Raw genomic sequence first — 57,671 nt, 5'->3', positions numbered from 1 at the left:
TGTCAAATGCAGTTTTTGCACTGGGTGGCACTCGATATGAATCTGCTAAAATCATATTGAGGCAATCAATCCCTGGAATTGTAACAGCAATATTACTTTCTTTCGGGAGAGCAATTGGTGATGCTGCCTGTGTACTTTTTACAGCTGGTTTTACAGATAGTATTCCAACTTCTCTAGATCAACCAGCGGCTACATTACCATTGTCTATCTTTTTCCAATTGAGTAGCCCTATTCAAGAGGTTCAAAACCGAGCGTATGCTGCAGCAGTTATCTTAACGATTATTGTTTTAATCATCAACATCGTAGCAAAAACAGCAAGCAAAAATCTTTCAAAAAATAAAATATGATTATTCAACCTCACATAAGTATCCAAAATTTAAATGTTCATATTGGTGATAACCATATTTTAAAGAACATCAATCTTGATATTCCAGACAAAAAAGTAACATCATTAATTGGTCCATCTGGTTGCGGAAAAACTACGCTTCTAAAAACGATGAACCGATTATTAGATCGTCAAAACGATGTTCGTGTAGATGGTAAAGTTTTGGTAGATGGCGAAAACATTTACGATCCAAAGGCTGAAGTTACTCACATTCGAAAAAAAATGGGCTTACTTTCTCAAAGACCTTTTCCGTTACCAATGAATATTTATGACAACATCGCATATGGGCAACGCATTCATGGTAACAATAAGAAAAAAGAGCTTGACGAGATTGTAGAAAAATACCTTCGAGGCGTTAATCTTTGGGATGAAGTAAAAGACAGACTAAAATCACCAGCAACCCGACTATCCATCGGACAACAACAGCGATTATGTTTAGCGAGAGGACTGGCTATTGAACCCGAAATAATTTTGGGAGATGAACCAACATCTGCATTAGATCCAATTTCAACACAAGCGATAGAAGAATTATTTTTAGACCTAAAAGACAAATACACTATTGTTTTGGTTACACATATTTTGCGTCAAGCCAGACGAGTTTCAGATTATGTTGGTTTTGTCTATATGGGAGAAATCATAGAATTTGGTCCAACGGAAGAAGTACTTTTAAATCCAAAAGAAAAATTAACCCAAGATTATGTAAAAGGTTTTTTGGTTTAGCAAAAAAACAAATTCTATTTAAAACATAGACTTTGTTTACATTTGCCGAAAATTGAAATTCCTTTAATGAAAAGTATTAAAATCTTTGGCCTTTTATTTGTATCCTTTATTACTAAAGCTCAGACCGAAAAAAATGTAGACCAACAAAGCATGCTTTGGACACGATATTTCAATCAATTGACAATAAACAATAGATGGTCTATACATACTGAATTTGATAATCGCCTATTTATAAACCCTGTTGAAGAAAACTTATTTGTCATTCGAGTGCAAGGGCACTATAAAATTAATAACAATATAGAAGTTGGTGCAGGATATTCATATTTCAATGTTGCAACCCAGGATCCTGAAATCACAAATGACTTCAAAACTCCAGAACATCGAATTCAACAGTATATAAATTGGAAACAAGATCTAAGTAGCAACATTCTTTTGCTTCAGCGATTTCAGGTAGAAGAGCGATTTATACATAATGCTAATAAAGAGGAACTACTTTCGGGGAGCACTTTTTATTGGAGATTCAGATACCGCATACAAGGGGAATTTTCTTGTTGGAAAAAAGAGCAGCAGTATCTAAAATCCATCGTATATGGAGAAATTATGATTAATGCTGGAGAAAATGTTATTAAAAATACGTTTGACCAAAATCGATTTTATGCCTCTGTACAATATGGAATTAATAAAAACATAGCATTAGAATTGGGTTATTTAAAAAGTTTCCAAAAACGTGCGAGCGGTGTTGATTATTATGACAGAGATATTATTCGATTTACTTTTTATCATAAAATAAAACTAAAAGAAAAACACAAAGAGGTACTTAATTAAGTATATCTATTCTATTTTTCGTTCGTTTTATGACAAAAATGCCCTTTTCTAAACTAGAAATAAACCGAAAATGAATACAGAACAACAAAGTTACACCTTACTCGATTTAATAAAATATTTCCTCAAACTCGGCACAACTGGTTTTGGAGGGCCTGTAGCTTTGGTTGGCTATATGCACCGTGATTTAGTTGAAAACAAAAAATGGATTAATGATTCTGATTTTAAAGAAGGATTAGCACTAGCACAATTAGCGCCAGGACCATTAGCAGCTCAATTAGGAATTTATATTGGATTTGTACATTTTGGTATTTTAGGAGCAACCGTATCAGGTTTAGCTTTTGTAATTCCCTCCTTCATAATGGTCGTTTTATTAGGCATTGCCTATCAAGCGTATGGCGGATTACCATGGATGCAAGCTATTTTTTATGGCATAAGTGCTGCTGTCATTGGCATCATTGTTTTGAGTTCCTACAAACTTACTTCCAAATCAATCAGCAAATTTGAAATCCCAGCCATAAAAAGCAATTGGTTACTTTGGCTATTTTACATCATTGCCATCATTCTAACCGCTGTAACGCAACAAGAAGAACTATTACTATTCGTAAGTTTAGGTTTTATCTACATGATTGTAAAAGCACCACCTGCATGGATTAAAAATCCTAAAATAAGTTCCTTTGCTCTATTAACTACAGCAGGATTTTCAACCGTAGAACTTGGAAAATTAGGCGATCTTGCTTGGTTTTTTATTAAAGCTGGAGCTTTTGTTTTTGGAAGCGGACTCGCTATTGTTCCTTTTTTACATGCAGGAATTGTCAATGAACATCATTGGCTGACCGAAAATCAATTTGTAGATGCCGTAGCTGTAGCCATGATTACTCCGGGTCCAGTCGTAATAACAGTAGGCTTTATTGGCTATTTAGTAGCTGGATTTGCAGGAGCAACTGTAGCAGCGTTGGGAGTTTTTCTTCCTTGTTATTTATTCACCGTAATTCCAGCTCCTTATTTCAAAAAGATTTCTCAAAACAAGAGTATCAAAGCATTTGTTGATGGAATAACTGCTGGAGTTATTGGTGCTTTGGTTGGTGCAGTAATTGTAATTGCTATCCGAACAATTGTAGATATCCCAACAGCACTAATCGCTATAGGAACAGTTCTTACTTTGATCTATGTCAAAAAAATACAAGAACCTCATATTATTGTCATTGCAGCGCTTTTGGGTGTTTTGATTAAACTGATATAATTTCTAAAAACAAAAGTCTCAAACACTCCTCATAGTGTTTGAAACTTTTTCGATTTTAAGATTAATAATTACTGTATATTAATTCATATCATTGTTTCCCCCATTGTCATTCCCTCCATTATCATTTCCTCTATTACCACCATTGTCTCTGTTTCCTCCCCAATTTCCGTTTCCTCTACCTTCTCTCATTTTATCTCTAGCTGCATCTTCCAAATCTTTCTTTTTCTTAAGTTGCTCTGGAGTCAATATAGCTTTGTATTTAGCATCTGTCACTTTTTTCTCTTCTTGTCTTTTTGCTCTGAAAGCATCTCTTTCTTCAGTAGTCATTTCTTTAGCATTTCCTCCAGAACGTTCAGCTCTCATCGCTTCCATTTTTGCACTTTGTTCTGCAAGAATAGGTTTTATTTGCTCTTGTTGTTGAGGAGTCAATGTTAATTCAGTGGTCATTTTATCCAACAAAGCTTGATTTCTTTGCTCTGGAGACATTTTTTCTCTTTTTGGTTTATCTGACTTTTTATCCCCTTGAGCTTGGTCTTGTGCAAAAGACGAAACACTAACAGCTAATAATGCTGCAATAATTAAATTTTTCATATTGATTTAGTTTTAAGTTTAAAATTATAAGACATATTTGTTTCAAAATAGTTTAATCAACAATTCCTTAAATTTTTATTAAAAAATGGTTGCCTGCTTCTATAAACTATTCAACTCCAAAAATAATTAATCCATATTCATATCACCACCGCCTCTTCTATTACCTCCATTACCATAACCTCCGCCATTACCACCATAAGCTCCGCCGCCTCCTGGAGAACGTCTATCTCTTGGTCCGCCAAAACTTCCCAATTTATAAGCTAAAGAAAGCATTGCATATCTTTTTAAAACAGTATTCTCTTCATCACGAATAGTTGTAGGCGAAATAGTTCTTGTTGCACTTTGATTTTGATTTAAAACATCATAAACTTTTACTTTTAAAATCATTTTTTTCTCAAAAAAACCATAAGACAAACTGGTATTCCATAAATAAAAGTCTTTCTTGAAACCATCCGAAATATTTGAATTGTAGGTATAACCAAAATCATTACCGAAAATCCAATTCTTCGGCCAATAATTAGTAGTTTGTATATTAACTCTATGAACTACATTCGAACTAGCTTTTAATGACGAATTCTCGTATCTTGATTCATTATAAGTCAAACTATAATTAGGAGCAATAGTAAGTAACTCACCATAATCGTAAGAGAAATTAACTCTAGGAGATAATCCCAATGACTTTGAGGTATACATAACAGTATCAGTATATCCTTTGTCTACTGCATAGCTTGCATTTAATCCAAAACCATATCGTAGCACATGCGCATCAAATTTCTTAGTTTGGTTCCAATTTCCTCCAAGAGAAGTACTATAGGTTCCTGAAATATTTTTATAAGTAGTTGTTCTTTTTCCATTGGTTTTTTTATTTCCATTTTCATCGTATTCAATATTCCCATTAGAATCTAATACAGGATCATACACAGAATTAGAAACTACATCACTATTATAAAAATCTCCTCTTGCAAATATACCATAGCCTGAACGTGTACGCGTATCAAAATTTCTATAATTAACATTTACACTGTTTTTTTCAATCGGATCCAAATTTGGATTTCCTACTATTGAATTCAACGGGTTCGTTAAATTGGCTACAGGCAATAACTGACTTGAGGAAGGAAGTGAACTCGAATAATCATATCTAAAAGTAAGAGCATTTGTATTACTCATTTTATACCTAATTTGAGCTCTTCCGTAAGGCAAAACGTATTGCTGATTCAAATCTGTATTTTTATTCAAATACAAGGAATGATTATCATAATCGACAATTGAACTACTTGAATTAAAATTAAAAGTAAATTTATTTTTTTCGAAAGTAAGACCCGCTTTTGGAGTAATTGAATTTTGTTGCGAAGTAGTATAGTTTGTCTGTGATTCATTTAATTTGGAATACATCTGTGTACTTTTATCAAAATCATATGTTTTTGAATCATTTACATCATTATTCCAGCTAAATTCTGAACCAAATCGAATTCGTAACGAATCGGTTATTGGTTCTGTATATTCAATTTCTCCATTATAAGAATCTGACTTATTATCACTTGTTACATTCTGATTTCTATCAACATCTGGTTTATTTCCTTGATAAAAAACAGTGAGAGATTTATTGTAAGCATCAGAATCACCATTACTATTATTATTACTAAAAACTAAACTCAAGTTACGTGCTCTTTTCTCAAAAGCTTTATTAAAATTAATAGTATTACCAAAAGTGGTAGAAGAACTCTCCCTGTTCGAAGAGGAATTACTTTCATTTAAAAGTGTTCCACTTTCATTCGTATCCTTACTAAAAGCATCTCTTGTCTCACTATTGCTACGAGATTCATTAATGTTAGGCGTAATAACAAATCTTGTCGTTGGATTCATTTTATACTCAAATTCAAAATTGGCTTTGTTTCCTGTATTTTCATTTCTAGTTTTTGAACCTGCTTCTGTAAAAATTGTTCCAGTAGGTTGGAAATTTGCTTGATTCGATTTACTTTCGTTTTCATTGATAGTATTCGAAAAATTATAATTGGCAGAAGCATCCAGCCCTTTAGTCCATTCATCATTATAGTTTAAACCAACCAAATTAGAAGTAGTTATTCCTTTTCCATTCCCAGTACCTCTGGTATTTGATCTTGAATTTCTTCCTCCGCTCATATTGTCAAATACATCATCTTGTGCAAAACCAGTTGAATTGATATTATTAGCCGCAGCTAATACACTTATTTTACGTTTTTTGTTAAAAGAATTCAATAACAAACTAGTATCATAGCGATCATCCGTCCCATAACCTCCGGAAAATTTACCAAAGTACCCTTTATTTTTCTTTTCGTCAATTGTAAAGTTAATACTGGAATCATCCGAACTGGCTTCTTGTCTGGAAAGTTCTTCTTTTTTGGACTTCAAATCCGATACCTGAACTTTATTAATCATGTCCGCTGGCATGTTTTTCAGTAATATAGCTCCGTCTTTACCAAAAAAAGATTTTCCATTAACCAAAAACTGCGATACGGCTTTTCCATTTACCGTTACATTCCCGTCAGTATCAACTTCAACCCCAGGTAATTGCTTCAACAAAACTTCAACAGTAGCATCAGGCCTTACTTTGAAAGATGAAGCATTAAACTCTATAGTATCTTTTTTTATTCGAATAGGTGGTGCTTCCGATTTAATTACAACTTCGTCAAGAGTATTAGTGATTTCCGCCAATGATAGCTTTCCAAAATCTTTACTTTCTAAAAGTCCCTTTTGTTGTGCAACATAGGTCTTATACCCCATATAATTCACTTTCAAAAAAACAGGATTTTCATATTTTTTTGTACTCAATTTAAAATCACCATTTTTATCAGTAGTGGTGTATTCTACAACGGTAGAATCTTTCACACTAGAAAAATAAACCGTAGCCGATTCTATTGGTTTTTGAGTATTCACATCAACAACTGTCCCTTTTAGAACAATCGCATTTTGGGCACTTACTGTAGACAATAACAGTAGAAAAAATAAAGAGAAGTAAAACTTAAACATAAAAGTATTTTTATTACACATAGAAGATAAGACAACTAAACACACAAAAGGTTTAATTGTATTTAAAACATTTATTGATATTTTGATAAATAAATGTTTTTTTAAACAATTATCTACCAAATCTATTAAACAAAAAAGCTTACAAAATTTAATTTGCAAGCTTTTTTTGTAAAATTAATCAGTAATTATCTAAAAGATCAATTTAAATTCTCATTTTCTTCTTACCTTCTTTATCTTTCGAACCAAAACTTCCAATTTTATAAGTTAAAGAAAACATACCATATCTTTTTAAAACTGTATTTTCTTCATCACGAATTCTGGTTGGCGATATTGTTCTTGTAGCGCTTTGATTTTGATTTAAAACATCATACACTTTTACTTTTAGAAGCATTTTTTTATCCAAAAAAGCATACGACAAACTCGTATTCCACAAATAGAAATCTTTTTTAAAATCATTCGAAATTTTCGAATTGTAAGTATATCCAAAATCATTGCCCCAAACCCAATTTTCAGGCCAGTAATTGGTAATTTGTACATTAACCGCATGTACTACATTTGAACTGGCTGTTAACGAAGAATTTGTATATCTTGATTCATTATAAGACAAAGTATAGGTCGGCGCCACGGTAAACAATTCACCATAATCATACGAAAAATTAACTCTAGGCGAAAGTCCCAATGATTTTGTACTGTATAAAATGGTATTTGTAAATCCTTTAGCCAAAGAATAATTTTCATTTAAACCTAAACCATATTTAAAAACATGCGCATTTCTTCTTAAGGTTTGATTCCAACTCCCTCCAGCTGAAGAATTATAGGTTCCTGTAACGTTTCTGAAAGTAGTAGTTCTTTTTCCATTAGTTTTTGGTTTCCCATTAGAATCGAATTCAATATCCCCATTGGAATCTAATACCGGATCATAAATAGTAGTTGAAACTACTTGATTGTCAAAAAAATCTGCTCTTGCATACAAATTATAGCCCGAACGACTACGTACATTAAAACTTCTATAGTTCAAGTTCACACTATTTCTTTCGGTTAGATTTAAATTTGGATTTCCTACTACAGAATTTAATGGATTCGATAGGTTCGCTACCGGCATTAATTGATTTGAAGAAGGAAGACTACTGGAATAATCATATCTCAAAGTAATAGTTTTTGATCTTTTAAACCTATATCCAATTTGAGCATTCCCATAAGGCAGGATATATTTCTGATTCAAATCGGTGGGTTTATTCAGGTATAATGAATGATTATCATAATCAACAATAGAAGTACGAGAACTCAGATTAAAAGTAAACTTATTTTTTTCGAACGAAAGACCCACTTTTGGAGCAATAGAATTTTGGCTGGAAGTGGTATAATTAGACTGCAAATTATTTAGAATAGAATATGTATTAGAAATAGAATCCCGATCATAGGTTTTCAAATCATTTATATCTTTTCTCCAACCGAATTCTGAACCTAATCGAATTCGCAACGAATCGGTTATTGGTTCTGTATATTCAATATCGGTCGAATAAGAAGCATTGCTGTTATTACTTTTTACATTTTGATTTCGCTCATCATCGGGTCTGCTTCCTTGATAAAAAATAGTCTTAGACATATTTAGAGCATCTGAATCACTATTTGAATTATTATTATTGAAAACAAAACTCAAGTTGCGCGATCTTCTTTCGAAAGATTTATTAAAGTTTATGCTGTTTTCAAAATTAGCGTTGGTACTTTCTCTATATGAACCTGATTTGGTTTCATTTAAAGCCACTCCATTTTCATCCTTAGCAGAACTATACGATTCCGATCTATTATTACTGCGAGATTGATTTATTGCCGGCGCAACAACAAGCCTCATCATAGGATTTATTTTATAATCAAACTCTAAATCTGCTTTGTTTCCTGTATTTTCATTTCTAGTTTTAGAATTGGCATCTGTAAAAATAGCTCCAGTAGGCCTAAAATCTGCTTGAGTGGATTTCGATTCATTTTCATTAATTGTATTCGAAAAATCATAACTTGCCGTAGCGTTACTATTTTTTTTCCACTCATTAGAATAATTAAGCCCAACCATATTTGATGTCGTAATTCCTCTTCCTGTAGACCTGGCACCCAATTTGGTATTTCTCCCACCGGCCATATTATCAAAAACTTCATCCATAGCAAAACCTGCTGAATTGATATTATTCGCCAATGCCAGTAAACTTATTTTTTGTTTATTATTAAAATAATTTAGGATTAAACTGTTTTCATACCGATCATCGGTTCCATAACCACCGATTACTTTTCCAAAATAGCCTTTGTTTTTCTTTTCGTCGATAGTTATATTAATACTGGAATAATCAGAAGTAGATGCTTCCTTTGACAATTCTTCTTTTTTGGTTTTGAAATCAGATAATTGAATTTTATTAATGATATCGGCAGGCAAATTTTTTAAAGCGATTGCTCCATCTTTACCAAAAAACGATTTACCATTCACCAAAAACTGTGTTACTTCTTTTCCATTTGCCGTTATTTTCCCATCACTATCTACTTCAATTCCTGGTAATTGTCTCAATAACGTTCCCAAATTAGCATCAGGACGAACCTTATAAGACGCAGCATTAAACTCTAAAGTATCTTTTTTTACCAGAATGGGCGGCGTTTCCCTTTTTATAACTACTTCATTTAATAAAGTTTCATCTTCTAAAAGGAATAATTTTCCAAAATCTTTATTCTCTATAAGTCTATTTTGCACCTCAGAATACACCTGATAGCCAATAAAATTAATCTTTAAGAAAACAGGTTTATCGTATTTTTTCGTAGCTATTTTAAAATCTCCATTTTTATCAGTAGTCGTATATTCAATAACCGTAGAATCCTGGACAGTAGAGAAATAAACCATAGCCGATTCTAACGGTTTCTGAGTACTATTATCATGCACCGTTCCCTTAATAACAATATTATTTTGGGCATTGACAGCAAAAAAGAAAAGGAAAAACAGTAAAGAAAAATAATTTTTAGTCATAGGCTATTTTAAGTATACAATTATGACTAATGCCAAACGAATGTATGTTTTAATCCAAAGTATTTTAATTTAATACTGATAAAAAAAGCGTCCAGAATCATTTCTGATAAACTATTTTAAATGTGTATTTTCTATATGACAATGATTTTTACAAAAGGTTTAACTGTGCTTTTATACCATTTAGATATAGAGAAGTCTAATTATTTTTATCAAATCGAGCGCAATGTCATTAAGTTAAGGAATTGCTGTTTTTATTTTCACGCAGATTTTGCAGATTTTTGCAGAAAAACAAGTAAAAAATCTGCCTAATCTGCTGAATCTGCGTGCTGTTTTTTAATTTATTTTATTAACTTAATGACATTGAAATCGAGCACAGTCGAGATTTAATATTTGCTCTCGACTTCGTTCAAACTTACAATAAGACCATTTTATATATCTAATTGGTATTAAACATTTATTTTGCCATAACTATAGAACATTATTCCAAACAATATCTAAATATTTAAAAAAAGCCAAAAAAAAATCCCGATTGCTCGGGATTTTTAAATTTTTATTTCTCTCTGATGTAGATATCGATTGGCACTCCTGAGAAGTCCCATTTCTCTCTAATTTTATTTTCAAGGTAACGTTTGTAAGGCTCCTTAACATATTGCGGCATATTAGCAAAAAACACAAACTGAGGCGTTGGTGTTGGCAACTGCATACAATATTTAATTTTCACATACTTTCCTTTAGTTGCAGGTGGCGGATACGCTTCAATCACTTTCAACATAAATTCGTTGAATTTAGAAGTTGAGATATGTTGCTTTCTATTTTCAAAAACCTGAACAGTCGCTTCCAATGCTTTCAACAAACGCTGTTTGGTCAAAGCAGAAACAAAAAGAATAGGCACATCCGTAAACGGCATTAATTCTTTCTTGATTTTCTCTTCGTAATCACGCGTAGACATCGTATCTTTTTCTACCAAATCCCATTTGTTTACCAAGATTACAACACCTTTACGGTTTTTCTCAGCCAACCAAAAAATACTTTGATCCTGACCTTCAAATCCGCGAGTCGCATCAATCACCAAAATACAAATATCAGCATGCTCAATCGCACGAACCGAACGCATTACCGAGTAAAATTCTAAATCTTCTTTTACTTTCGCTTTACGACGAATACCTGCCGTATCAACCAAATTAAATTCAAAACCAAAACGGTCAAATTTTGTATCAATAGCATCACGAGTAGTTCCCGCAATGTCTGTAACCATAAAACGTTCTTTACCAATTAATGCATTGATAAAACTAGATTTTCCAGCATTAGGACGACCTACAACTGCAAAACGTGGCAATACCACTTCTTCTTGAACCGGTAATGGTTTCTCTGGAAAAGCATCAATCAATGCATCCAATAAATCTCCTGTTCCACTACCAGAAATACTAGCAAACGTGTAATATTCACCTAAACCAAGGTTATAAAACTCAAGAGCGTCTTTCTCACGCATCGCATTATCTACCTTATTAACAGCCAATAAAACTGGCTTAGTCACTTTACGCAACAAACGGGCAACAACATCATCCATCGGAGTAATTCCCTCCTCAACATCTACCACAAATATAATAACATCGGCTTCATCGATAGCCAATTCTACCTGTTTACGGATTTCACCTTCAAAAACATCATCGGATCCACGAATGTATCCTCCCGTATCAATCACAGAAAACTCTTTTCCGTTCCACTCGCTTTTACCGTAGTTTCTATCTCTGGTAACTCCAGAAACTGAATCTACAATAGCTTCTCTTCTTTGTATCAGCCTATTAAAAAGGGTTGATTTCCCCACATTAGGTCTTCCTACTATCGCAACAATATTGTTCATAATATAAATTCAAATATTTTGCAAAGGTAGTGTTTAAAAATGGATTTCTAGTTTTTTAAAATATTTGATTTTTTGGCCTTATCAATTCGCTAACTATTTGATAATCTAATAGTACTATTCAAATCACTTCCTACCAAAAACCCAATACAATATAGCATTCAAAGTTTTAGTAGCTAATCCAGCTCTCCATTGCAACTCCTCGTTCAAAAAGGAGTTGTTCCAATGCGCTTGCAGGAGCTTCCTCCGGTCGCTCAGCAACCACAGGAACAACAACCTTTTTTCACTGCGGGGTTTCCATTTCGATCTGGGCTAAAAAACGAGAATTCCAAATGAATTTATAGTATAATTTAATATATTTATAATAACTCTTTATCAAAACTGCTAATAGTTATTTTATATGCCTTTAGAAATCAATAAAATAGATTTAAAATTCAAATTAACTCCCTTTATAAAGTTATATTTCTTGCTGGCGATTATGTCCATTGCAATACTTGTGACAGGAATCTACGGTATTAATAAGTTTAAAACATTGAATCATATTACAGGAACGATGTATGCTGATCGTTTCGCTCCAATACAAAAGTTATCTTCAGTTCGTTTTTATTACGGTACAAATCTGCTTTCAATACTATCTAAAGTAAAAAAACATCAGCTAACTTATAAACAAGCAGAAATACAACTAACCCAATCTGAACAAAAAGCAAAGCATAATTGGAAAATCTACCAACATACATTTCTTAAATCAAAAGAAACCCAGTTGCTAGACAAAACCAATGAGATAATAAAAAAAGCTGATCTTACTTTAGAAAAACTAAAAACAATCCTAACAAAAGAAGATTCGGTTGCCCTTGAGAATTTTATGGCAAAAGAATTGTATCAAACTATTGCAAACATTGAATTTAAAATAGACCAATTAATAGCATTACAAATAAGAGTTTCGGAAGAAAAGTTCAGAACATCAAACCACATCTATCACAAAACACATAGGAATCCATACATTTTCCTTATTATTTTACTTTCTTTCTCGTCTTTGCTAGGACTTTATATTATTAAAAATATCAGGTTACTTATTAAAAACCTTCAAGTGAATAATGATCAAATTACTCAAAGTGAAAACAAATTCCTTGAATTTATCAAATATGCAGGGGACTCCGTTTTCCTGATTGCCCCAACTTACCAAATTATAGAAGTGAATGATAGTGCCTGCAATCTCTTAAATTATTCGAAAGAAGAGCTTCAGAACATGAAAATATACGAACTTATGACTGAGGCTGACCAGCAATCATTTCCTGCCGAATCCAAAAAAGTAGATAAAAAAGGAGGTTTATTACATGAAAGAATATTTGTAAAAAAGGACGGCAGTCTAGTTGACACCGAAGTAAATGTCCGTGCTGTCGAAGGAGCAGGATACATAACTGTCATTCGTGATATTACCCAACGCAAAGAAGCTGAAACAAAAATAAAAGAAAGAGAAGCACATCTAACAGCTCTTTTTGAAAACATAGAAGGTTCGATAGCATTATATGATACCAATAAAAAAATCGTGCTTTTTAATAGTCATTTTGCTCATAATTATAAGCTTCTTACCAACCATAATCCTAAACCTGGGGATGGAGCCCATGATTTTTTATCGGAAGAAAAAAAGAAAGAACCATCAAAATGGATGGATAGTGCACTAAATGGCAATAAAGAAGTTTTTGAAAAGGATTATTTGAGTAATGACAAACTTGTTAGTTTCAGGACTTCATTTACCCCCGTCATCAACGAAGGAAAAGTAACAGGCATTACCTCTTTTTCACTTGATCTTACAAAAATCAAAGAAGCTGAACTTAAGGTTTTGGAAAGTGAAGAAAAATTCAGGTTAGCATTTATGAACAGTCAGGATGCATTTTCTATTAGCTCTTTCGAGAATGGAAAAATAATCGATGTAAATGAAAGCTTTTGCAATATATATGATTATACCAAAGAAGAAATTATTGGTAAAACTTCAATTGAACTCAATCTATATTTTGACAAAAATGATCGAACAAAGTTTTATGAAGCCGTTAAAGCCAATGATTTTGTAAAAGACCATGAAATAGTAATGCGTAAAAAAAACGGAGAGGTTGTTATTGTTTCAATTTCTGCAAATATCTTGATGCTGAACAACGAAAAGATTATGCTTTCGATCGCCAGAGATATAACAGCGCAAAAACGAACAGAAAATGAGTTAATCGAGAGCAAAGAACAAATGGCAATGTTTATTGAATACAGTCCTGCTTCACTTGCCATGTTTGATATGGACATGCGATACATTGCCACCAGCCGAAGATGGCTGACCGATTATAAACTGACAGACCAAGACATAATAGGCAAAACCCTCTACGAAATATCTCCGTGGATTAGTCCCGCATGGAAAGACATCCACCAACGTAGTCTCAATGGTTCCATTGAAAGAAAAGACGAAGATTTATATATTAAAAATGACGGAACCATAATTTGGCTAAAATGGGAAATTCGTCCTTGGCATAAGGTTTCTGGAGAAATTGGAGGAATCATTATAACCACTGAAGCCATCACCGAACAAAAAGAATCAGAATTAAAATTTAAAAATCTTGTCGAAAAATCATTGGTAGGAGTTTATATCGTACAGAATGGAGAGTTTGTATATGTAAATCCAAAATTTGCTAGTGAACTCGGCTATACACAGGAAGAAATCTTAAACCTAAATGACTTTCGTGAGATAGTAGACAGCGAATACATCCCTCCAAAACTAGTAGAATGGAGAAAAAAAATAGACGCTGGTATTATTGATGATTTCCATATAGAACTTAAATACAAAAGAAAAGATGGGACAAGTATATGGGCCGAGATATATTGTGGAGAAATAATCTATAAGGGAGCAAAAGCTATTTTGGGTTCATTCCAAAACATAAACGAACGAAAAAAATTCGAAGAACAACAGCTATTAATGAGTTCTATAGTTAATTCTTCCAATGATGCCATTATCAGTAAAAATATTGATGGAATAGTAACATCCTGGAATAAAGGTGCCGAAAAAACATTGGGATATGCACCAGGAGAAATGATAGGTCATCACATTTCTAAAATTATCCCCTCACATTTAATTGATGAAGAAAAAGAAATTTTAAAAAATATACGAGCAGGACGTTCTGTCAATTATTATGAAACACAACGCGTAAAAAAAGACGGAGAGTTAATCGAGGTATCGCTAACTATTTCTCCCATTGTTGATTCACTTGGCAGAATAGTAGGCGCTTCAAAAATTTTGCGGGACATTGCCGAACGAAAAAAAGCGGAATCAGCCCTAAAAGAGCAGTCAGACACTTTTGAAGCAATAATTGAAAATGCTAATGAATCGATTTGGCTGCTTTCGCCAGATCTAAAAGTTTTACAATTCAACAAAACAGGCAAGCAAAGGCTTCTTGAAAACCGTGGAAAAGAAATTTATCTCGGTGCCAACTTTAAAGATTTCTTACATATAGGAAGTGAAGATGTCTTTATGCCAATGTTTAATACTGCTTTAGAAGGCAAATATGCCGAGCTTGAATCCTGTCAAAAAAACATTTATGGTGACATATTTTGGCTAAGAACGAGAATGTATCCTATTTATAATACACAGAAAAAATTAATAGGCGTAACTGTTCTTGCCGAAAACATAACTGATCGTAAAAAAGGCGAAAAATTAATAGAGCAAAGTGAAGAAAAAAATCGCTCATTAATTGAAAACATAAGTGATACCATTGTTTTAGTAAATGAAACATTAGAAATAATGTATCAAAGCCCTTCGAATATTCGAACAGCTGGCTTTACTTTGAAAGATCTTGCAGGAAATACGGTTTTAGACATCATACACCCTGACAATGTACATCATGCATCTAAAATTATTGAAAAAGCGAAATCATCTCCTAACAATCCAATACCATTTCAATTGCGTATACTTCACAAAAAAGGCCATTATATCTGGATTGAAGGAACTATTTCCAACCTGCTCCTCAATGAAAGCGTAAAATCTTATGTACTTAACTATCGTGATATTACATTCCGAAAATTAATGGAATCTGAGCGATTAAAAATCACAAGTGAAATACTGCAAAGAAACAGGGATCTGGAACAATTTACCTATATAGTTTCACATAATCTGCGGGCACCCGTCGCCAATATCATGGGAATAACAGATTACCTGAAAGATAAAGAAACAGAGGAGGACGAAAAAGAGGAAATGCTTAATGGATTGAGTGCATCAGCAAATACATTAGATTCGGTAATACATGATCTTAATACTATTCTGCAGACAAAACGAGATATTAGTGAGAGGAAAGAAACAGTGAAATTTTCAGAAATACTAAATGATGTTAAATTAAGCATTGCTACCCAAACGAATAAACAGATTACGTTTCATGCTGACTTTTCAGCAATTGATGAAATGACAACCTTAAAAAGTTACATGTACAGTATTTTCTACAATCTTATTTCAAACAGCATAAAATACAGACAACCTGGAATCGAACCTGTTATAGAAATCAGCAGTCAATTAATTAAAAATAAAATTAACCTTATTTTCACAGATAATGGACTAGGAATAGACCTTGAAAAAAATAGCGAAAAGGTATTTGGTTTATATAAACGCTTCCATTTGCACATAGAAGGAAAAGGAATGGGCTTGTATATGGTAAAAACACAGGTGGAAACTCTTGGCGGAAAAATAGCTATAAAAAGCAAAATCAATAAAGGAACTCAATTCAAAATTAAATTTAAAATCGAAAAAAGCAATAATTAAAAACAATCCAAATACCACAAAAATACAACCGTTTTATCTTCATCGACGATGATTCAATAAATAATTTATTATTATCAAAAAATATTTCTGAAACAGAAATAAACACTTTTATAGAAGCAGAAAAGGACTTGATATAATCAAGTCCTTTCTTAAAAGCCTAATGCTGGCAATGCAATTCTTTTTCAGGTGTTAACTATATTGAGAAACCTTTATCAGTCGATTTTTTTTAAAACACGGCCTATAACTCTGTAAAATAAAAACCTATTGGTTATAACCGAAACGTTTCAACATATTGGCGTTGCTTCTCCAGTTTTTATTCACTTTCACATACAATTCAATGTGGATTTGTTTTCCAAAGAATTTCTCTAAATCTACTCGGGCATCCATACCTACTTTTTTCAAAGCAGCACCTTTGTGACCAATAACAATTCCTTTTTGAGTTTCGCGTTCTACCATAATCAAAGAACGAATTCGGATGATATTTTCATCTTCGAAGAATTCTTCGGTTACAATTTCTACCGCGTACGGAATTTCTTTACTGTAGTTCAATAATATTTTTTCACGAATCGTTTCGTTTACAAAGAAACGTTCTGGTTTGTCTGTCAATTGATCTTTTGGATAATAGGCAGGTGATTCTGGCAAAAGCGAAATAATCCTTTGAAAAACTTCTGGAACATTAAAATTCTGCAAAGCCGATATTGGATAAATCTCTGCATTAGGAACTTTAGCAGTCCAAAAAGCCACTTGCTCTTCCAATTGTGTTTGATTTGAGTTGTCAATTTTATTCAACAACAATAAAACTGGAATTTTAGAATGGATAATTTTATTGAAAAAAGCTTCATCTTTTAATTCCTGCTCCCCTATTTCAACCATATAGATTAAAACATCAGCATCTTCAAAAGCAGATTTCACGAAATTCATCATCGATTCCTGCATTTCATAAGCCGGTTTGATAATTCCAGGCGTATCCGACAAGATCATTTGAAAATCTTCTCCATTTACAATTCCAAGAATCCTATGACGTGTTGTTTGCGCTTTAGACGTAATAATTGATAATCTTTCACCAACAAAGGCGTTCATTAGCGTTGATTTCCCAACGTTTGGATTCCCTATGATGTTTACAAAACCTGCTTTATGTGACATTTCTATTATAATTTATTTTGCAAAGGTAGTTATATCAAGTCAATACAGGAAATAAAACATTTTTTTAAGTTTTTCTTGTTTTTCTATAAATTCGGCGTATCTTTGCACCCGAAACAACGCGGGATAGAGCAGTAGGCAGCTCGTCGGGCTCATAACCCGAAGGTCACAGGTTCGAGTCCTGTTCCCGCTACTAAGTAGCCTTATTGAGATTACAAAACGCACATCGCGGGATAGAGCAGTAGGCAGCTCGTCGGGCTCATAACCCGAAGGTCACAGGTTCGAGTCCTGTTCCCGCTACTAGAAAAGCTTCAGAGAAATCTGGAGCTTTTTTCGTTTTAATCCTCTTTCTCAACGTCTCGTTGTGTTCACGAGTAGGATGCTCGCACCAGCAGGGTAACATAATCAACAGTATAAAAGAATATTGAAATGTTAGAAATTCTTTACCAAGACGAATATATTATAGCAATCAATAAACCAAGTGGATTGTTGGTTCACAAATCATTTTATGCGCGCGATGCAAAAGTGTATGCTATTCAGGAATTGAGAAATCAAATAGGGCAACACGTTTATCCTATTCATCGGTTAGATCGCAAAACATCTGGCGTCTTGTTATTTGCGTTGGATAAAGAGATTTTGAAAATTATGAATGATCGTTTTGCCACACGCGAAGTCGAAAAAAAATATTTAGCCATTTTACGTGGTTGGTCGCCCGAAGAACTAACAATTGATTATGATTTAACTAATGATGATGACATCAAGCAAAATGCAATAACATACTTTCATCGTTTACAAAATGCCGAAGTTGCCTTAGAATTTAATAATAAACCAACCTCACGATATTGTTTGGTAGAAGCAATTCCAAAAACTGGACGTATGCATCAATTAAGAAAACATTTCAAACATATTTTTCATCCCATTTTAGGAAGCCGTCCACATGGTTGTAACAAACAAAATAAATTATGGTTGGAGAATTATGACCTAAAAGGAATGATGCTTCATGCACATCAATTAATTTTTAATCATCCAATAAAAAATGAACAACTAATCTTGAATGCAAAGATTAATGAAGAGTTTAGCAGAGTAGGTACTATTCTTAATCTAGATTTGAGTAAGTATAAGTAGAATACTAATTTGTAAATTATTATTCTACTTTGAATTTATGATGCGCATACTTCCCGCTACTAAAACAAAAAGCTTCAGAGCAATCTGGAGCTTTTTTTGTTTATTTAGATTTACAAAACAATGTCTAATTCAGATTGCGGGTGCGAAGTCAGGAAACATTCGCACAGCTTGCATGAGAACTCCTCGGAGAGCTGTTCATTTTAGTTAATCATTTCTTAATCCCTTAAGAAAAATCATCAGTATTACTATAAATTCGTCTTACCAATTAGTATGAAATAAGTTATTTTTCAAAAAATGACTTATTACTATGATGGCCCAAAACAAATCTCAAGAATAACTTTTATCTTAAAAAATTGATTTATACAACACTTTTAAATATTGCAGTTTTTCAGGGAATAGTCTTAGGCTTAATTATTTTAAAGTCTTCTTTATTCAATAGTAATTCAAATAAATATCTAGCATATTTATTATTTACACTTTCAATTATCTTACTGAATCATGTTTTTGAGGTTGAAAACACGTTTACTACTTATCCTTTTTTGCACTTTATTGACAATATCGAGTGGATATTTCTATTACCTTCTTTCCTATTCCTCTTTATTAAAAACCGGATTGATGATACTGTAAAAAGCAAACAAAAAGTTTATTTATATTTTATTCCATTTGCTTATTCCGCTGTCCTTAATATTGCACGTGATCTTGATTATGTTGCAGGAATTTATACTATTCCCGAATCAGGCAATGGTCTAATGACAATACTTGGTCTTGTTCATCTTATTTTAGCCCTTACATTCATACCATTTCTACTTCTTTACTCCTATTTTATTATAAAACATCTAAGAGATCCACAGGAAAAAAAATGGATAATTACCTTATTAACAATTGTTACTTCATTAATATTCGCTTTTCTTATTATATATCTAGCTAGTTTATTTATTAAGTTCAATCTTTCTTCGGCTATGAGTGTGCTGGCTTTATCTGCAACATTCATAATTCACTGGACAGCTTATGTAGGCATTTACAAATACAAATTGGCCAAAAACAAAGATGCTGTTTACAATTTTCTAAATAATGATTTAGCTCTTTCGTATAACAATCTGCAAATTGTAGAATATAATACACCAGAAGAATATAAGGAATCTATCACGGCAGATAATCTTTATTTTCAAAAGCTGGAACTTCTTTGCAAAGACCAGCACATTTATACCGACAGTACATTAAACAGAGAAAAAGTCGCGGATAAATTAGGTATAAGCCCAGGATATGTTTCACAAATTGTAAATACGATAACAGAAGACAACTTTGCCAATTACATAAATAACTATCGGGTTGAAGCTGTAAAGGAAATGATTTCAAATTCTGAATATGAAAACTATAATTTGCTGGCGATGGGATTAGAATCTGGGTTTACTTCAAAGACAACTTTTTACAAAGCCTTTAAAAAAGTTACTGGTCAAACTCCAAATGAATATAAAAACACCAGCAAATAAGTACCATTTTATACAGTTTTAAGCTTTTGAAACCTTTTCTAATTTTTCATAAACGAATTTTGGCTTCAAATAATTCAAAACAATTTTTATGAAAAAAATTTTATTACTAGCTGTTGTTACAGTTTTAGGATTTACAAATGTTAATGCCCAAGAAATTAAATTTGGTGCTAAAGGAGGTTTAAACTTTGCGTCTATCAGCGGAGATAATACCGGAGGTAGTGATGTTGTAACAGCATTTCATTTTGGTGTTTTATCAGAAATTCCCATTTCTGATAAATTTTCTTTTCAACCTGAATTAATGTATTCGGGTCAGGGATATAGTTTCAATCATAATACAATTGCCTTAAGTTACTTGAACATTCCTTTAATGGGAAAGTATTATTTAACAAAAGGATTTAGTGTTGAAGCCGGACCGCAAATAGGTTTTTTACTTTCTGCTAAAAATGAAAAGACAGATGTAAAAGATTCGTTTAAAACTTTTGATTTTGGTGTTAATTTTGGCTTAGGCTATAAGCTTGACAACGGACTTAATTTTGGCGTACGATATAATCTGGGATTAACTGATATTAATGATTTACCTAATTCTTCCAGTAACAATAAAAACGGAGTATTTCAAATATCGGTTGGTTATTTCTTTTTCTAAAACTTAATGATTAGTTTGTAAAATTTATGATTCAATCTAAAAAAGAAGTCAAATTCTTGTTGCAGTTTTATAAAAATCTTCAATAAATTGGTTAGCTATTTTAATGCTTTCCGCTAATAGAAAAGCTCCGGAGAAATCTGGAGCTTTTTTCGTTATATGTCTCGTCCTGAAAAAAGTTGACTATAATTACCTTAATTATGTCAACAGAAAGAAAAGAATTCAAAAAGCCGTTAGCTCCACAAACTTTCGGAGAGCTATTCAAAAAGCAAGTAGTAAAAGAATTTGAACAGGGATTATTTACAAAAGCGGAACTTCGCAGGCGCTATAATATTCGTGGTAACAGCTGTATACCCCGTTGGTTAAAAAAATATGGTAAATTTACCTATCAAGATAAACTAACCATTGGCCGTCCTATGAAAGATCCTCAATCTCAGCGCATCAAAGAACTTGAAGCACAATTAGCCAAGAAAGAACAAGAATTGTTGGTTTTTAAAAAGTTTATAGAAATAGCCGAACGAGAGCTAAAAGTTGAGATTGTAAAAAAGTCTGGTTCCAAGCAGTCCAAGAAATAAATCATATTTACAGGATTAGTCCTCAGGGAATATGTCGATTGTTTGGGTATAGCAAACAAGCTTATTATAAACGAAAAACACATCTGTTAAAATCAGGTTTAGACAAAGAGTGCCTAAACTCTTTAGTGATGTCAGTGCGTCAAAAACTGCCCAAAACGGGAGGTAAAAAACTATATTTTATGTTGAAAGATGATTTTAAGAAACATCAAATAAAGATAGGCAGAGATAAATTATTTGATTTTTTACGAGATGAATATTTATTAGTTCCGAAAGTTCGAAGATATTACAAGACAACCAATTCAAGACATTGGATGCGTAAATATCCAAACTTAATTAAAGAGATAGAAATCAAAAGGCCTGAGCAAATTTGGGTAGCTGATATTACTTACCTTAGAACTAAAGATAAAACACATTATTTACATCTGATAACAGATGCCTATTCGAAGAAAATTGTGGGCTATAAATTATCGGATAATTTAATGGCAGCTTCTACATTAGAAGCTTTAAAAATGGCTGTTATTAATAGAAAATACAGTAACAATCTTATACATCATTCAGACAGAGGCTTGCAGTATTGTAGCAAAGAATATACCGAATGTTTATCCAGAAACAACATTCGGATAAGCATGACGCAAAGTTATGATCCCTATGAAAATGCAATTGCAGAAAGGGTAAATGGAATTTTAAAAGAAGAGTTTGGATTATTTGAAATTTTTGAGAATGTTGAAAACTTAAAAAAGCAAGTCGAAGAATCTATTCTGTTTTACAATCAAATTAGAGTCCATTTGTCTATAAATATGCTTACTCCTAATCAAGCGCATTCTCAAAATAATATTAAACTAAAACGATGGAAAAAAATAAATCGGAACAGAAGTAATTCTGTCCCGATTTAACTAATTTTATAATATTAATCGAGTCAACCTTTTTCAGGACAACTCAATAATTACTTTTTAGATTTTTTTCACAGACACAAATTACAAATCTGTGGTATCGGATTAGTTATACTTTAATTCCAACTTCACTCCTATTTTCAAACTTATAAATTATATAAAAAAAATGTTTTTGCATTAAAATATTATATATCTTTATGATATCAATTTAATATCATTTAAATATTACTCATTATGAAAACAGAAAAAGTTTTAACACCTTTCAATGGCTATTTGGTTGTTGTCATTCTATTATTTTCAATGGCAGTAGCAATATATGGCTTTATCTCAAACAACATGATATTAGCAGTGGCTTCACTACTACTATCTGTTCTTTTAACAAAGGGCTTTATTGTAATAGGCCCGAACAGCTCACAAGTTTTATTACTGTTTGGAGATTATATAGGAAGTGTTAAAGAAAGTGGTTTGTTTTGGGTAAACCCTTTTTATAATAAAACAAGTTTATCTTTGCGTGCCAGAAACTTTGAAAGCGAAAAAATTAAGGTTAATGATAAAATGGGGAATCCTATTTTGATTAGTGTTATATTAGTCTGGAAAGTCAAAGATACCTTTAAGTCTACGTTTGAAGTTGATAACTATGAGGGATTCATTAGAATTCAAACGGATTCGGCTGTTAGAAAACTTGCAGGTTCTTTTCCATATGACCATTTTGAAGACGAGAGAGCTACTGTAACATTAAGTACTAATTTTGACGATGTTAACAAAGCACTTGAACACGAAGTTACGCAACGATTAGAAATTGCAGGAATAGAAGTAATAGAGTCAAGAATTGGATATCTGGCCTATGCTCCTGAAATTGCTCATTCGATGTTACGACGACAACAAGCGTCGGCTGTTGTTGCTGCGCGTCATAAAATTGTAGAAGGTGCCGTTGGTATGGTTGAAAGTGCTTTAAAACTATTAGCAGATAAAGAAATTATAGAATTTGATGAAGACAGGAAAGCAACAATGGTAAGTAATTTAATGGTAGTACTTTGTGGCGATAGTGAAACTAAACCTGTGATTAATACTGGTACTTTAAATCAATAAAAAGATGTCTGAAAAAAAGTCATTTGCATTAAGAATTGATTCAGAAACGATGAAAGCAATTGAAAAATGGGCTAATGATGAATTTCGTAGTGTCAATGGTCAGATTGAATGGATGCTTAATAATAGTCTAAAGAATGCAAAAAGATTAAAGGAAAAAAATGAACAAAAAAAATAAAGAATATAATGATTATGTAAACTATAGCCATAGTTAAGCTGTTTTTCAAAATGATCTTTTACTAAATATCTCAATTTTTAAAACATCAATACAATGGTTTGAGAATTGTTTCGTCAGGAATACTAGAAAAGCTTCAGAGAAATCTGGAGTTTTTTTATACCTAAAAAACAAGAATTTACAGTACTCTAGAAAAATTGATAGCCTTTATTAGATTTAAAAATAAAATGCGCAAAGTCAAAGACATTTGCGCATTTTTCTTTTAAAAACTCTCCAGACAGTAGCGTTTTTCATTTAGTTCTTTATTTGACCCAATTCTTCAATTACAACTGTTACTGGCCCTATTAAACCTGAACGTAAAAGTGGTTTACTTTTATCAAAGAAATCCAATGTACTAAAAGTGATGCGATTTGTGCTTGGTCTTTGTGTATTGTTTTTTACCCAATCTGGTATTTCTAACAGGTTTCTGCCTATGGAAGGATTTGGATCAACATACGTAAATGTTCTCATTGGTCCCCACTTGCAATCTTCAGGTTCGTATTTGTCTCCAATAATTCTATTTACCCACAAATTGGTTATTTTAACTTCTACTTTGTTTTCTCCTTCTTTACAATACTGACTAATATCTAAAACAAAAGGAGGAGTCCAAAGCACTTTTGCCACTTGGTTATTTACCGTTACAGTGGCAATATTTTTCACCTCGCCTAAATCAAGAGTTATCCTTTTATTTTTAATCTGATTTGATTTCAAATAAAATGTTTTAGCATAAGTAGCCGAGCCTGCAAAATGTTTAATACCAAATTCAGGATTTTCATTCCAAGGTGTTAATTCTTTAAAATAAGCATAGGCTGGAGCTCCTAGTTTCTCAGGAAAAGTAACATTCCAATTGGTATTTAAAGACAGCTTTTCAGCATCCTTATTTTGTTTCTTTACAATGACCTTTCCATCGTTTAACTGAAGTTTATAGGTTCCTTTATTTTTTAAAATCAAATAAGTATCTTCTGTGTTATTCGTAATGTATTCAGCGGTGCTAACCACTTTATCATTAAGCGTTACTGATTTTATGTTTGGTTTTTCGGCATCTTTTATTTTAGAGATAAAAACGACAAAAAAAGATTCATTAGGTTTCATATCGACAGTTACAGCTGTAGTCGCACCATTATTTTCCCAAACCAATGCCTCTTTCATTTCACCTGTTTCTGCATTCCATATTTCAGGTTTCATTTCAGAAACTCTAAATTTAATTGTTTTCTGATTCCTTTCGGAAGATTGATTTGAAATAAAGTAATAATGTTTATTATCATCTTTACGATGAATCCAATCCATATCATTTTTATCATCTACAATTTCAACGTCCTTTACTATATTTTCTAATGCTATTACTTCATCGACAGAATACCCTGCATACACTTTACCCTTTCCAATATTTCGAATGCTTTTTTGAACCTTTCCTTTATCGTCAACAGCTCCAAAAAGTTTCTCGCTAATAGTTTGCACTTCGGCATTTTCATCTAAATAATTATTCAATCCAGGAACGCCTTCAAAACCTTCACCAATGACGACAGCACCTTGGTTTACTAATTCTTGAATTTTTTTCACAGTTTCTAATTCGATTCTTCCTCTTTTTGGCAGTACTAAAAATTTAAAAGTTTTACCATCAGGTAATTGCAGTTTATTCTCCACTACCGAAAAGCGGTTTTGAAGTTCTTTGGCATTGCAAATATCTGCCTTGAAACCTTTAGGACTGTAAGCATTCTTATCACTGAAAAGTTGTAAGTAACAAATATCGCTCTCAAATAATCCTTTTTGTAGCAGTAACTGACATCTAGTAACATAAGCTACCCACTCTTTGGCACCATTATCCCACCAAGTTTGTGAAGGACCAAATTGTGTTCCCCACCAATCCATTGTCATTCCTGGTTTTAGATCTGGCCAAGGCTGGTGAGCGCATGCGTGTAACATAAACAAGTTTACTCCTTTACAAAAGGCTCTATCACCATCTTTTTTTAAATCGGCTAAGTCCGTTTGCCAGGCATATTGTGGCTGACCTGTAAATGCTTCGGCCGCTACTATCTTCTGCCCGTTTAGATGTGCATTACTGGCAACTGGCAAAATGCTGCTCCAACCCCAAGTGGCAGGACTCGCCCAAAACTCACACATGACCATATCTCCAATTCCACGTATTGAGCTATCATCAAAGTTCTTTTTCCCTGTTCCATAAGGTTCAACCAAAAAATTTAAGCCTGGAGTTTTATGAACCAACTCTTCTAAATGACCATAATAATTTTGAGCAAACAACTCATTAATTACTCTTGACCAATCATTTTTAAAGCGTCTCGTATGGTCATTGGATTCTAATATAAAACCTTCTCTAGTAATTAACCAAGGAAGCAAATCATAACCACTGCGTTGTTTAAATTCAGCCGCCATGTTGGGAGTCCAATCCTGATTACCTGCTTCATAACTATCTATTTCGATGCGTTTAAATGTAGTTCCGGCGTGCTCTCCCATCGCCTTTAATAATTTTCCCGGATATAATTCCCAAAAATGATCCAAGGCTTCTTTACTCAATTTGTCTACTTCCAAACCTTGACCTGATAAAGGTGCAGTTTCATTACGATGCCCAGTAGTTGTATGACCAAATCTCAAAACAGTCCATTCCCCTTGTGGTAATGCTTTTATCAATCTGTCTTTTGCATCCAAACCGTTTGTTATAATGATCAGATCTTCTTTTTTTAGCTCTTTTTTTCCTGATGGAATGGCTATGATACAGATATCTTTATAATAATTCCATTCGGTGCTTACTTCGCCTTTGGCGATTATCTTTTCCTTAGATTGTTTTCCTGAAACAGTCGTTTTTGAACATATCACCTTTTGCATAGAATAGGCAACATCCAAACCTGGAGCACCACTTGATGACCAACCAGGGCAGTTGTGAGTTCCAAAATCAAAACCAAGTCTTTTGCTTTCTGCAAGTGTATACTGCATCAAATCCAACCATTTATCACTAAACACCGTATTTTCTGGATCTTCAATACTTAGTTGAGTAGAGCCAATTAAAAATTGCTGAACGTTTGTAATTCCAACCTTTTTATAGGCTTCCAAATCATACGTAATTCCTTTTTTGGTTACAAGACCATTCATCCATTGCCAAATAACATAAGGAGAAGCTCCTTTACCCTCTTTAAAATCTGTAGCTATTTCTCTGTTTTGTCCAAATAGACCAGACAAACAAAGGAAAAATGCAAACAAAAACAGACATCCCTTTTCTTTATATAAACCGTAGCGCTTATTTATGAGTAACATATTTACAAAATTTAATTTATTGAATTTTCACCAATCAAATTGACATTAATTCTATGACTAACAACAATTCATAAAAATTAGCTTGGGATTTAATTTTGTTAAAAATATATTTTTAATGCCTTTCTTTTGTCCTGCAGTGTCCTGTAAGAATGCATTTTAAATTGGATATAAAAACAAAAAGCAGAATAGAACTTAGGTTTTACTTCTTAACTATGTGATTGAATTATGATGACATATTAAATTTTCCATCGCTATATAAAGTAAAGTTATTTTACAAGAACATAAAAAAAATGCGCAAAGTCAGAGACATTTGCGCAGCTTTTCGGAAGGATACCTCGGAGAGTAAGGTTAAATTATTTTTTATTTAATATTTGCCATTTGTAATCATAAAATCTTTTGCTTTTTATATAATATTGATCTTTTTCTTTTTTTATCAAAAACATACTTTCGCTTTCGTCAGAAGTGCATATTCCTTCACCTGTATATTTTAATTTAATAGTATCGTTGTCTTGAGTAATACTGTAAGTTCCTTCACAATATGCTTCAAGAGAATTATTTGTTCCGATGCTTAAAATAGCTTCAGAACTACGAAAATTAAAATAAAAACTAATCCCAATTGGATTGCCAGTTTCGACGCTAGAAACATCAGTTTTGATCACATAGTCCCCTTTTAATTCGATGTTTTTATCTTTTAGTATTTGGTTAGAATTATTTAAAAATTTATTTTTCCAATCTTTATATTGTGAGTCATTTTCGCTATTTATATTGAGAGTTATGGACTTTTTCCACAAACCATTTATATTTTTAAAAATTATTTGTTTGTATGGGTAATTAGGATAATAAGGAACATCCATATTGACATTGTGCTTTAAATATTTTTTATCAATTAGAAATATGCATATATCATAGGATTCCTTCAAGCTATTAATATCCATTTTATTAATCTTGATTTCTGCTTTATCAATATCACCATCTACATTAAATTTTTCTTTAGGAATAAGATATACTTCTACATTTCCTAATTTATTCGTTATATTTGATTGATATATACATCCATAATCAGGAATTGTAAAGTATCCATCCATATATGAATAATCACCGCATTTTAAAAGATTGTCTAGTGATTCATCAGAATAATCTGTTTCGTTAACCACTATATTTACATCTGTATTTTTTTCTTCAGTTTTAAGTGTTTCTGAATCATTATTACCTTTACAAGAAGTAAGAAGAAGGAGCAGTCCTAATAATTTAATTAATTTCATTTTTTATAATTTTTTAGTGTAATTTTTTGGTCTAAAATAGCCTTTCCAACCTGCATGATTTAATAAAGCTTTACCTGTTCGTTTGTATACAGCAGTTCTTGAACTGCCTTTTCCAGAATAACCTCCATTATTGTTATTGGTAGTTTCATCTGCACTACCTATGTAACCAATCGCTTCTAATATAGTAACGAGGTCGGTTTTTTCATCGAAGTCATATACAATTCCAGTATGACCAACACCATCTAATCTTCTCCATACAAAAACATCACCTCTTTTAGGTTTAAAATCTTTTGATGCACTTCCAGAGACAAAATCAATATTTTCTGAGTCTATTGCTTTTCTAAAATCCTTTTGCGTAGTCATGACTCCTGTGTTTAGTTCTTTAACATTGGTTGTTATTCCTAGTTTAGTTAAATAAATTGATACGGTTTCAGAACAATCTAAACCTTTTAATCCTTTTTCGGAAAGCGAATTTCTTACTCCAAGTTGACTATAAGGAATATGTTTGTCAACTAGTGATTTCATTTCATCCAAAACCCCAATATCATTACTTTCCTCTTTATCTTTTACCGCTCCACAAGTAAATTCTTTTTCTTTTTTCGAAAGACCTTCAGCAAAACTTATACGATATCTTCCTAATATTTCAACACGCTGAATTTTATTATCGTTGTTGTTCTCTTGATCAACACTTTTGTTTGCATTATAATTTTTAGTACTTATTTTTTCTTTTTCTGTTTCAGGATTTTCATATTTTTCATATAACACATAATTATCATTTTTAACTATACCAATTGGAGCAAATACTTGTAAATAGATATCTTCAGGGGATAATAGTTTTTTATGCCAATTATACAGCATGAAATACTTTTTAACGTATTCAAGTTGTTCCACATCAGTCATCAATGCTAGTTTTTTCTTATTGAGATTTAGAGAATTTTCTTTGTTTAAAGCATCAATCGCATCTTTTGTAAACTGTATTAAACCAACTGCTCCACTAAAATTTTCACCAAGTTTGTTAATAGCTTCTTTTGACAACCCTTGATATTTTTTTCTTTTTTTTCCATTGTCGTCTATATAACTAACTAATTCAATTTTCGATGGAGAAAATGTTTCAGATGTTTCCACTTTCATGACGGCCATTAATCCATTAGCCATTGTCTTATATTTATCAGGCCATAAATCTTTACTAATTTCAATAACTTTCTTTCTAAAGTCACAACTTACTTTATTTCCCCAAATCAAATCATAGTCCTTACAAACACAAGTACCATTCTTTTCCTCTTTTTTCTCCTCTTTAGAATCCTTATCAGGCTCTCCAACTTTTAGAGGATTATTTCCTGTAGGCGTTGTTGGATTAGGTACAATCATTGGAGCTACTTTAAATAAACCTTCACACCAATCTATAATGTTATCACCATTAGATTTTTCTTTCTCTTGTTTTTTGGATGGGCCTTTTTTCTGAGCGGGAGTTACTTTAGTTGAGACTGTTGGTTTTACTGTTGTATCCTTGTAACTAGGATTATCAACATTAGTATTAGCACTAGCTGTTTTTTTATTCAAAATTTCGGCTGTGACATAATACTCATGTGTTTTACCCTCATCAGCATCCCCTTCCGCTTTTATGGCATCAGCGATTTTGGCAAAATCAGGTACTAAAATAAAATCAATATCGGCAATTCCATTTTTTACAGTGCCGGAAAGTGTTTTCATTTTATTCTTTTCATTCGCTTTGTTGTGCCCAGCACCTTTGGCATCATCCTCCCATAAAGTAGCATATACTGTATGCCTTTCCATGTGTACGCAATGTACTCTCGCCTTGAGTGTTTGACCGTAAGCAAAAGGTTCCGAAGGAGCTTTACCATTAGAATCTAAAAACTCAATACTCACTATTTTGGGGCTATCTGCTTTTTGTACTTTTATGTCTAGACGAGCTCTTTGCCCGCCTTTTTGAACCATAATTCGAATCCCTTTTCTGTCTAAGCTTTTTTGTAAAAAAGTATAGAAAACAGTGTTACCTGTTTTGTCATTTTCTTTTGTTTTACGCCATCTGCCATTTTCTAACACATGTACCGTCCACTCCACTGGATATTCAAAAGAATCAGGTTTTGATCCACCAAAATTTCTAGTAGGTATTGCGCTAGAGAATAATTCGTTTACCGAATAAGATTCCGCCACACTTATTTTAGGTGTTGAATTTCCAAATATTTTTAATTCAGACATACTATTTCTTTTATTTACAATAGAATTACTTAATCACTTTTATATCACTTTGAGACAAAGATTAAAACTCAAATTTGTTTCATAGTAATAATTATTTTGTAAATATATAAGAATTAAACTATAATTATGTAGTGGTTTTAAAATAAATACTTACTTATAATTAGAAATAAATTGCTCTATGAATAATTTTAATTGTTTAAAAAGTGTTATTGCAAAAGCTGAAAACTAATCTGAAACCTTTGAAATTAAATGTGTTGACAATTTTTCAATCTCCAAATATTAAAAACAAACCAATATCTTTTGCAATTCGAAATGTTAATCGTAATATTGCAATAATAAATTAAAACAAAATGGGAGCTACTAAAACAGAACATTTTACTGATGCACAAAACCAAATCGCTTCGATTGCAAAGGCTTTGGGACATCCAGCAAGAATCGCCATCATTGAATACTTATTAAAAGTAAACGAATGCATTTGCGGCGACATTGTTAATGAACTTCCTCTTGCCCAACCTACTGTATCGCAACATTTGAAAGAGCTCAAAAACGCTGGCATCATAAAAGGAAATATTACAGGAAATTCAATTTGTTACTGTATCGACGAAAAAGCGATTGCCCTTTTGAACACCTATTTTTCTAATATTACACAAACGATTTCAAAATCAAAATGTTGCTAAAGCATTTTTTTAATACATATTATCGCAATATTGCATTTAACCAATAAATAAAAAATCATGAAATTATCTGAAATAAAAGAAATTTTACCAACATTAGAAAATGTTGAATTTCAACTAGAAAATGGGACTTTCGTGCCGGAACATTTCCACGTAACCGAAGTAGGAATCATTATTAAAAACTTTATTGATTGTGGCGGTACAATTCGAAATGAAAAGGTTGTCAATTTTCAGCTTTGGGATGCCAATGATTTTGAACATCGCCTAAAGCCTAATAAATTATTGCATATCATTACACTTTCGGAAGATCAATTGGGGATTGAAGATTCTGAAATTGAAGTGGAATATCAGAGTGAAACCATTGGCAAATATGATTTAGCTTTTGATGGTAAAACTTTTATTCTTAAAAACAAAAGAACTGCTTGTTTAGCACAAGATTCTTGTGGAGTTCCTTCTGAAAAAGTTTCTAAAACAAGTAGTGAACCTTGTTGCTCACCTGAGGGAAATTGCTGTTAAAATTTAAAAATCAAAATAAAATGTCAAAACCAGAATCAACTTTATTTTCTGAAATACAAAACACAATTAAAGGTTTAAAAATTGAAGAAATTACAATAGAACGAAAAACAATTTTACAACCTCTTGTAGCATTCATTCAGACTAAAGTAAATGAGCAAAAAGAAATCAGACTCAATCTAATTTGTACACACAATTCAAGGAGAAGTCATTTATCTCAAGTATGGGCGCAAACGGCATCGGCCTATTTTAATATAAAAAATGTTTTTTGCTATTCTGGTGGAACAGAAGCTACTGCCATGTTTCCTATGGTTGCTAAAACTTTGGAAAATCAAGGTTTCAAAATCAAAACAATATCAGAAACAAACAATCCAATTTATGCCATAAAATATTCCGAAAATGAACATCCAATTATCGGCTTTTCGAAAAAACATGATGACGATTTTAATCCCAAAAATGAATTTGCTGCAATCATGACTTGTTCACAAGCAGATGAAGCTTGCCCATTTATCGCAGGAGCAGAAAAGAGAATTCCAATAACTTTTGAAGACCCTAAAGCATTTGACAACACACCACAACAAGCAGAAAAATATAACGAAAGAAGTTTACAAATTGCAACCGAAATGTTTTATGTTTTCTCCCAAATCAAGCAATAATTATGTCAGCAAATAATTGCACTCCCACATTAGAAAGAAAAAAGCTGGGATTTCTGGACCGTTATTTAACGCTTTGGATATTCTTAGCAATGGCAATAGGAGTTTCTGTTGGTTATTTTGTTCCATCAAGTAGCGGTTTCATCAATTCATTTTCGAGCGGTACAACCAATATTCCTTTGGCTATTGGATTAATTCTAATGATGTATCCTCCATTAGCAAAAGTAAAATATGAGCAAATGGGAGAAGTTTTTAAAAACACGAAAATCCTTGGCGCTTCCTTACTTTTAAATTGGATTATTGGTCCAATTTTAATGTTTGCATTAGCATTATTATTCCTAAATGGTTATCCCGAGTATATGATTGGCATTATATTAATTGGCCTTGCTCGCTGTATTGCTATGGTTGTTGTCTGGAATGATTTGGCCGATGGAAATCGAGAATATGGCGCTGGCCTTATTGCCTTAAATAGTATTTTTCAAGTGTTATTTTACAGTATTTATGCTTATGTATTCATTACTGTATTGCCTCCTTATTTTGGATATAAAGGTTTTGAAGTAAATATCAGTATCGGACAAATTGCTGAAAGTGTTGGAATTTATTTAGGTATTCCGTTTGCACTTGGTATTATCAGCAGATATGTATTAATCCAATTAAAAGGAGAAGAATGGTTTCAAAACAAATATGTTCCAATCATTTCACCTATAACACTAATTGCTTTACTTTTTACAATACTTATAATGTTTAGTCTTAAAGGCGAACTTATTGTACAAATTCCAATGGACGTCATAAGAATTGCAATTCCATTAGTCATTTACTTTATAATAATGTTTGTTGTTAGTTTTTTTGTTGGCAAACATTTTGGTGCCGACTATTCAAAATCAACTGCAATAGCATTTACTGCGACAGGCAATAATTTTGAATTAGCAATTGCAGTCTCCATTGGTGTTTTTGGCATCAACAGTGGACAAGCATTCGCAGGCGTAATTGGTCCTTTGGTTGAAGTTCCAGCACTAATTGCTTTAGTAAACGTTGCTTTTTGGTTCAGAAAAAAATATTATAGTACAGTACAAGAGAATTAACTTTGATGTTGCAAAGCTAGAAATGGCTACACAATTTAGATTTATAATTATTACCTACTATTAAAAAGCTTCAGAAAAACCTAAAGCTTTTTTCATTAAAACCGTTTACTTTTAAAAATGAATTACAAGCACTTCACCAACTTTCGTTTTAGGTAATTTAAATCTACCATTAACTGATTTCAATTCGACCGATTTTCCATTATAATTCAATTGTATTTTTGGAACTTTATCATAGTTCACATACATTATTGCTCCAGTTACATTCACAATATTTGCAGTAATTAGTTTTCCGTCTTTCCAATCCATTGCAACTTGAGCACCATTTTTGGCAATAATTCCTTTAATACTTCCTTCTTTCCAAAGTGTTGGTAAAGCCGGTAAAAGATACAAATCCGTGTCATCGCTTTGCAATAGTAACTCCTGAATTCCTGCCGCTGCTCCAAAATTTCCATCAATTTGAAACGGAGCATGAAAATCAAATAAATTAGAATAGGTACGCTGAGCCAATTGGTAACGCCATAATTCTAAAGCCTTGTCCCCTTTCTGAACACTAGCCCACATCAAAAACTTATTGGCAATAGACCAACCTGTAGCATCATCGCCTCGGTTTTCTAAAACGATTTGAGCTCCTTTTTGAAATTCTGGCGTTTTTGGATTAATTAAATTCCCTGGATACAACCCGACCAAATGAGAAATATGGCGATGAAAAGAGTCTCCTAGTGCTTTCCCATCTTTATCTTTATTATAAGCAACTTCCTGACTCCATTCTTTTATTTGACCATCAGCACCTAGTTCTATTGGTTTTTCAAGGTTATTCCTTAATTCCTCCCAAACTCGTTGTTTGTCTGAATCAATATTCAGAATTTTCGAAGCTGCAATACTGTAATCCAAAAGTCCTGAAATTAGCTCTAAATCGTATTTCACTCCTGTTTGGTAAGGCCCATGTTCTGGAGATCGTCCTTTACCAGTTGTATAAAAATAGCCTTTAGGATATTGCTTCAAATCATCTGATTTTACTTTATGACTATTTAAATAAGCAACATAAAAATTAGCTGATTTACGCAATATGGGATACAATTGACTCGCAAGCCATTTTATGTCCTGACTGCGTTGAAACAGATCCCAAACATTGTACATTAAAAAAGCAGTATTCCCGGGAGATTGAATACTAGTCGAACCTGTTAAATCCGTTTGACCGTTGATCGATTGTTTGGTATGCATCACAAAAACGCCATCTACCACATCATTTTTAGAAGACTGAAAAACAATATTTTTATTTTTATCCAAATTATAAGAAGCCGTACTCACATCATACATATTGCGAGCCGTTACTGAACCTGCAGGAATTTGTGTATCAACCCAGTTTACAAGCGCTTTTCCGCTATCGATAAGATTAGCTCCACCTGCAAACCAATAATTCATTTGTAAATTAATATTAATGCAATAGGTAGATCCCCATATTTCGGCAACGGATTGATTCCATTTTCCCTGAAGTGTTGCTGGCAAAGTTTTTTCACGAGAAGAAGCAATCATCAAATAACGGGCATATTGATAAAAAAGTTCTTCTAGTTTTTGATCCAAACCATCGTATTGGGCTTTTGAATACGAAATCTTTTCACCTGCTTTTATGCCTTTTATAACGGCACTGTATGCCGCAACTCTTTCATTTGTTGGAATTGCTATTGCATCCGTACTTTTAGCCAACTTAAACTCCACACGGTTAAACAAATTTTGATAATCTGTGATGTGCTGCTGTTTTAGCTGCTCATAATTTTTCCCATACGTATTGGCTAATCGGTTTTCAGCCTTTTGCATCGCATAAGCTAGGCCATCCTTATGCTTAAACTGAGGTTTGTCTGTATCCACTTTTCCATTTGTTCCAATGACAAAAGCATTCGGATCATAATCAGTTGCCGAAGCAATGATAATTGTTACCCCACTCGCATTTTTAACCTCAACTTCACCATAATGATCTACAATTTCCCCATCATCAGCCAGTACTTTTATTTTGGTACAATACTCCAAATCTGATGGCTGGCTATATGTTGCTTTTCCACCTCCTGTATATGGTTCTGAATCTTTAAGTTTACCCGTAATTGTAACGATTCCATTATTAACCTGAATATTTCCAGGATGTGCAGATACGGGTTTTACAGTGAAATTTAGCGCTTTTGCCTGATCAGCCGTGTATCGCAAAACAATAACCTGAGCTGGATAACTGGCAAAATATTCCCTCTTATAATTTACCTTTTCATATTGATAACGAACAGAAGATACAGCAGTATTTAAATCTAAATCTCTGTAATAGTTAAGAATATCAGTATTTTGCGGCATATTAAAATCAACAAAAACATTTCCAGTATTCATAAAACCGTTTATCCCCTCGCCCATTTTTCGGTTTACATTGTCGGAAGCTACCTTTTCCTGAACACCTCGATAACCGGCTGCCCAAAAGCTTTCTTCGTTAAACTGAATGTGATCTTTTCCCGGCATTCCAAAAAGCATTGCTCCCAAGTACCCATTACCTATAGGCAATGTTTGTTCTTCCCAATCTTTTCCATCACGATCATAAATAGTTGACTTTGGGTCATAAGCTCCCGTTTTATACCATAATACATTGTCTAGTTTACCTGTTTTATAAGAATCATCATAAAGATAATTTACACTCAGGTTTTTAGTATTTACTACGGCAGGATCAACTCCAGCGGGAACCTTTTCGGGAGTCATCACACTTGGTCCATTCCCGTAACTAGGATGTGTGATCCAATTGGAATAGATTGGAATCCCTTTGTAATTTCCTTTTTTGAAATCTTTTGTCAGCAAATTTTCTCCTGAATTCGACACTATTTTAACACGCAAAAATTCAGCTTGCGTTAAATCAATTTTCCATTCGGCAGCAATGAATTGATAACCTTCATTCAGTTTATCAAAATATACTAACACTGTAGATTGTCCAAGCTTTTTTTCTTTATTATCAAAAGCTTCCAGTACCAAATTTGCCTTAGACCAACTCTTCGATTCTTTTTTAAATTGAATTCCCAGAACTCCTTTTGCTTCTTGCAAATTGGTTAATCCTCCTTCTAAAACTACTCCTAATACCTCATTTTTTTTGTCTTTTGCTTCTTGGGCAAAGGTTAAACTTGTGAATAGAATGGTGAAAATTAAGCTTAGAAAACGATATAAAATATTTTTCATTTAAAGTATATTATGGAAGTTCTTTTTTAAATATTTTCTGCAATTTTTTAATAAAATCCTGATTTAGTAATTTAATTGATAAATACAGTACTGAAACCTATTTATCAAATTCATAATTAAAATAATCTACATCTATAAAACCTTTTTCGTTCATATCATTATAGCAATAAACTCCAATTCTGTCGCCTCTATATGCTCCCCATTTTAACTGATAAGCTTCTCCAAATGGAATAAATATTTTCCCATCTGTACTATATTCATATTTACTTACCCCATCTAAACTCCAAGAAGATTTAAGCCAAATCTGATTACTTTCTAATTTCAGTTCTTCTTTAAATTCTCCTTTTACAGCAAATTCTATTTTTTTTACTCCATCTTCAAAGCTTACTCCAATGGTGGAATAGTTCGGTGAACCAAAATGGGTTAAACCTGCCTTTTGTCCATCTGCCATTCCACTTAAATCTAATTTCACAATCACCTCATTTAACGATGTACGCAGTACTCGTTGTGTTAAAGTATTACCTGCTTTTAGTAGATTGCCTTTTTCTATAGGCTTAAAAGCATGCAACCTCAACCACCCTTTTCTCTCGGTCAAAGACCATTTATCCATTCTAGGCTGATAATTCCACTCCCATTGTAAACCTAGTTTTTTCTTATCAAAATCATCACTGGTTTGTGGATAGAGCATTTTTTGTCCCTGAACGGGAATTTTACCTTCCCAAACCATATTCCCTATTTTATTATCATCTGCCTTTCCTAGTATTGGCCAACCATCAACCCAATTTACAGGTAACAAACTCATGACTCTCCCTGACCAATCACCACTACTGCCATGATGGGTTAGAAAATACCACTCGCCTTTTTGAGTTTGAACTATACCTCCCTGATTGGGTTCATGATATTCTTTTTGAGCGTAACTCAATTGTTTTATCTCTTCGTAAGGTCCGTAAATATTTTTAGAACGTCTCATCATCACTACCCTTCCTCCTGATTTTACTTCAGAAAAAAAGTGATAATACATTCCTTTGATTTTGTATAGTTTATTGGCTTCACTTCCTTTAGATTGATAAATGATTTTATCCGATTCTTTAATTAAACTTTTACCATCACTTGTCATTTTAAACAGATGGATTTTATAGTCATCGGCAAATTTTGTTCCTATCAGGTACCCTTGTCCATCCTCATCCCAAAATGGACAGCAATCATCCCATCCTTTTTCTGCTAAAATAGAAGTAAGGGGCTCCCAAGGACCTTCTGGATTTTTAGCCGTAGTCATAAAATAACCCATATCTGGATCGCCAAAATAAATCCAAAACTTATTGTCATGATAACGAATAGCACCTGCCCAAACTCCTCTTCCATACCTATTCATCTTATCCCAATTCATTTCTGGTGAAATGGAAGTTATGTCTTCTATCGCATGACCGACAATCTCCCAATTCACTAAATCTTTAGAATGAAGTATTATAAATCCTGGAGAATATTGAAATGTAGAGGAAACGGCATAATAATCATTCCCAACTCTAATACAGTCAATATCGCTATAATCTGCTGGGAGAACAGGGTTTTTATAGGTTCCATCATTTTGATTTCCCCATTTTTGCCAATCGCCCCAAACTATTTTTTTAGGAGATTCTTGTGCATTACTCTGCATACAAAAACATAGCAATATTAATTTTGCACAAACTATTGTATATTTTAATTGTTTAATCATTTGGTTTTAATGAAACTTATTCAAAAGGTGTAATTAACCCTTTGCTGTAATTGAGCAAATTTTATTTAACACATAGAAACATAGATTTTATTAAAAAAAAGAATTCAAAAAAGAAATACATTTCTTTCACATAATATGTTATGTGTGTTTTAAAAAAGTGAAAACGCCTTCTTTCGAGCTTACATTATCTATGTTTCTATGTGTTGAAAATAATTGTATCCAACTGGCTATAGTTAGTACTGTATTATAACTTAAATATTTTATCCATCATTACCCATTTTTCTCCCGCTTTTGCACTTGGCATAGCTTGTTGAAATTTCCACATTACTTTTTCCCATTCCTGAACTTTTGGATTCAAAGCATCCATTTTTTGCTTTCTCTCGGCTGAGTAACTTTCGTCAACCTCCATAATCATGAAAAGGTGGTTTTCTACCAAATAAATTTCCATATCCAGAATACCAGCTGATTTAATGCTTTCTGTAATTTCTGGCCAGGCTTTACCTTGGGCGTGATACGCTTTATATTCCTCAATTAATTGAGGCTCGTTAACTAAATCGCAAGCACAACAAATGCGGTTTGTATTCATTTTTTTATTTTTGATATTATTGTTTTAAAACTCTCTTTTACCTTTTAGATATATAAAAAAGTCTAATTATTTTTTGTCAAATCGAGCGGAGTCGAGATTCAATAGTGGTTCTCGACTTCGCTCGAAATGACAAATTGGACTTATAAACCATAATGACATTATAAATTCAGTTTGTAAAATGAATTAGCATTTTCGAACCAAAACTTATTCTGTTCAGCGGTATTAAACTGAGACAGATAATTCTCTAAAGTTTGCACCACTTTTGAATAACTAGCAGCCAGATTACTAACAGGCCAATCAGATCCAAATACGGTTCTTTCTGTTGTAAAATTTTCGAAAATCACATCTAAATAAGGTTTTAAATCTTCTGGTTTCCATGAATTCCAATCGGCTTCGGTAACCATTCCAGAAACTTTGCAAACTACATTTTCTGCCTTTGCTATTTCCTGAATATTCTTTTTCCAAGAATCGATCTCTCCTGATTTAATATTGGGTTTGGCAATATGATCAATAATAAATTTTTGATTCGGAAAGCGATTCACCAAATCAATAGCTGCCGGTAATTGTCGATGAAAAATAAGAATGTCATAAGTAAAATCAAATGCTGCCAGAGCAGCAATTCCATTTCTAAAATCATTTCTTAGCATAAAATCATCCGCTTCGGCTTGTACAACATGTCGAAAACCTTTTATGATTTTATGTGCAGAAAAATGATGCAATCTTTCAGAAACAGTTACATTTCGTAAATCAACCCAACCAACAACCCCTTTTATAAAATCATTTTTGGAAGCCAAATCAACCAAAAAATTTGTCTGTTCTTCAGATTGATAAGCTTCGACAGCAACACAACCTTGAAAGTTATTTTCAATCAATAAAGGCAACAAATCTTCGGGTAAAAAATCCCTTTTAATTTTTTGCATCGACTCATCAATCCAACTGTCCCTAATTGGGTCAAATTTCCAAAAATGCTGGTGTGCATCAATTCGTTTATTCATAATTCTAATTAGTTAATATCGTTAATTAAAGCACGATCTAAGTGTACGTAACCGCCTTCTACAAAAATAAACTGCCCTGTAGTATGCGAAGAACGATCCGAAACTATAAAAAGTACTGTATCTGCAATTTCTTCTGTTTTTGTCATTCTGGATTCAAGAGGAATACTTTTATTGATTTTTTTCAATACTGTATCACCATCAGGCAAAGTTTGCAACCAATCATCGTAAGCAGGGGTATAACATTCTGCAATCATAATTGCATTCGAACGAATTCCAAACGGAATCAAATCTACCGCCCACTCTCTGGTTAATCCAAGAACTCCTCCTTTTGCGGCAGCGTAACCTGAAGTACCACCTTGTCCAGTTAAAGCCACTTTTGAACCAATATTCACTATATTTCCTTTGGATTCTTTTAAATATGGAAGCGCAAATTTTACCAACAAGAAGTAACTGACTACATTGAGTTTTAATGAATTCATAAACTCGTCGTAAGTTGCATCTAAACCGACTCCGTCATTTACTCCAACATTATTAATAACCACATCAATTCTACCGTATTTTTTAACGATTTTGGCAACAGCACTTTCTATTTGAATTGGATCAGTAACATCCGTTTCTACAAATAAAGAATCAATTCCTTTATTTTGCAAGGCTACTGTATAATCAAAACCTCTGCTATTTCTATCAACAATAACTGGAATTGCTCCTTCATCAGCCAAACGATCAATTATAGTTTTCCCAATACTCCCTTCTTTTCCAGCCGAACCTGATACGACTACAACTTTTCCTTTTAAATATAAATCCATAAGTATTGTTTTCAGCGTTAATTCAATTCAATAATTGCTTTGATGGTATTATTTTTTGGATCAATCCATTTTCCAAATTCAGCAATCATATCCGAAAAATCAGCTCTATGCGTAATGTATTTTTTAGGATCTATTTTTCCCTCTTTTAAACATTTCATCACATATTCAAAATCTTCAATAGTCGCATTTCGGCTACTCTTTAAAGTAGATTCTCTTTTATGAAAATCGGGATGACTAAAACTCAATTCTCCTTTTTGAAGACCAACCAAAACAAATCGGCCACCATGAGAAATATAATTAAAGGCGCTATTCATCACTTTTTGATTTCCGGTAGCATCGATTACGACATTTGCCATATCTCCATTAGTCAATTCTGCTAATCGGGTAGCAACATCTTCTTTCAACGGATTGATAGTTTCATCAGCTTGTAATGCTTCTTTACAAAAATTAAGGCGATACTCATTGATATCCATAACAATAACTTTTGCTCCCGCAATTTTAGCAAATTGAATCAAACCCAATCCGATTGGACCAGCGCCCATTACTAAAACGGTATCGGTTGCTTTTACCGCGGCTCCACGAACACCATGTGCAGCAACTGCCAGTGGTTCAATCAAAGCCAATTCATCAAAATCAAGTCCTTGACCATGTAATAAATATTGCTCTGGAATCGTTACATATTCAGCCATTCCGCCATCAATGTGAACTCCAAAAACCTTGATATTAGCACAACAATTGGTCAAGCCATTGCGACAAGCCACACATTTTCCGCAATTGAAATACGGAATAAAAGTCACTTTGTCACCAGATTGAAAACCTTTGGCATTACCTTTTATATATTCAGCAGCTAATTCGTGACCTAAAATTCTTGGATATTCAAAATACGGCTGAGTTCCTCCAAAGGCATGAATATCAGTTCCACAAACCCCAATTCTTCTAATTTTCAAAAGCACTTCCCCTTCTTTTGGCTCTGGCATTGGTTTCTCTTTTATTAGAAACTCTTGCGGTTTTTCGCAAACAATATATTTCATTTTAATTGAATTGATTTTTTAGAAGTCATTAAAAAAAACGACTTCCAAATTTGTATTATTTTCTATATGCTTTAACTACTTTCCATACTTAACTCAATAACATCGCCAGCTTTGATATAGATTGGGTCTGGTTTAATGTCTAATCCCACTCCTGTTATTACTGCTTTTTGTTGTGTTCTGAAAACAGTTTAGTTTAGTTTTATCAATTTACTTTTAAAGCTGCCAAAACAAAGAGTACAACATATTCCTAAAACATGATTTTACATAGATATTCTACGCCATACTATTTTTTACTTTATGTCCGACTAAACCAAAATAAAGAATGATCGCAAAACAAATTAGAGGAATAATATATCCCGCCTGAATATCGTCATTCTCCATATCTATTAATGTTCCCATAGCATAAGGAAGTATAGCACCGCCAACAATAGCCATCACTAGCCAAGAAGAGCCCGTTTCGGTATTCGATTTTAAACCTACTAATCCCAAAGAAAAAATAGTGGGAAACATAATCGACATAAAAAAACCTAATCCGCCCAATGCATAAATAACATATATACCTTCTCCATAAATAGCTACTAAACATAAAAGAATACTAATAACACAGTAAATAGAAAGAAGCACATAATCTTTAACGAATTTCAAAAAGAAGGTTCCGATAAAACGGCCTGCCATAAAAAGAAAACCATAAACACCAAGGTAATATCCTGCTGTTTTTTCGTCTAACCCAGCACCTTGTTCTGCAATTCTGATAAAAAAACTAGTAATACAAACCTGTGCCCCTACATAAAAAAACTGTGCTACAACTGCCCAACTTAAATGTGAAAACTTCAAGACAGAGAAAAAACCAGGTTTAATTTCAGCCTCTTTTTGCTGTGGTTTCATTGAAGGAAGATGCATAAAATAGAACAAGATGGCTACAAAAACCAATACTGTTCCCAAAATAATATAAGGTAACTTTACAGCAGAAGCTTCCTCTAGTAAATAAGCCGCTTTTGTTGCATCAGGCATTGCTGCCATTTGCTCTGCAGTATGATTTTTTCCAGAAAGGATAAACATGGAACCAACAATTGGTGCGACCATTGCTGCTAATCCATTAAAGGAAGCTGCCAAATTCAATCTTTTAGAAGAGGATTCCGCTGGACCTAAAATAGCTGCATACGGATTTGCACTGGTTTCTAAAATAGTTAAACCACACCCAATTACAAATAATGCAAATAAAAACAATTCATAAGTTCTACTATTAGCAGCGGGTACAAACAGAAAAGCACCAGTTGCAAAAACCAATAATCCAATTATAATACTATTTTTATAACCAAAACGTTTAATAAGCATTCCAGCAGGAATTGCCATAATGAAATAAGCAAAAAACACTGAAGTATCTATCAATGTCGATTGGCGATTATTTAATTCACATGCTTTTTTCAAGTGCGGAATTAAGATAGAATCCAAATTGTGCGCCATACCCCATAGAAAAAACAAGCTCGTAATTAAAATGAAGGGCAATAAATAGTTTGCTCCTACACCTTTTTCTGTTTGCACTTCATGCTGGTCACTCAATTGGTTAATAATCTCCATAATCTACTGTTTGTTTCTTGAATTACTTTTTATTGAATATTAAATAAATGATACTAAGCGGTAATTTCTAAAGCATTCGCATATGAAGCTTCTGGTTTTTGACTTGGAAAATGAACTTCCAAACCATTTTCATTTTGCGTAAATTGAAGCTCTTCACCTGTACTTACTAATTTTACTCTCTTTATTTTTTGAGTATAATAAGCAGATTTATTTCCTAAACTTTTAATAACGGCAGTACCACTTTCTGACCAAGCCATTACGGTAGCATAAAGTGTTTTATCTTTTTGTGCAAAGCGAATATCTTCTGAAGTATAGGCCTTACCTTTTCCTTCGTTAAAACCTTGGGCGGTTAATGCTCCTGCACTTCCTTGCTGTGGACCTTCTCCAAAAATTTTCCAAGGACGGGTTCCATAAATACTTTTGCTGTTTAGTTTCATCCAAACCCCAATTTCTTTCACAATTTCACGTTCCAATTCGTCAATGGTTCCATCACCACGAACTGGAACATTAAGCATTAGGTTTCCATTTTTACTAACCACATCTACCAATGTATGTATGACCGTTTTGGCAGATTTGTAACGTTTGTTGTTGTAAACACTGCGATCATAATGCCAATTTCCTAAACAAGTATCGGTTTGCCAAGGCAAGGGTTCAATTTTGTTACTTTGTCCTTTTTCAATATCCCAGACTATAGCTTTTCGCTGTGATTCGGTTAATATTTTACCCGTTATTACTGCCTGAACGGTTCTATTTTTCTTCAAACTTTTATTGTACAAATGTGCTGCAATACGCAAACCTGCATCACTAACAGGCCACAATGGCAATGCTGTATCGTCAAAATAAATCATGTCAGGATTGTATTTATCAATCAAATCAATTGTTCTGTCATGAAATTTTTCTGAATAAGCTGGCGTTGGTATTGAAGCTCCATCTGCCCAATCCCATTGGCTGTGTACCGATGCCTTATTCGAAGTTTTGGTACTTAATGGATGCTTTTGTGTGTACAATTCCTGAGGATCTAAACCTTCCCACCAAGTCCCTTTTCCATCTTCTTTGGTTAGATTTCCATCATAAGGCACTCCTGCTAAAGCACCATTTTTATCAGCACCCTGAGAAGTATCAAACCAATTCCAAGCATGAGCCGCATGAACACTCACTGCAAAAGGCAATCCCGCTTTGCGAGCCGCTTTTTCCCATCCTGCAATAATATCTTTTTTAGGTCCCATTTGGGTTGAATTCCAATGAGGTTGGTGCTTGCTATCATATAAATCTAAATTATCATGATGATTTGCCATTGCCATAAAATATTTAGCGCCAGTCTCTTTATATAAATTCACCAATTCCTCTGGATTCCATTTATCAGCTTTCCAAACATTGATTACATCCTTAAAACCAAATTTTGAAGGATGTCCATATTTTTCTACATGAATTTTATACTGTCTGGAACCTTCCTCATACATATTTCTTCCATACCAATCTCCTGCTTCTGGTTCACATTGTGGTCCCCAATGTGCCCACATTCCGAATTTAGCATCACGAAACCAATCGGGTACTATGTATTTTTGTAGAGAATCCCATGTCGGCTGAAACAAACCTTTATTTGCAACAGCATTAATAATACTACTTTGTCCTAACAATGGCGACAAATAAAGTCCTGCAATTGCCGAAGCTCCTAATTTTAAAGCATTTCTTCTATCCATTTTTTATTTTCTTAACATTAATGAAATATCTATTTAAAAGTAACTTAGGGATAATTATTAGTAAACTAATTGGTAATAAGAACAGCTCCGTTACAAGGAATTATTAATTCTATTTCTTGATTCTTTTTCTGAATTACATCAGTTACTGAACCATTCAATACATTATCATCACTATATTTTTTTAGCTTTTCACCTGCTGCAATCATTCCTAATTTGACTTTTGTACGTACAACTTCTTTTTGAGCATTTATACCTGCGACGTACCATTTACTTCCTTTACGACGTGCCAATATTGCGTATTTCCCTGGATAACCTTCAATAAAACGAACTTCATCCCAAGTCGTTGGTACTTCTTTCATAAAATCAATAGCCCATTTTGGAGCGTCGGTTAAATTATTAGGTGCCAATGCAAAATGCTGTACACCGCTTTGAAACAGTACTGCTGTTGCCAAAGCATATACATCGGAGGTCATTCGTTTTGAACCTTTGTTAGGTGTGTTTTTATCATTGTAAAATTTATTCAGAGCACTTCCTCCAAAATCCATGCTTCCAACCGTATTACGAATAAAGCAATGTAGCGTTGCGTTAAAGGCTTCGGTATCACAATTGCTTTGATTAAAATATAAATTCTCACTTGCTAAAACCGCTTCGCTAGAAACATAATTAGGATACATTCTTTCCCAACCACGAGGCAAAGTAGTACCATGAAAAATCACCATAATTCCATAATCGTTGGCATCGTATAAAATATCTTCATACAACTTCATTGTTTCTTGTTTATCACCACCAAAAAAATCGACTTTGATTCCTTTGATACCAATTTTTTTCATCCAGGCCATTTCTTTACGTCTGGCAATTGTATTGTTCATAATACCTTTTGGAGTTTGAGGCGCATCATTCCAATTTCCATTAGAATTATACCATAAATACAAACTCACTCCTTTGCTAGCAGCATATTTTGCAAAAGTTTCCATCTTATCATGTCCTATTTTAGTATCCCAAAAGGCATCAACTAAAAGTGTCTGATACCCCATGTCTGCACTAAAATTGACAAATCTAATTTGCTCATCATAATTCATACTTTTATCCTGGCCAAGAATCCAACTCCAGGAACCTTTTGTATATTCATATTTTTGCGAAGCTTCGTAATGAGACTTAACTAAATCAAATGGAACAGTAGTTTGCACAATAGGTGCTAATGTTTCTCCTACTGTTATTGTACGCCAAGGTGTTTCGCTAGGGAGAGCAATTCCTGGAGCTGATGAACCATTGCCATTGTTTTCACCTACCATTGGAAAACCAATAGTGTATAATCCCTTTTGACCACCAATTAATCGACTAGCGCAATAATTACTATCAACTCCTGTTTCTGAAATTAAAACCCAACCATTACTATCTTTCATTTTAAAAAGGCAAGGAAAAGTATAACCATTACCCATACCATTTCCTCCAATTGGAGCATCAACAGTATACGGAATTTCATAACTTGGCATTGTCCTAGCATAGCCAACCATAGCATCACTTTGAGCAGAAAGAAAAGTCGTTGTTCCTGTTGGGAATAAAAATCCGGAAACCTCTTCATTTACTACAGCCGAAAGCGCTTTATTCTGTGGATACACTTTATATCTAAAGGCCACATCATTGTTACTTACTCTAAAAACCACATCGATTGCTGTTTTCTTCTCTTTGGTAAAAGAAAGTGCCATTTCATTTGCTACATAATGAACTTTGCTCTGTTTTATATTAGGCAATTCATAAGTTTCATCAATTTTATTTTGAACTATTTTATCTTTTAATTCCAGTCCTGAACTAAAATCACCCACATTCGTTTTTAGTCCTAGCGGAGATTGCTCTAAAAATATTTTTCCATTATAAAGAACATTATAAGTCGGTTTTCCATCAATTACAGACACTTGTAGTTTTAGTTTTCCGTCTGGACTATTTATTGTAGTTTGTTGGGATTGAGCATTTCCTTTGAAAAGACAAAGCAGAAAAAAGAAATAAATTAATTGTATACGAATCATTCTTTTGGTTTTAAAAATTACAGCTAACATGTTTAAGTCTATTAATGGATTAAAAATCAAAAATACTTTTATTTAAGCTTAAAATTTATTAATTAGCATTTTTATCCTTAAATTTCGCCGATTTAAAAAACAAAGATAGCAGACTTACAGGTCTTGCTTTTTATTCAAAAACGACTTTTTATTATTCAAAACCGACTTTTCACTGCTGTATGTCAAATACAAATTTTAAACATTCTTTTTCCTTATTACATATCGATCATGTTACACTCGATAATCACTGGAACTACTACAACATAGTTAGTCCTTATTATCGCTTGTATTATATTGATGAAGGTTTAGGATCTATTTCGGACAACGTCGCTAAACATATTTTAGAACCTGGATACCTTTATCTTATACCAAGTTTTACCCTATGCAATTTGAATTGTGATTCGCATCTAGGTCAATATTTTATACAATTTTTTGAAGAGTCTGCAGATGGAATTAATTTATTTTCTAATAATCGAAAAATAATAAAAACCGAAGCCAATGAAATAGACATTTTATTGATAAAAAAAATGCTCCAAACAAATCCCGGAAGAGGAATTAATCGCTCTGACAATCCCATTATTTATGAAAAAGAAGCCTATTACAAAGAATATCGTTCGTTGAATAGAGAAATGAAAAACCACCTAAAATTTGAAAATCAAGGAATCCTTCTTCAATTAATTTCGAGATTTTTAGGCGCTAAAGATTTCATAGCAAACAATAACGATACAATCCCATCCAAAATTCTTAACGCTATAAGTTACATACAAGTCCATCTAAAAGACAATCCGAGCATTGAAGAACTGGCTGATAGAGCGAACCAAAACAAAGATTATTTCTCTAAACAATTTCTTCTTCATACTGGTGTAAGACCATTGCAATATATACTTGAAAAAAAAATAGAACGCGCACAATATCTGATTGCAACTACCGACAAGACTTTTTTAGAAATCGCCATAGATACTGGCTTTTCTAATTTGCCTCATTTTTCAAAAATATTTAAGCGATTTGTAAGCTTAACACCCGGAGAATATCGCCGATTAAACAAATCGACACTATTCTGATTTTTTACAATCATTTTTCAGAAATCCGAAAAAGCATATCAAATTTTACATACAATTTGCTTCAAAATCACAATTTAGCCACTCTTTTATTCATTAATTAAAAATAATATTTTACTTTCGTAATCGATTACGGAAATATGAAAACAAAAATTACCATTAGCGATATTGCAAAAGAATTAGGAATTGCCCCTGCAACAGTTTCTCGTGCACTGAGCGATCATCCTGAAATAAGCGCAAACACTAAGAAAAAAGTCAAAGCCGTTGCAGAACGCCTTGATTACAAACCCAATAAAATTGCCTCTTCATTACGTTCTGGAAAAACAAAACTTATAGGCGTGTTAATCCCAACAGTCGAACATTTATTTTTCGGATCTGTCATTCATGGGATTTCAAATCTAGCCAGCGAACATGGTTATGACGTACTTATTTATCAATCAAACGAATCAGAAGAATTTGAAAAAAAAGGAATTGATACTTTTATCGGCGCGCGTGTTGACGGAATTTTAGTTTCTATTTCAAAAAATACAACTGATTTTTCACATTTTAAATCCATCAAAGACAAAAATATTCCAATCGCTTTTTTTGACAGGACTAATGATAGTTTAGAAATTTCATCCGTTTGCATTGATGATTATCTAGGAGCTTTTATGGCAACAGAATCATTAATTAAATCAGGATACAATAGAGTTGCTCACATTTCAGGACCTCAACACATCAAAGCTTTCTCAGAAAGAGTCCGCGGTTACAAAGCCGCTTTACAACAATACAATATTGATTTCGATCCTCAATTAATTTATGATGGAGATATCAGTATTGAAGCTGGACGAAAAGGCGTTCAGTATTTTTTAAAATTAGAGAATAAACCAAATGCCATTTTTGCAGTCGAAGATATCACCGCACTAGGCGTTTTGAAAGAATTAAAAGAAAAAGGAATTAAAGCTCCTAATGATTTTGGTGTAATCGGTTTTTGCAATGATTTATTCGGAGAACACATTACTCCTTCTTTATCAACCATCGATCAAAAAACAGTTCAAATGGGCGAAGAAGCATTCAATCTCATTTATGAATTAATTTCAAAAAAAGAAGAAAAAACAAACATTCAAAAACGAATATTAACTCCAACATTAATAATACGAGAGTCTTCAAATAAGAATCAAAAATAAATTTATTAACCACCGTAAACGATTACGTAAAATTAAGAAAAATGACATACCAACCAGCAGCCAACCGATATGAAAACATGGAATATCGCAGATGTGGAAACTCAGGACTTAAACTTTCTGCATTTTCATTAGGTCTTTGGCACAATTTCGGAGAAAACAGTGATTTTGAAAATAGCAGAAATTTAATGAAAACTGCATTCGATAATGGAATTACCCATTTTGACTTAGCCAATAATTATGGCCCGCCTCCTGGATCAGCAGAAGAATGCTTAGGTAAAATTTTGAAATTGGATTTCAAAAATCACAGAGATGAAATGATTATTTCTTCTAAGGCAGGCTACACAATGTGGGATGGTCCTTATGGCGATTGGGGATCCAAAAAATATTTAATTTCCAGTTTAGATCAGAGTTTAAAAAGAATGGATTTGGAATATGTGGATATTTTTTACCATCATAGACCAGACCCAGAAACTCCTTTAGAGGAAACCATGGCTGCTTTAAATTTAATCGTTCAGCAAGGAAAAGCTTTATATGTTGGTATTTCAAACTACCGCCCAGCCGAAGCCGAAAAAGCGTTCAAATTATTAAAAGAAATGGGGACTCCATGTTTAATTCACCAACCTAAATATTCAATGTTTGAACGTTGGGTAGAAGATGGTCTTTTGGATTTATTAGGAAAAGAACAAGTTGGCTGCATTCCGTTTTCTCCATTAGCTCAAGGTTTATTAACTGATAAATATCTAAATGGTATCCCTGCTGATTCTAGGGTAGCCACTAGCGGACAATTCTTAAAAGCAGACCATATCACCAAAGAAAGGTTAGACAAAATCTTAGCACTAAATAATATTGCAAAAGAAAGAGGTCAGAAATTAGCACAAATGGCATTGGCTTGGATTCTACGTGACGAAAGAGTGACCTCGGTATTAATAGGTTCCAGCAAACCAGAGCAAATTTTAGACTCCATTAAGGCTTTAGAAAACACTACTTTTAGCTCGGCAGAATTAGAAAAAATCAACTTAATCTTAAAATAAGCATATTAAAAAAACAATAAAAAAAATCAACAAACATGAAGGATTTTAAAAATAAAAGGGCAAAAAAAGTCAACCTTAGCCTCTTATTCTTTTTAGTATTTGCAACAACGAGTGTTTTTTCTCAAGAGCGAAAAACAATCAACTTTGATGCCAATTGGCAATTTACAAAAGGAGAAATAGCAGACGCAGAGAAACCTGCATTTAATGACCAAGCATGGAAAACACTTAATGTTCCGCATGATTGGAGTATTGAAGGACCTTACGACCGTGAAAATCCATCTGCTCGTGGAGGTGGTTATTTACCTACTGGAATTGGGTGGTATCGTAAGTCATTTGAATTAGATGCTACTGACTCCAATAAAATATTCTCTATTGAATTTGATGGCGTAATGGCTAACAGCGATGTATGGATTAACGGAAAACATTTAGGCAAACGCCCTTATGGATACATTAGTTTCTCTTATGATCTGACTCCATATTTAAACTTTGGAAAAGGAAAAACCAATGTAATTGCTGTTAGAGCTGATAATTCTGTTCAGCCTGCTTCACGTTATTATACCGGTGCGGGAATTTATCGTCATGTACGTTTGGTTGGAGTAAATTCAACTCATTTTACACAATGGGGAACACAAATCACAACGCCTAATCCAACTGCACAAAAAGCAGTAGTGAATGTAAAGACTGAAATAGAAAACAAAGGAACTGCTGGAACATATAAACTGCAAATTAGCATTATTGACAGCAAAGGAAAAGTAGTTAAGTCAACAGAAAGTCAAGAGAATATTGCTGCTAAGAAAACCAGTGATTTATCAAAAAATATTGAAATTCAAAACCCAAAATTATGGGATATTGAAGATCCAAATTTATATACAGTTGTTACTAAATTATACTCAGGAACAACACTAATTGACAATCAAACGATTTCATTTGGAATAAAAAAAGCGGAATTTAGAGCCGATACTGGTTTTTGGTTAAACAATAAAAACTACAAAATAAAAGGGGTTTGTTTGCATCATGATGGCGGAGCTGTTGGTGCAGCAGTACCTCTGGGCGTTTGGAAAGAACGTTTAAAAAAATTAAAAGAAATAGGTGTAAATGGAATTCGTACCTCTCATAATCCAGTAGCTCCAGAATTTCTTGATTTGTGTGACCAAATGGGATTTGTCGTTATGGATGAAACTTTTGACACTTGGACTGCAGCCAAACATAATGGAGAAAAAGGGTATAATTTATATTTTAAAGATTGGTGGGAACAAGATACTAAAGACATGATTTTAAGAGATAGAAATCATCCTTCCGTAGTTATTTATAGTATTGGAAACGAAATCCATGACAATCTTAGTTACCCTGAAGGTTACCAAGCCTATAAAATGCAAGAAGATGTTGTTAAAAAATATGACAACACCAGACCAGTAACTATGGCACTTTTCAGACCAGCCAACTCTAAAGTATATCTTAGTGGTTTTGCAGAACATATGGAGATTGTAGGGCAAAATTACCGCGAAAACGAATTGATTGCAGCACATGAAGCGCATCCAACCTGGAAAGTTATTGGTACCGAAAATACCCATGCGATTAGTCAATGGTTAGCTTTACGAGACAAGCCGTATATGGCAGGACAATTTTTATGGACTGGTTATGATTATTTAGGAGAAGCCGATTGGCCTGAAACTACTAATAATCAAGGTTTATTTGACAGAGCTGGAAACTGGAAACAACAAGCACTACAAAGAGACAGTTGGTGGTCATCAAAACCTGTGGTTCATATTGTAAGAAAATCAGATAATGCCGGAGCAGGATTCTGGGTTGCCAATTGGACACCAAATGATTTTGATACTTATGACAATGCCAAAGTAAATGTTTACAGTAATTGTGACGAAGTAGAACTTTTCCTGAATGATAAATCATTAGGTTCCTTAAAAAAACCAGCTGATGATTCGCCAAGAGAGTGGAATGTTACTTTTGAAGCGGGAACAATAAAAGCAGTTGGAAAAAACAACGGAAAAGTTGTTGCTCAGGAAGAACATACTTCTGCTGGAAAACCTGCAAAAATCATCTTAACCAAAAGCAATGCCACAGTGGCTAACAACTGGGACGATGTTACTTTTATTACCGCAACTATTGTAGATGATAAAGGAATTAAATGTGCAAATGCCGATAATCTAGTAAAATTTTCTATTACTGATTCTGGTAAAATTATTGCGGTTGACAATGGAAATATATTAAGTCACGAAGGCTACCAAGGACCTGCAACTACCGCCTTTCAAGGAAAAGCAATAGCAATAATTAGAGCAGCTAAAGACAGCGGCACAATTACTATAAAAGCAGATGTTGAAGGTTTGACACAAGGATCAATTCCTGTTGAAATTGTTACTGCGAAAAATTAAATTTAAAAACTAAAATACCAAATACCACAAATTTACCCCCCTATTAACGACAAAAAGCTCCGGAGAAATCTGGAGCTTTTTTTATTACCCCAACTCTTGTATTTCCATTCAAATTAAACCAAAAAAAAGACCATTCTTTCGAACAGTCTTTTATTTATCCATTACAGAAATGAATCTATGCCATAAACAAGGAATACTTGTTAGAGTTGAATAGAACCAAGTCATAAGGAACTAATTTTGGAGCTACTTTTTCTGATGAATTATCAAACGTGATATTATTGTGTTTTCTAAACAAATAAATTTCTTTCAAGCAATTTGACAAACTCTGATGAATTAAACTTGTAAAAATTGGTAATTGTTTATCTCCAACTAATAAATCTATTTGGTAATTAGAGCTACTTTTCGATAGATTATTACCGATAATTCGTAGTGTAAATGTTGTTGGAATTCCGTTTTGCTTTCCTTGATACTGTACTACCATAACTATTTAAAATTGATTAGATTATTTTTTATCTTATTCAACCCTCTTTCAGTTGAATTCTTAGTAAAAGTATAAAATAAAAAGAAACTGATAAAATAACAACCCATAAATTATCAAATTTATAACATTTACTTAAAAAACAATCCCAACTTATTGTAAACCAAACAAAACCTCACCAATTGGACTTTACGTTTATTTAACAAAACCACACCAAAACGATTTCTTTTAACATAAAAACGAAAAACCCTGTAATGTATGAAGTTACAGGGTAATCTAACTAAATGTATTAAAACAAACAATCTTCTTTTTCTTCTCCTTGTTTTAAAGTTTTATCCTTTAATAACAGGCAAAGAAACCACATTTCCCGCTTCGTTTCTCATGGTCATGTTCAACTTATCTAATAGCGATAATTTATTGGACACCAGACCAGAAAATAGATTATAGGATATATTCATTTTTTTTAAATGGGTCAATTTCTCCAGTTCAACTGGCACTTGACCTTTAAAATCATTATCAAAAAGATTTAAATTCTCTAACAAAACCAAGTTTCCAATTGATGGGCTCAACTTGCCTGTAAATCGATTTGTATATAAAGAAAGTAACTTCAAAGATTTTAATTCATAAAAAGAAACAGGTAATGTTCCTTGAAACGAATTTTCATATAATGACAAGTTTTCAAGCATTGATAGTTTTCCTATTTGCTGTGGTAACTCTCCTGACAGAATGTTTCTATCAAGTAATAAAACTTTTAAATTAGGCAGTGTACAAATTGAAGCTGGAATAAAACCAGTTAATTTATTAAACGAAAGATCGAATATTTCTAAAGTTTTTAAATTTCCAATATTGAGTGGAATTTCACCATTCAACAAATTAGTACTTAAATTTAACTCACGCAAATTCACCAAAGTCGTAATTTCAACAGGTATGCGACCCGTTAAATTATTATTCTTTAAATTGATAGAAACCACTTTATCATCAACAACTTTTACGCCATACCATTTATCCATTGGCAAAGAAATATCCCATTTATTGGTCCATTTACTTCCATTGGTAGCTTGGTTTAACTTTATCAAAACTTCCTTTTCTGCCTTTGAAACACTAGCAAAAACGGAGAGTGAAAAGAATACGGTAAGAAGTAGTAGCGTAATTTTATTACTCATTTGCTTTGTTTAAAATTGATTCTCAAAAATAATTAAAAACTTCGCTAACAAACAAAAAAAATCGATTAATTAATATAAAAAAAATATTTTTGGTAATTTATCTCACAAAAAAATTCAGACTAAATAAACTGAAATAATTAACTAACCAGCATAAATAAAGAGATTTTCATCTGCTTCATTTTTTTCATTCTTCAAAGACATTTAAACGATTTTAAGCAATTTGGATTTATTGACTTACATCAATTTTTTCGACCTCTATAAACTTCACCTTTGCATAGAACATTAAAAATTAGAAAGATGAACAAGAAGTATTTCCGGTATATCAATACGCTATTTGTAGTTTTGCCAATGACTATGATTATGGCGTTTGTGGGATTGATTCGAAATTATGGGTTTGGGGAAGATTGGTTTTTTAAATTCTTAAGTGCGTGGAGCGTAATGCTTCCTGTTGCTTATCTGTGTGCCTTTTTAATTATACCAAAAGCAAAAAAACTAGCTGAAAAAGCAACTTCTGAAAAGAAAACTACACAATCCATTCAATTGTAGTTAATCCTGATTTAAATTTGTAAAAAATGTATGAAGATGTATAACCAACTGGCACAATTTATTAGAGACAAAGTGAGCATTTCTGAAGAAGAGTTAGACTCCATCTTGCCATTCTTCAAAATGATTTCTGTTAAAAAAAATGAGTTTTTGGTAAGCCATGGCGAATTGGGTCATCAACTGTACTTTGTAGACAAAGGATGTCTCCGTATATTTTTCATCAACGAAGAAGGACAAGAATCTACCCGTCATTTGGCTTTTGAGAATCATCTTGCAGGAGCGGTTATTTCATTTATAACTAATATTGCTGCTCTGGAATATGTTCAGGTACTCGAAGATTCTCAACTACTTTATATCGAACGAAAAGATTTTTTCTATTTGTTAGAAAAATATCCTATTTGGGAGAAATTCTACAGGCATTATTTAGAATATGCTTATGTTACCAATACCAATCGCCTGATGTCTTTCGTCACGATGGATGCCAAAACGCGCTATGAAAACCTGCTAAAAGAAAGACCCATTGTGGTAAAAAGACTTCCCAATAAAGTGGTCGCTTCGTTTTTAAATATCTCGCAGGAAACATTGAGTAGATTGAAGTCTAAGAAATGAAATGTACAGATTCAAAACATTTTAAAAATTACAACTTATAAAATTCATCTGTGATATAGAAAACAGTATCGATAAAATATAAATTACTTTGAAAAGTCAGTACGTTTTCATCGTGTAAATCTTCGAGAATTATTCCTAAATCAGGATTAAAGTAATCATTATTCCTTGTGTTTTTAAAACCATTTTCATTAAGAAATTTTTTGACATTTTCTAATTGTGTTAATTCGTCAAATTTGATAAAATCCTGTTCAACAACAGCATATAAAATTTCTTCAGATTCATAAAACCCAACTAATTGATAAGCGGTATCTGGAAAAAAGAAATTGTTCAATAATAAATTATTGAAATAATCTTCCCACGATGAATAATAAATTGAATCATTGAGTTTCAAAACCTGAAACTCATCCTGATGTAGATAAACCTTTTGCTCAGCGCCACTGGAAACAAAAGAATTAATATCAATATTTGTTTTCCAAAAATTATTTTGATTACAAAATTGCTTTATATTCTCTGCTTCTTCACTTTTGATTTGCTTGCTGCCTTTAGCTTCGCAACTTGCGCTCTTGCTTCTTCTAAGGTAATTGGCGACCGCTTGGATAGCATCTCCATGCCTAACTTGGCTCTTTCCTGAAATGATATTTTGTAGTTCATGTTTCATGAAATTTTATAATACAAAGATAAAGATTTAATTGTTATAATATTTTAATTCTAAAATACACTATTTTGCTATTGTAGCTTCTTGAAATTTTATTGCTTCCTCTCGTATGTAGGCACTACTATCCAGTTTCAAAAATTGGATTAAGAATTCCTTATTTCAATTCATTTTTTACAATATCCCCTAAACGTTTGAGATCAGCGTCTAGTTTATCGTTCCATTCCAATGCATAATTGAGTCGCATACAATTGTTGTATTGATTGTGTTGTGTAAACATTCTTCCAGGAGCAAAACTGATTTTTTGCTGAATTGCCCGATCATACAATTCGGCAGTATCAATTGCTTTGTCTAATTCTAACCACAACATAAAACCACCTTGTGGCTGTGATATTTTGGTACCATCAGGAAAATAATCCTCGATAGCTCTTTGAAACTGTAGACAGTTGGCATACAGCTTATTTCTAAAAGTACGCAAATGATGGTCATATCTGCCATGTTCCATAAAATCTGCTATTACTTCCTGATATAATGCTGGACTAGAGATGGTTTGAGAGAATTTTTGTCTGATGATTTTTTCCTTAAACTTTCCAGGAGCTACCCAGCCTACTCTGTAACCTGGCGCTAATGTTTTTGATACTGAACCACACCACATTACAATCCCTGCTTCATCATAATATTTGCAAGGCTTTGGTCTTGATATACCAAAAAAAAGATTCCCATAAAGATCATCTTCAATCAAAGGAATGTCATATTCTGTGAGCATTCTCACCAATTCTTTTTTATGTTCATCAGGCATCAGGCTTCCTAATGGATTGCTGAAATTACTAACAAAACAACAGGCTTTTAGTTGAGGCAAGACTTTCTTTATTGCTTCTAAATCTACGCCCGTTATAGGATGTGTAGGAATCTCAATTGCTTTTAAACCTAAAGATTTCACAATTTGAATAATGCCAAAATAAGTAGGACTTTCAATAGCTATCGTATCTCCAGGTGTAGTTACTGCCATAAGACAATTAAAAAGTGCATTCATGGTACCTGATGTGGTAACAAGATCGTCTTCGGTAAGTTTTCCTTCCAGTACCAAAGACCATTTAGCGACTGTTCTTCTAAGATTAACATTGCCTTGAATGGGCTCGTAGCTAGTACCTCCGTCCTCAAAATTACGCACCGCCTTAACAATACCCTTATTGAGTTTTGCAATAGGCAAAAGACTTTTATCGGGAGCACCGAGAGAGAATTGCGTAATATCTTTACTATTTAGCGTATTGAAAACTTTACTTATCAAGTCTTCTGTTGGCTCCTCATTATAAGATTTTAATTGACTGACAGATGGAATCGAAAATTTACGCTGCGAAGTTTTGCTAACAAAATAGCCAGATTTGGGTCTTGGTTCTATAAGTGATTTGCTTTCGAGCTCAAGAAAAGCCTGCTTGGCCGTATTGATACTGACATTATAAAGCTTATGCACAGAGCGGATAGAAGGAAGTTTTTCTCCCAATTTTAATGTTCCGCTGCTAATTTGTCCCTCTATAACTTTAGCTATCTTCAAATATAAAACTTCCTTTTTCATACCATCAATTTTTGTGTATCTAACTTAATTACAGCTATTCCACCAATCTGTTAATTTTATAATAGCTGCATTAAGTTTGCTACTGTCTTTAACAAATGTAGTATCTATTATT

General features: G+C 33.0%; 43 protein-coding genes and 2 tRNA genes (2 of these 45 running past the window's edge). 23 read left to right on the top strand and 22 right to left on the bottom strand.

Features of this window, described 5'->3' with window-relative positions:
* From pstA to ACUN3A_RS12950, 4 genes are all read left to right on the top strand, one after another.
* Positions 1-347 carry the 3' end of a phosphate ABC transporter permease PstA gene (gene pstA, locus ACUN3A_RS12965; RefSeq protein WP_445551705.1) on the top strand. It extends 499 nt beyond the left edge of the window, so 347 of the gene's 846 nt are visible here — the last part of the coding sequence; the start codon falls outside the window, past its left edge; it ends in the stop codon at positions 345-347.
* Positions 344-1,105 (top strand): phosphate ABC transporter ATP-binding protein PstB, encoded by a 762-nt coding sequence (gene pstB / locus ACUN3A_RS12960; protein WP_445551704.1) that lies wholly within the window; start codon positions 344-346, stop codon positions 1,103-1,105. Before pstA ends, pstB begins: the two co-directional genes overlap by 4 nt.
* Before the next feature lie 66 nt (positions 1,106-1,171).
* Positions 1,172-1,930 carry a DUF2490 domain-containing protein gene (locus ACUN3A_RS12955; RefSeq protein WP_445551703.1) on the top strand — a complete coding sequence of 253 codons (759 nt, stop codon included), beginning with the start codon at positions 1,172-1,174 and terminating at the stop codon, positions 1,928-1,930.
* Positions 1,931-2,000: 70 nt separating this feature from the next.
* A complete protein-coding gene (locus tag ACUN3A_RS12950; protein WP_445551702.1) occupies positions 2,001-3,170 on the top strand; it encodes a chromate transporter in 1,170 nt (389 codons plus the stop codon).
* 78 nt (positions 3,171-3,248) lie between these two features.
* Here ACUN3A_RS12950 and ACUN3A_RS12945 read toward each other — a convergent pair whose 3' ends face one another.
* From ACUN3A_RS12945 to der, 4 genes are all read right to left on the bottom strand, one after another.
* On the bottom strand, positions 3,249-3,761 hold the full coding sequence (locus ACUN3A_RS12945) for a hypothetical protein (protein ID WP_445551701.1): 513 nt from the start codon (positions 3,759-3,761) through the stop codon (positions 3,249-3,251).
* 126 nt (positions 3,762-3,887) lie between these two features.
* Positions 3,888-6,767: an outer membrane beta-barrel protein gene (locus ACUN3A_RS12940; RefSeq protein ID WP_445551700.1), complete on the bottom strand. Its 2,880-nt coding sequence runs from the start codon at positions 6,765-6,767 to the stop codon at positions 3,888-3,890.
* A gap of 202 nt (positions 6,768-6,969) precedes the next feature.
* Positions 6,970-9,768, bottom strand: a complete 2,799-nt coding sequence (locus tag ACUN3A_RS12935) for an outer membrane beta-barrel protein (protein ID WP_445551699.1) — start codon at positions 9,766-9,768, stop codon at positions 6,970-6,972.
* A 550-nt stretch (positions 9,769-10,318) separates the two neighbouring features.
* On the bottom strand, positions 10,319-11,629 hold the full coding sequence (gene der, locus ACUN3A_RS12930) for a ribosome biogenesis GTPase Der (protein ID WP_445551698.1): 1,311 nt from the start codon (positions 11,627-11,629) through the stop codon (positions 10,319-10,321).
* 397 nt (positions 11,630-12,026) lie between these two features.
* On the opposite strand from der, the gene ACUN3A_RS12925 reads away from it, so the two are divergent.
* Positions 12,027-16,409 (top strand): PAS domain S-box protein, encoded by a 4,383-nt coding sequence (locus ACUN3A_RS12925; protein WP_445551697.1) that lies wholly within the window; start codon positions 12,027-12,029, stop codon positions 16,407-16,409.
* A gap of 261 nt (positions 16,410-16,670) precedes the next feature.
* Here the strand turns inward: ACUN3A_RS12925 and era are convergent, their stop codons facing one another.
* A complete protein-coding gene (era, locus tag ACUN3A_RS12920; protein ID WP_445551696.1) occupies positions 16,671-17,552 on the bottom strand; it encodes a GTPase Era in 882 nt (293 codons plus the stop codon).
* A 117-nt stretch (positions 17,553-17,669) separates the two neighbouring features.
* Between era and ACUN3A_RS12915 the strand changes: the two genes are divergently transcribed.
* The 8 genes from ACUN3A_RS12915 to ACUN3A_RS12880 all read left to right on the top strand — a co-directional run bounded on the left by ACUN3A_RS12915 (position 17,670) and on the right by ACUN3A_RS12880 (position 23,533).
* Positions 17,670-17,742: transfer RNA gene (locus ACUN3A_RS12915), tRNA-Met, on the top strand.
* A gap of 34 nt (positions 17,743-17,776) precedes the next feature.
* A tRNA-Met gene (locus ACUN3A_RS12910) sits at positions 17,777-17,849 on the top strand.
* A gap of 129 nt (positions 17,850-17,978) precedes the next feature.
* Positions 17,979-18,674 carry a pseudouridine synthase gene (locus ACUN3A_RS12905; protein WP_445551695.1) on the top strand — a complete coding sequence of 232 codons (696 nt, stop codon included), beginning with the start codon at positions 17,979-17,981 and terminating at the stop codon, positions 18,672-18,674.
* A gap of 353 nt (positions 18,675-19,027) precedes the next feature.
* Positions 19,028-20,164, top strand: a complete 1,137-nt coding sequence (locus tag ACUN3A_RS12900) for a helix-turn-helix domain-containing protein (protein WP_445551694.1) — start codon at positions 19,028-19,030, stop codon at positions 20,162-20,164.
* An 88-nt stretch (positions 20,165-20,252) separates the two neighbouring features.
* Complete coding sequence (locus tag ACUN3A_RS12895) at positions 20,253-20,807, top strand: porin family protein (protein ID WP_445551693.1); 555 nt, start codon at positions 20,253-20,255, stop codon at positions 20,805-20,807.
* A 197-nt stretch (positions 20,808-21,004) separates the two neighbouring features.
* Positions 21,005-22,272 (top strand): IS3 family transposase gene (locus ACUN3A_RS12890; protein ID WP_445550800.1). Its coding sequence is split into 2 segments (ribosomal slippage): positions 21,005-21,344 and positions 21,344-22,272, totalling 1,269 coding nucleotides; the frame shifts between segments, so codons are not numbered across the junction.
* Positions 22,273-22,503: 231 nt separating this feature from the next.
* Positions 22,504-23,358 (top strand): SPFH domain-containing protein, encoded by an 855-nt coding sequence (locus tag ACUN3A_RS12885; protein ID WP_445551692.1) that lies wholly within the window; start codon positions 22,504-22,506, stop codon positions 23,356-23,358.
* A gap of 4 nt (positions 23,359-23,362) precedes the next feature.
* A complete protein-coding gene (locus ACUN3A_RS12880) occupies positions 23,363-23,533 on the top strand; it encodes an Arc family DNA binding domain-containing protein (RefSeq protein ID WP_089352030.1) in 171 nt (56 codons plus the stop codon).
* A 291-nt stretch (positions 23,534-23,824) separates the two neighbouring features.
* Here the strand turns inward: ACUN3A_RS12880 and ACUN3A_RS12875 are convergent, their stop codons facing one another.
* The 3 genes from ACUN3A_RS12875 to ACUN3A_RS12865 form a co-directional block, all read right to left on the bottom strand.
* On the bottom strand, positions 23,825-26,836 hold the full coding sequence (locus ACUN3A_RS12875) for a glycosyl hydrolase (protein WP_445551691.1): 3,012 nt from the start codon (positions 26,834-26,836) through the stop codon (positions 23,825-23,827).
* A gap of 353 nt (positions 26,837-27,189) precedes the next feature.
* Positions 27,190-28,098, bottom strand: coding sequence for a hypothetical protein (locus ACUN3A_RS12870; RefSeq protein ID WP_445551690.1), 909 nt, complete (start codon positions 28,096-28,098; stop codon positions 27,190-27,192).
* Positions 28,099-28,101: 3 nt separating this feature from the next.
* Complete coding sequence (locus tag ACUN3A_RS12865) at positions 28,102-30,318, bottom strand: hypothetical protein (RefSeq protein ID WP_445551689.1); 2,217 nt, start codon at positions 30,316-30,318, stop codon at positions 28,102-28,104.
* A gap of 350 nt (positions 30,319-30,668) precedes the next feature.
* Between ACUN3A_RS12865 and ACUN3A_RS12860 the strand changes: the two genes are divergently transcribed.
* The 4 genes from ACUN3A_RS12860 to arsB are packed head-to-tail and all read left to right on the top strand — an operon-like array spanning position 30,669 to position 33,240.
* Positions 30,669-30,995: an ArsR/SmtB family transcription factor gene (locus ACUN3A_RS12860; RefSeq protein WP_445551688.1), complete on the top strand. Its 327-nt coding sequence runs from the start codon at positions 30,669-30,671 to the stop codon at positions 30,993-30,995.
* Between the two features lie 57 nt (positions 30,996-31,052).
* Positions 31,053-31,508: a DUF6428 family protein gene (locus ACUN3A_RS12855; RefSeq protein ID WP_445551687.1), complete on the top strand. Its 456-nt coding sequence runs from the start codon at positions 31,053-31,055 to the stop codon at positions 31,506-31,508.
* A gap of 20 nt (positions 31,509-31,528) precedes the next feature.
* Positions 31,529-32,161 carry an arsenate-mycothiol transferase ArsC gene (locus ACUN3A_RS12850; protein WP_445551686.1) on the top strand — a complete coding sequence of 211 codons (633 nt, stop codon included), beginning with the start codon at positions 31,529-31,531 and terminating at the stop codon, positions 32,159-32,161.
* A gap of 2 nt (positions 32,162-32,163) precedes the next feature.
* Entirely contained in the window at positions 32,164-33,240 is a 1,077-nt protein-coding gene (gene arsB / locus ACUN3A_RS12845; protein WP_445551685.1) for an ACR3 family arsenite efflux transporter, read from the top strand.
* Between the two features lie 111 nt (positions 33,241-33,351).
* Here the strand turns inward: arsB and ACUN3A_RS12840 are convergent, their stop codons facing one another.
* The 9 genes from ACUN3A_RS12840 to ACUN3A_RS12800 form a co-directional block, all read right to left on the bottom strand.
* Positions 33,352-36,435 carry a glycoside hydrolase family 95 protein gene (locus ACUN3A_RS12840; RefSeq protein WP_445551684.1) on the bottom strand — a complete coding sequence of 1,028 codons (3,084 nt, stop codon included), beginning with the start codon at positions 36,433-36,435 and terminating at the stop codon, positions 33,352-33,354.
* A gap of 97 nt (positions 36,436-36,532) precedes the next feature.
* Complete coding sequence (locus ACUN3A_RS12835; protein ID WP_445551683.1) at positions 36,533-38,149, bottom strand: glycoside hydrolase family 43 protein; 1,617 nt, start codon at positions 38,147-38,149, stop codon at positions 36,533-36,535.
* A 244-nt stretch (positions 38,150-38,393) separates the two neighbouring features.
* Positions 38,394-38,735, bottom strand: coding sequence for an L-rhamnose mutarotase (locus ACUN3A_RS12830; RefSeq protein ID WP_445551682.1), 342 nt, complete (start codon positions 38,733-38,735; stop codon positions 38,394-38,396).
* Between the two features lie 158 nt (positions 38,736-38,893).
* On the bottom strand, positions 38,894-39,730 hold the full coding sequence (locus tag ACUN3A_RS12825; RefSeq protein ID WP_445551681.1) for an amidohydrolase family protein: 837 nt from the start codon (positions 39,728-39,730) through the stop codon (positions 38,894-38,896).
* 8 nt (positions 39,731-39,738) lie between these two features.
* A complete protein-coding gene (locus tag ACUN3A_RS12820) occupies positions 39,739-40,536 on the bottom strand; it encodes an SDR family oxidoreductase (protein ID WP_445551680.1) in 798 nt (265 codons plus the stop codon).
* Between the two features lie 17 nt (positions 40,537-40,553).
* A complete protein-coding gene (locus ACUN3A_RS12815; RefSeq protein ID WP_445551679.1) occupies positions 40,554-41,567 on the bottom strand; it encodes a zinc-binding alcohol dehydrogenase family protein in 1,014 nt (337 codons plus the stop codon).
* Between the two features lie 273 nt (positions 41,568-41,840).
* Complete coding sequence (gene fucP / locus ACUN3A_RS12810) at positions 41,841-43,145, bottom strand: L-fucose:H+ symporter permease (RefSeq protein ID WP_445551678.1); 1,305 nt, start codon at positions 43,143-43,145, stop codon at positions 41,841-41,843.
* Between the two features lie 53 nt (positions 43,146-43,198).
* Positions 43,199-44,845 (bottom strand): alpha-L-fucosidase, encoded by a 1,647-nt coding sequence (locus ACUN3A_RS12805; protein WP_445551677.1) that lies wholly within the window; start codon positions 44,843-44,845, stop codon positions 43,199-43,201.
* 65 nt (positions 44,846-44,910) lie between these two features.
* The gene (locus ACUN3A_RS12800) at positions 44,911-46,869 is read right to left on the bottom strand and encodes a glycoside hydrolase family 97 catalytic domain-containing protein (protein WP_445551676.1); all 1,959 of its coding nucleotides are present in this window, start codon (positions 46,867-46,869) and stop codon (positions 44,911-44,913) included.
* A 209-nt stretch (positions 46,870-47,078) separates the two neighbouring features.
* Between ACUN3A_RS12800 and ACUN3A_RS12795 the strand changes: the two genes are divergently transcribed.
* The 4 genes from ACUN3A_RS12795 to ACUN3A_RS12780 all read left to right on the top strand — a co-directional run bounded on the left by ACUN3A_RS12795 (position 47,079) and on the right by ACUN3A_RS12780 (position 52,541).
* Positions 47,079-47,960, top strand: coding sequence for a helix-turn-helix domain-containing protein (locus ACUN3A_RS12795; RefSeq protein WP_445551675.1), 882 nt, complete (start codon positions 47,079-47,081; stop codon positions 47,958-47,960).
* Positions 47,961-48,097: 137 nt separating this feature from the next.
* Positions 48,098-49,123, top strand: a complete 1,026-nt coding sequence (locus tag ACUN3A_RS12790) for a LacI family DNA-binding transcriptional regulator (RefSeq protein WP_445551674.1) — start codon at positions 48,098-48,100, stop codon at positions 49,121-49,123.
* Positions 49,124-49,164: 41 nt separating this feature from the next.
* Positions 49,165-50,154, top strand: a complete 990-nt coding sequence (gene mgrA / locus ACUN3A_RS12785) for an L-glyceraldehyde 3-phosphate reductase (protein ID WP_445551673.1) — start codon at positions 49,165-49,167, stop codon at positions 50,152-50,154.
* A 35-nt stretch (positions 50,155-50,189) separates the two neighbouring features.
* Positions 50,190-52,541: a glycoside hydrolase family 2 TIM barrel-domain containing protein gene (locus tag ACUN3A_RS12780; RefSeq protein WP_445551672.1), complete on the top strand. Its 2,352-nt coding sequence runs from the start codon at positions 50,190-50,192 to the stop codon at positions 52,539-52,541.
* 175 nt (positions 52,542-52,716) lie between these two features.
* On the opposite strand, the gene ACUN3A_RS12775 is transcribed toward ACUN3A_RS12780, so the two are convergent.
* Positions 52,717-53,022 (bottom strand): hypothetical protein, encoded by a 306-nt coding sequence (locus ACUN3A_RS12775; RefSeq protein WP_445551671.1) that lies wholly within the window; start codon positions 53,020-53,022, stop codon positions 52,717-52,719.
* A gap of 329 nt (positions 53,023-53,351) precedes the next feature.
* Complete coding sequence (locus tag ACUN3A_RS12770) at positions 53,352-54,182, bottom strand: leucine-rich repeat domain-containing protein (RefSeq protein ID WP_445551670.1); 831 nt, start codon at positions 54,180-54,182, stop codon at positions 53,352-53,354.
* A gap of 297 nt (positions 54,183-54,479) precedes the next feature.
* Between ACUN3A_RS12770 and ACUN3A_RS12765 the strand changes: the two genes are divergently transcribed.
* Positions 54,480-54,728 carry a DUF2798 domain-containing protein gene (locus tag ACUN3A_RS12765; protein ID WP_445551669.1) on the top strand — a complete coding sequence of 83 codons (249 nt, stop codon included), beginning with the start codon at positions 54,480-54,482 and terminating at the stop codon, positions 54,726-54,728.
* A gap of 36 nt (positions 54,729-54,764) precedes the next feature.
* On the top strand, positions 54,765-55,334 hold the full coding sequence (locus ACUN3A_RS12760) for a Crp/Fnr family transcriptional regulator (protein WP_445552837.1): 570 nt from the start codon (positions 54,765-54,767) through the stop codon (positions 55,332-55,334).
* 28 nt (positions 55,335-55,362) lie between these two features.
* On the opposite strand, the gene ACUN3A_RS12755 is transcribed toward ACUN3A_RS12760, so the two are convergent.
* The 3 genes from ACUN3A_RS12755 to ACUN3A_RS12745 all read right to left on the bottom strand — a co-directional run.
* Positions 55,363-55,992, bottom strand: a complete 630-nt coding sequence (locus ACUN3A_RS12755; protein WP_445551668.1) for a putative polyvalent protein kinase domain-containing protein — start codon at positions 55,990-55,992, stop codon at positions 55,363-55,365.
* A gap of 151 nt (positions 55,993-56,143) precedes the next feature.
* Positions 56,144-57,559 carry an aminotransferase-like domain-containing protein gene (locus ACUN3A_RS12750; protein ID WP_445551667.1) on the bottom strand — a complete coding sequence of 472 codons (1,416 nt, stop codon included), beginning with the start codon at positions 57,557-57,559 and terminating at the stop codon, positions 56,144-56,146.
* 24 nt (positions 57,560-57,583) lie between these two features.
* Positions 57,584-57,671: the end of a hypothetical protein gene (locus ACUN3A_RS12745; protein WP_445551666.1), read on the bottom strand. 314 nt of this gene lie beyond the right edge of the window; only the last 88 of its 402 coding nucleotides appear in the window; its start codon lies beyond the right edge, outside the window — the gene reads right to left on this strand; the stop codon is at positions 57,584-57,586.

The sequence above is a fragment of the Flavobacterium sp. WC2509 genome (assembly GCF_052683105.1).
This window is presented reverse-complemented; position numbering and strand designations above follow the sequence as displayed.

Bases quoted from the DNA above. Each gene is read 5' to 3' on its own strand.
- arsB (WP_445551685.1), top strand. From the start codon at position 32,164: ATGTCAGCAAATAATTGCACTCCCACATTAGAAAGAAAAAAGCTGGGA.
- ACUN3A_RS12950 (WP_445551702.1), top strand. From the start codon at position 2,001: ATGAATACAGAACAACAAAGTTACACCTTACTCGATTTAATAAAATAT.
- ACUN3A_RS12825 (WP_445551681.1), bottom strand. From the start codon at position 39,730: ATGAATAAACGAATTGATGCACACCAGCATTTTTGGAAATTTGACCCA.
- fucP (WP_445551678.1), bottom strand. From the start codon at position 43,145: ATGGAGATTATTAACCAATTGAGTGACCAGCATGAAGTGCAAACAGAA.
- ACUN3A_RS12875 (WP_445551691.1), bottom strand. From the start codon at position 26,836: ATGTTACTCATAAATAAGCGCTACGGTTTATATAAAGAAAAGGGATGT.
- ACUN3A_RS12775 (WP_445551671.1), bottom strand. From the start codon at position 53,022: ATGGTAGTACAGTATCAAGGAAAGCAAAACGGAATTCCAACAACATTT.
- ACUN3A_RS12865 (WP_445551689.1), bottom strand. From the start codon at position 30,318: ATGTCTGAATTAAAAATATTTGGAAATTCAACACCTAAAATAAGTGTG.
- pstB (WP_445551704.1), top strand. From the start codon at position 344: ATGATTATTCAACCTCACATAAGTATCCAAAATTTAAATGTTCATATT.
- ACUN3A_RS12860 (WP_445551688.1), top strand. From the start codon at position 30,669: ATGGGAGCTACTAAAACAGAACATTTTACTGATGCACAAAACCAAATC.
- mgrA (WP_445551673.1), top strand. From the start codon at position 49,165: ATGACATACCAACCAGCAGCCAACCGATATGAAAACATGGAATATCGC.
- ACUN3A_RS12805 (WP_445551677.1), bottom strand. From the start codon at position 44,845: ATGGATAGAAGAAATGCTTTAAAATTAGGAGCTTCGGCAATTGCAGGA.
- ACUN3A_RS12905 (WP_445551695.1), top strand. From the start codon at position 17,979: ATGTTAGAAATTCTTTACCAAGACGAATATATTATAGCAATCAATAAA.
- ACUN3A_RS12850 (WP_445551686.1), top strand. From the start codon at position 31,529: ATGTCAAAACCAGAATCAACTTTATTTTCTGAAATACAAAACACAATT.
- der (WP_445551698.1), bottom strand. From the start codon at position 11,629: ATGAACAATATTGTTGCGATAGTAGGAAGACCTAATGTGGGGAAATCA.
- ACUN3A_RS12925 (WP_445551697.1), top strand. From the start codon at position 12,027: ATGCCTTTAGAAATCAATAAAATAGATTTAAAATTCAAATTAACTCCC.
- ACUN3A_RS12840 (WP_445551684.1), bottom strand. From the start codon at position 36,435: ATGAAAAATATTTTATATCGTTTTCTAAGCTTAATTTTCACCATTCTA.
- ACUN3A_RS12750 (WP_445551667.1), bottom strand. From the start codon at position 57,559: ATGAAAAAGGAAGTTTTATATTTGAAGATAGCTAAAGTTATAGAGGGA.
- ACUN3A_RS12800 (WP_445551676.1), bottom strand. From the start codon at position 46,869: ATGATTCGTATACAATTAATTTATTTCTTTTTTCTGCTTTGTCTTTTC.
- ACUN3A_RS12760 (WP_445552837.1), top strand. From the start codon at position 54,765: ATGTATAACCAACTGGCACAATTTATTAGAGACAAAGTGAGCATTTCT.
- ACUN3A_RS12870 (WP_445551690.1), bottom strand. From the start codon at position 28,098: ATGAAATTAATTAAATTATTAGGACTGCTCCTTCTTCTTACTTCTTGT.
- ACUN3A_RS12820 (WP_445551680.1), bottom strand. From the start codon at position 40,536: ATGGATTTATATTTAAAAGGAAAAGTTGTAGTCGTATCAGGTTCGGCT.
- ACUN3A_RS12935 (WP_445551699.1), bottom strand. From the start codon at position 9,768: ATGACTAAAAATTATTTTTCTTTACTGTTTTTCCTTTTCTTTTTTGCT.
- ACUN3A_RS12895 (WP_445551693.1), top strand. From the start codon at position 20,253: ATGAAAAAAATTTTATTACTAGCTGTTGTTACAGTTTTAGGATTTACA.
- ACUN3A_RS12780 (WP_445551672.1), top strand. From the start codon at position 50,190: ATGAAGGATTTTAAAAATAAAAGGGCAAAAAAAGTCAACCTTAGCCTC.
- ACUN3A_RS12795 (WP_445551675.1), top strand. From the start codon at position 47,079: ATGTCAAATACAAATTTTAAACATTCTTTTTCCTTATTACATATCGAT.
- ACUN3A_RS12835 (WP_445551683.1), bottom strand. From the start codon at position 38,149: ATGATTAAACAATTAAAATATACAATAGTTTGTGCAAAATTAATATTG.
- ACUN3A_RS12755 (WP_445551668.1), bottom strand. From the start codon at position 55,992: ATGAAACATGAACTACAAAATATCATTTCAGGAAAGAGCCAAGTTAGG.
- era (WP_445551696.1), bottom strand. From the start codon at position 17,552: ATGTCACATAAAGCAGGTTTTGTAAACATCATAGGGAATCCAAACGTT.
- ACUN3A_RS12955 (WP_445551703.1), top strand. From the start codon at position 1,172: ATGAAAAGTATTAAAATCTTTGGCCTTTTATTTGTATCCTTTATTACT.
- ACUN3A_RS12885 (WP_445551692.1), top strand. From the start codon at position 22,504: ATGAAAACAGAAAAAGTTTTAACACCTTTCAATGGCTATTTGGTTGTT.
- ACUN3A_RS12770 (WP_445551670.1), bottom strand. From the start codon at position 54,182: ATGAGTAATAAAATTACGCTACTACTTCTTACCGTATTCTTTTCACTC.
- ACUN3A_RS12790 (WP_445551674.1), top strand. From the start codon at position 48,098: ATGAAAACAAAAATTACCATTAGCGATATTGCAAAAGAATTAGGAATT.
- ACUN3A_RS12855 (WP_445551687.1), top strand. From the start codon at position 31,053: ATGAAATTATCTGAAATAAAAGAAATTTTACCAACATTAGAAAATGTT.
- ACUN3A_RS12945 (WP_445551701.1), bottom strand. From the start codon at position 3,761: ATGAAAAATTTAATTATTGCAGCATTATTAGCTGTTAGTGTTTCGTCT.
- ACUN3A_RS12830 (WP_445551682.1), bottom strand. From the start codon at position 38,735: ATGAATACAAACCGCATTTGTTGTGCTTGCGATTTAGTTAACGAGCCT.
- ACUN3A_RS12815 (WP_445551679.1), bottom strand. From the start codon at position 41,567: ATGAAATATATTGTTTGCGAAAAACCGCAAGAGTTTCTAATAAAAGAG.
- ACUN3A_RS12940 (WP_445551700.1), bottom strand. From the start codon at position 6,767: ATGTTTAAGTTTTACTTCTCTTTATTTTTTCTACTGTTATTGTCTACA.
- ACUN3A_RS12880 (WP_089352030.1), top strand. From the start codon at position 23,363: ATGTCTGAAAAAAAGTCATTTGCATTAAGAATTGATTCAGAAACGATG.
- ACUN3A_RS12765 (WP_445551669.1), top strand. From the start codon at position 54,480: ATGAACAAGAAGTATTTCCGGTATATCAATACGCTATTTGTAGTTTTG.